The 57,479-nt window shown below is 62.7% G+C and carries 53 protein-coding genes (2 of these 53 only partly in view); 36 read left to right on the top strand and 17 right to left on the bottom strand.

Annotated elements, in window-relative coordinates; genetic code table 11:
• The 3 genes in view from L1K66_RS05700 to L1K66_RS05690 are tightly spaced (at most 34 nt apart) and all read left to right on the top strand, a layout consistent with a single transcriptional unit that may run on beyond the window.
• On the top strand, positions 1-186 hold the end of the coding sequence (locus tag L1K66_RS05700) for an ATP-grasp domain-containing protein (protein WP_252260002.1). It extends 981 nt beyond the left edge of the window; only the last 186 of its 1,167 coding nucleotides appear in the window; its start codon lies beyond the left edge, outside the window; its stop codon occupies positions 184-186.
• Entirely contained in the window at positions 183-1,196 is a 1,014-nt protein-coding gene (locus tag L1K66_RS05695; RefSeq protein ID WP_252260001.1) for an aromatic ring-hydroxylating oxygenase subunit alpha, read from the top strand. The genes L1K66_RS05700 and L1K66_RS05695 overlap by 4 nt, the downstream gene beginning before the upstream one ends.
• A gap of 34 nt (positions 1,197-1,230) precedes the next feature.
• The gene (locus L1K66_RS05690; protein ID WP_252260000.1) at positions 1,231-1,983 is read left to right on the top strand and encodes a hypothetical protein; all 753 of its coding nucleotides are present in this window, start codon (positions 1,231-1,233) and stop codon (positions 1,981-1,983) included.
• Here the strand turns inward: L1K66_RS05690 and L1K66_RS05685 are convergent.
• Complete coding sequence (locus L1K66_RS05685) at positions 1,961-2,638, bottom strand: Fe2+-dependent dioxygenase (RefSeq protein WP_252259999.1); 678 nt, start codon at positions 2,636-2,638, stop codon at positions 1,961-1,963. The genes L1K66_RS05690 and L1K66_RS05685 overlap by 23 nt on opposite strands.
• 82 nt (positions 2,639-2,720) lie before the next feature.
• On the opposite strand from L1K66_RS05685, the gene L1K66_RS05680 reads away from it, so the two are divergent.
• Positions 2,721-3,566, top strand: a complete 846-nt coding sequence (locus tag L1K66_RS05680) for a hypothetical protein (protein ID WP_252259998.1) — start codon at positions 2,721-2,723, stop codon at positions 3,564-3,566.
• Between the two features lie 25 nt (positions 3,567-3,591).
• Here the strand turns inward: L1K66_RS05680 and L1K66_RS05675 are convergent, their stop codons facing one another.
• Positions 3,592-4,251, bottom strand: coding sequence for a TetR/AcrR family transcriptional regulator (locus L1K66_RS05675; protein ID WP_252259997.1), 660 nt, complete (start codon positions 4,249-4,251; stop codon positions 3,592-3,594).
• Between the two features lie 125 nt (positions 4,252-4,376).
• Here L1K66_RS05675 and L1K66_RS05670 point away from each other — a divergent pair, with 125 nt between their 5' ends.
• The 4 genes from L1K66_RS05670 (at position 4,377) to L1K66_RS05655 (ending at position 10,010) form a co-directional block, all read left to right on the top strand.
• On the top strand, positions 4,377-6,722 hold the full coding sequence (locus L1K66_RS05670) for a TonB-dependent receptor (RefSeq protein ID WP_407931988.1): 2,346 nt from the start codon (positions 4,377-4,379) through the stop codon (positions 6,720-6,722).
• Between the two features lie 138 nt (positions 6,723-6,860).
• Positions 6,861-8,141 (top strand): serine--tRNA ligase, encoded by a 1,281-nt coding sequence (serS, locus tag L1K66_RS05665; RefSeq protein ID WP_252259995.1) that lies wholly within the window; start codon positions 6,861-6,863, stop codon positions 8,139-8,141.
• Positions 8,141-8,905 carry a 5'/3'-nucleotidase SurE gene (gene surE / locus L1K66_RS05660; protein ID WP_252259994.1) on the top strand — a complete coding sequence of 255 codons (765 nt, stop codon included), beginning with the start codon at positions 8,141-8,143 and terminating at the stop codon, positions 8,903-8,905. Before serS ends, surE begins: the two co-directional genes overlap by 1 nt.
• A 13-nt stretch (positions 8,906-8,918) precedes the next feature.
• The gene (locus L1K66_RS05655) at positions 8,919-10,010 is read left to right on the top strand and encodes a potassium channel family protein (RefSeq protein ID WP_252259993.1); all 1,092 of its coding nucleotides are present in this window, start codon (positions 8,919-8,921) and stop codon (positions 10,008-10,010) included.
• Here L1K66_RS05655 and L1K66_RS05650 read toward each other — a convergent pair.
• Positions 10,007-10,405 (bottom strand): DUF1761 domain-containing protein, encoded by a 399-nt coding sequence (locus tag L1K66_RS05650; RefSeq protein WP_252259992.1) that lies wholly within the window; start codon positions 10,403-10,405, stop codon positions 10,007-10,009. The genes L1K66_RS05655 and L1K66_RS05650 overlap by 4 nt on opposite strands.
• Before the next feature lie 104 nt (positions 10,406-10,509).
• Between L1K66_RS05650 and rimO the strand changes: the two genes are divergently transcribed.
• The 7 genes from rimO (at position 10,510) to L1K66_RS05615 (ending at position 21,205) form a co-directional block, all read left to right on the top strand.
• A complete protein-coding gene (gene rimO, locus L1K66_RS05645; RefSeq protein ID WP_252259991.1) occupies positions 10,510-11,898 on the top strand; it encodes a 30S ribosomal protein S12 methylthiotransferase RimO in 1,389 nt (462 codons plus the stop codon).
• A 351-nt stretch (positions 11,899-12,249) separates the two neighbouring features.
• Positions 12,250-13,059 carry a transglutaminase-like domain-containing protein gene (locus tag L1K66_RS05640; protein ID WP_252259990.1) on the top strand — a complete coding sequence of 270 codons (810 nt, stop codon included), beginning with the start codon at positions 12,250-12,252 and terminating at the stop codon, positions 13,057-13,059.
• An 86-nt stretch (positions 13,060-13,145) separates the two neighbouring features.
• Positions 13,146-14,603: a glucose-6-phosphate dehydrogenase gene (gene zwf, locus L1K66_RS05635; RefSeq protein WP_252260443.1), complete on the top strand. Its 1,458-nt coding sequence runs from the start codon at positions 13,146-13,148 to the stop codon at positions 14,601-14,603.
• On the top strand, positions 14,596-16,401 hold the full coding sequence (gene edd, locus L1K66_RS05630; protein WP_252259989.1) for a phosphogluconate dehydratase: 1,806 nt from the start codon (positions 14,596-14,598) through the stop codon (positions 16,399-16,401). The genes zwf and edd overlap by 8 nt, the downstream gene beginning before the upstream one ends.
• A 4-nt stretch (positions 16,402-16,405) precedes the next feature.
• Entirely contained in the window at positions 16,406-17,398 is a 993-nt protein-coding gene (locus tag L1K66_RS05625; protein WP_252259988.1) for a glucokinase, read from the top strand.
• The gene (locus L1K66_RS05620; RefSeq protein WP_252259987.1) at positions 17,398-20,184 is read left to right on the top strand and encodes a phosphoenolpyruvate carboxylase; all 2,787 of its coding nucleotides are present in this window, start codon (positions 17,398-17,400) and stop codon (positions 20,182-20,184) included. Before L1K66_RS05625 ends, L1K66_RS05620 begins: the two co-directional genes overlap by 1 nt.
• 136 nt (positions 20,185-20,320) lie before the next feature.
• The gene (locus L1K66_RS05615; RefSeq protein WP_252259986.1) at positions 20,321-21,205 is read left to right on the top strand and encodes a L,D-transpeptidase family protein; all 885 of its coding nucleotides are present in this window, start codon (positions 20,321-20,323) and stop codon (positions 21,203-21,205) included.
• 18 nt (positions 21,206-21,223) lie between these two features.
• On the opposite strand, the gene tilS is transcribed toward L1K66_RS05615, so the two are convergent.
• From tilS to L1K66_RS05590, 5 genes are all read right to left on the bottom strand, one after another.
• Positions 21,224-22,180, bottom strand: a complete 957-nt coding sequence (gene tilS / locus L1K66_RS05610) for a tRNA lysidine(34) synthetase TilS (RefSeq protein WP_252259985.1) — start codon at positions 22,178-22,180, stop codon at positions 21,224-21,226.
• A gap of 111 nt (positions 22,181-22,291) precedes the next feature.
• Complete coding sequence (locus tag L1K66_RS05605) at positions 22,292-23,269, bottom strand: tetratricopeptide repeat protein (protein WP_407931978.1); 978 nt, start codon at positions 23,267-23,269, stop codon at positions 22,292-22,294.
• A 168-nt stretch (positions 23,270-23,437) separates the two neighbouring features.
• Positions 23,438-24,292 (bottom strand): helix-turn-helix domain-containing protein, encoded by an 855-nt coding sequence (locus L1K66_RS05600; protein ID WP_252259982.1) that lies wholly within the window; start codon positions 24,290-24,292, stop codon positions 23,438-23,440.
• Positions 24,293-24,441: 149 nt separating this feature from the next.
• On the bottom strand, positions 24,442-26,724 hold the full coding sequence (ptsP, locus tag L1K66_RS05595) for a phosphoenolpyruvate--protein phosphotransferase (RefSeq protein ID WP_252260441.1): 2,283 nt from the start codon (positions 26,722-26,724) through the stop codon (positions 24,442-24,444).
• Positions 26,725-26,809: 85 nt separating this feature from the next.
• Positions 26,810-26,989 (bottom strand): DUF465 domain-containing protein, encoded by a 180-nt coding sequence (locus tag L1K66_RS05590; RefSeq protein ID WP_034952025.1) that lies wholly within the window; start codon positions 26,987-26,989, stop codon positions 26,810-26,812.
• A 290-nt stretch (positions 26,990-27,279) separates the two neighbouring features.
• On the opposite strand from L1K66_RS05590, the gene L1K66_RS05585 reads away from it, so the two are divergent.
• Positions 27,280-27,477, top strand: coding sequence for a YdcH family protein (locus L1K66_RS05585; RefSeq protein WP_034952023.1), 198 nt, complete (start codon positions 27,280-27,282; stop codon positions 27,475-27,477).
• A gap of 272 nt (positions 27,478-27,749) precedes the next feature.
• On the top strand, positions 27,750-28,211 hold the full coding sequence (locus L1K66_RS05580) for a DUF1465 family protein (RefSeq protein WP_252259981.1): 462 nt from the start codon (positions 27,750-27,752) through the stop codon (positions 28,209-28,211).
• Here L1K66_RS05580 and glpK read toward each other — a convergent pair.
• Positions 28,208-29,677 carry a glycerol kinase GlpK gene (glpK, locus tag L1K66_RS05575; RefSeq protein ID WP_252259980.1) on the bottom strand — a complete coding sequence of 490 codons (1,470 nt, stop codon included), beginning with the start codon at positions 29,675-29,677 and terminating at the stop codon, positions 28,208-28,210. The two genes, L1K66_RS05580 and glpK, sit on opposite strands and share 4 nt — an antisense overlap.
• A 57-nt stretch (positions 29,678-29,734) precedes the next feature.
• Here glpK and L1K66_RS05570 point away from each other — a divergent pair, with 57 nt between their 5' ends.
• Complete coding sequence (locus L1K66_RS05570; protein WP_252259979.1) at positions 29,735-30,613, top strand: MBL fold metallo-hydrolase; 879 nt, start codon at positions 29,735-29,737, stop codon at positions 30,611-30,613.
• Positions 30,614-30,673: 60 nt separating this feature from the next.
• Positions 30,674-31,456, top strand: a complete 783-nt coding sequence (locus tag L1K66_RS05565; protein WP_252259978.1) for a hypothetical protein — start codon at positions 30,674-30,676, stop codon at positions 31,454-31,456.
• A gap of 28 nt (positions 31,457-31,484) precedes the next feature.
• On the opposite strand, the gene L1K66_RS05560 is transcribed toward L1K66_RS05565, so the two are convergent.
• Positions 31,485-33,092 (bottom strand): class I adenylate-forming enzyme family protein, encoded by a 1,608-nt coding sequence (locus L1K66_RS05560; protein WP_252259977.1) that lies wholly within the window; start codon positions 33,090-33,092, stop codon positions 31,485-31,487.
• Positions 33,093-33,196: 104 nt separating this feature from the next.
• Here L1K66_RS05560 and nadA point away from each other — a divergent pair, with 104 nt between their 5' ends.
• Together nadA and L1K66_RS05550 are read left to right on the top strand one after the other, a co-directional pair.
• A complete protein-coding gene (gene nadA, locus L1K66_RS05555) occupies positions 33,197-34,198 on the top strand; it encodes a quinolinate synthase NadA (RefSeq protein WP_252259976.1) in 1,002 nt (333 codons plus the stop codon).
• Entirely contained in the window at positions 34,198-34,461 is a 264-nt protein-coding gene (locus L1K66_RS05550) for a hypothetical protein (RefSeq protein WP_252259975.1), read from the top strand. Before nadA ends, L1K66_RS05550 begins: the two co-directional genes overlap by 1 nt.
• Here L1K66_RS05550 and L1K66_RS05545 read toward each other — a convergent pair.
• Positions 34,458-35,381: a DMT family transporter gene (locus L1K66_RS05545; protein WP_252259974.1), complete on the bottom strand. Its 924-nt coding sequence runs from the start codon at positions 35,379-35,381 to the stop codon at positions 34,458-34,460. The two genes, L1K66_RS05550 and L1K66_RS05545, sit on opposite strands and share 4 nt — an antisense overlap.
• Positions 35,382-35,449: 68 nt before the next feature.
• Here L1K66_RS05545 and L1K66_RS05540 point away from each other — a divergent pair, with 68 nt between their 5' ends.
• Complete coding sequence (locus L1K66_RS05540; protein WP_252259973.1) at positions 35,450-36,562, top strand: alkene reductase; 1,113 nt, start codon at positions 35,450-35,452, stop codon at positions 36,560-36,562.
• A 5-nt stretch (positions 36,563-36,567) separates the two neighbouring features.
• Here the strand turns inward: L1K66_RS05540 and L1K66_RS05535 are convergent, their stop codons facing one another.
• Together L1K66_RS05535 and lipB are read right to left on the bottom strand one after the other, a co-directional pair.
• Positions 36,568-36,894 (bottom strand): hypothetical protein, encoded by a 327-nt coding sequence (locus L1K66_RS05535; protein WP_252259972.1) that lies wholly within the window; start codon positions 36,892-36,894, stop codon positions 36,568-36,570.
• Entirely contained in the window at positions 36,891-37,583 is a 693-nt protein-coding gene (gene lipB, locus L1K66_RS05530; protein WP_252259971.1) for a lipoyl(octanoyl) transferase LipB, read from the bottom strand. Before lipB ends, L1K66_RS05535 begins: the two co-directional genes overlap by 4 nt.
• 111 nt (positions 37,584-37,694) lie before the next feature.
• On the opposite strand from lipB, the gene L1K66_RS05525 reads away from it, so the two are divergent.
• Positions 37,695-38,534 (top strand): hypothetical protein, encoded by an 840-nt coding sequence (locus L1K66_RS05525; RefSeq protein WP_252259970.1) that lies wholly within the window; start codon positions 37,695-37,697, stop codon positions 38,532-38,534.
• Between the two features lie 60 nt (positions 38,535-38,594).
• Positions 38,595-39,941, top strand: coding sequence for an MFS transporter (locus L1K66_RS05520; RefSeq protein ID WP_252259969.1), 1,347 nt, complete (start codon positions 38,595-38,597; stop codon positions 39,939-39,941).
• A gap of 5 nt (positions 39,942-39,946) precedes the next feature.
• Here the strand turns inward: L1K66_RS05520 and L1K66_RS05515 are convergent, their stop codons facing one another.
• Positions 39,947-40,291 (bottom strand): arsenate reductase family protein, encoded by a 345-nt coding sequence (locus tag L1K66_RS05515; protein ID WP_034951999.1) that lies wholly within the window; start codon positions 40,289-40,291, stop codon positions 39,947-39,949.
• 173 nt (positions 40,292-40,464) lie between these two features.
• On the opposite strand from L1K66_RS05515, the gene L1K66_RS05510 reads away from it, so the two are divergent.
• Positions 40,465-42,645 carry a TonB-dependent receptor gene (locus L1K66_RS05510; protein WP_252259968.1) on the top strand — a complete coding sequence of 727 codons (2,181 nt, stop codon included), beginning with the start codon at positions 40,465-40,467 and terminating at the stop codon, positions 42,643-42,645.
• Positions 42,646-42,651: 6 nt separating this feature from the next.
• Here the strand turns inward: L1K66_RS05510 and L1K66_RS05505 are convergent, their stop codons facing one another.
• Complete coding sequence (locus L1K66_RS05505; RefSeq protein ID WP_252259967.1) at positions 42,652-43,212, bottom strand: (2Fe-2S)-binding protein; 561 nt, start codon at positions 43,210-43,212, stop codon at positions 42,652-42,654.
• 30 nt (positions 43,213-43,242) lie between these two features.
• The gene (locus tag L1K66_RS05500) at positions 43,243-44,019 is read right to left on the bottom strand and encodes a class II aldolase/adducin family protein (protein ID WP_034951994.1); all 777 of its coding nucleotides are present in this window, start codon (positions 44,017-44,019) and stop codon (positions 43,243-43,245) included.
• 115 nt (positions 44,020-44,134) lie between these two features.
• Here L1K66_RS05500 and L1K66_RS05495 point away from each other — a divergent pair, with 115 nt between their 5' ends.
• The 11 genes from L1K66_RS05495 (at position 44,135) to L1K66_RS05445 (ending at position 56,985) form a co-directional block, all read left to right on the top strand.
• Positions 44,135-45,505: an MATE family efflux transporter gene (locus L1K66_RS05495; RefSeq protein ID WP_252259966.1), complete on the top strand. Its 1,371-nt coding sequence runs from the start codon at positions 44,135-44,137 to the stop codon at positions 45,503-45,505.
• Positions 45,506-45,574: 69 nt separating this feature from the next.
• On the top strand, positions 45,575-47,974 hold the full coding sequence (locus tag L1K66_RS05490; RefSeq protein ID WP_252259965.1) for a chemotaxis protein CheA: 2,400 nt from the start codon (positions 45,575-45,577) through the stop codon (positions 47,972-47,974).
• A complete protein-coding gene (locus tag L1K66_RS05485; protein WP_252259964.1) occupies positions 47,974-48,414 on the top strand; it encodes a chemotaxis protein CheW in 441 nt (146 codons plus the stop codon). The genes L1K66_RS05490 and L1K66_RS05485 overlap by 1 nt, the downstream gene beginning before the upstream one ends.
• A 100-nt stretch (positions 48,415-48,514) precedes the next feature.
• Positions 48,515-48,880, top strand: a complete 366-nt coding sequence (locus L1K66_RS05480) for a response regulator (RefSeq protein ID WP_252259963.1) — start codon at positions 48,515-48,517, stop codon at positions 48,878-48,880.
• The gene (gene cheB, locus L1K66_RS05475; protein ID WP_252259962.1) at positions 48,877-50,043 is read left to right on the top strand and encodes a chemotaxis-specific protein-glutamate methyltransferase CheB; all 1,167 of its coding nucleotides are present in this window, start codon (positions 48,877-48,879) and stop codon (positions 50,041-50,043) included. The genes L1K66_RS05480 and cheB overlap by 4 nt, the downstream gene beginning before the upstream one ends.
• Positions 50,044-50,051: 8 nt before the next feature.
• Positions 50,052-50,915 carry a CheR family methyltransferase gene (locus tag L1K66_RS05470; protein WP_034953093.1) on the top strand — a complete coding sequence of 288 codons (864 nt, stop codon included), beginning with the start codon at positions 50,052-50,054 and terminating at the stop codon, positions 50,913-50,915.
• A gap of 143 nt (positions 50,916-51,058) precedes the next feature.
• Positions 51,059-52,564 (top strand): putative bifunctional diguanylate cyclase/phosphodiesterase, encoded by a 1,506-nt coding sequence (locus L1K66_RS05465; protein ID WP_252259961.1) that lies wholly within the window; start codon positions 51,059-51,061, stop codon positions 52,562-52,564.
• Positions 52,561-54,015 carry a methyl-accepting chemotaxis protein gene (locus L1K66_RS05460; RefSeq protein WP_252259960.1) on the top strand — a complete coding sequence of 485 codons (1,455 nt, stop codon included), beginning with the start codon at positions 52,561-52,563 and terminating at the stop codon, positions 54,013-54,015. The genes L1K66_RS05465 and L1K66_RS05460 overlap by 4 nt, the downstream gene beginning before the upstream one ends.
• Before the next feature lie 134 nt (positions 54,016-54,149).
• On the top strand, positions 54,150-55,448 hold the full coding sequence (locus L1K66_RS05455; RefSeq protein WP_252259959.1) for an FAD-binding protein: 1,299 nt from the start codon (positions 54,150-54,152) through the stop codon (positions 55,446-55,448).
• A gap of 46 nt (positions 55,449-55,494) precedes the next feature.
• A protein-coding gene (locus tag L1K66_RS05450; RefSeq protein WP_252258086.1) for an IS3 family transposase occupies positions 55,495-56,645 on the top strand; the annotation gives its coding sequence in 2 pieces (ribosomal slippage) (positions 55,495-55,747 and positions 55,747-56,645; 1,152 coding nt in all).
• A gap of 46 nt (positions 56,646-56,691) precedes the next feature.
• Entirely contained in the window at positions 56,692-56,985 is a 294-nt protein-coding gene (locus L1K66_RS05445; protein WP_252259958.1) for a hypothetical protein, read from the top strand.
• Here the strand turns inward: L1K66_RS05445 and L1K66_RS05440 are convergent.
• Positions 56,982-57,479: the 3' portion of an HD domain-containing protein gene (locus tag L1K66_RS05440; RefSeq protein WP_252259957.1), read on the bottom strand. The gene runs 90 nt beyond the window's last position; 498 of the gene's 588 nt are visible here — the last part of the coding sequence; its start codon lies beyond the right edge, outside the window; the stop codon is at positions 56,982-56,984. The two genes, L1K66_RS05445 and L1K66_RS05440, sit on opposite strands and share 4 nt — an antisense overlap.

Raw genomic sequence — 57,479 nt, 5'->3', positions numbered from 1 at the left:
AGCGCATGGCGCGCCTGTCTGGCGAACGGGAACGATGCGATTTCGCGACCCGGGGACCGCATGCCTTTCCTTGGAGCCATGGTCGATTCGGCGAAATTCTCCCTGTCCGGATTGAAAAAGGGAATCAGCACCACCGCCGCGACCACCCATGATATCGAATGGAACGGCGAGGAGTTTGACCAATGAGCTTTCCCAAGGCCGTTGCCGAAGCCTGGCACATGGTTGCCCTGTCGCGCGAAGTGAAGCGCAATCAGGTGCGCAAGGTCACATTTTGCAACACGCCAATCGCGCTGTTTCGCAGCGAAAGGGGGCTGGGCGCCCTGATCGATCGCTGTCCCCATCGCAATTACCCGCTCTCAGACGGGCGGGTTCACGACGGAGGGCTGGAATGCCCTTACCATGGCTGGCGGTTCAATCCTGACGGTGCGTGCGCAGCGGTACCGGGCTGCATGGCCGAGACATCGCAAGACCAGCGCCTGCGCGCCGACGCCTTGCGCCTGTGGGAAGGCCACGGCGCGATCTTTGTCACCCTGTCGGAAGATGCCTCGATCACGCCTGAATTGCCGCCGGACTTCGGCAACCCCGAACTCGATCATTTCTGGTGGCAGCAGGGCACTTGGCGCGGGCGTGCGTTTGACGCGATCGAGAACGTGATGGACCCGTTCCACACCAATCATCTGCACCATGGCTTTATCCGCAGACGCGACAGACGGCTGCCCGTGAACCTGATCGTCAACAGCCATGGCGACGGGATCGACATGGTGATTGAACAGACCCAGCCGGACCTTGGCATCATGTCCCGCTTTCTTGAACGGGATCGCGAACACAGTGTCTCGCGGTATTATCCTCCCGCAACGGTGCAGGCCCGGTGGGAAGGGGAAACTCGTTTGACGCTGTGCGTCACCGCCATCTTCACCCCGGCGACCGACGACAGCTTCACCCCTTTTGCGCGGTTCTCCACGCCGAAAGGTTTGGCACCTGCATGGCTGAAGCAGGCCGCGATCCGCCTGTTCCTCGCTCCAGTCGTCGCTCAGGATCGGCGCGCGCTCGAACGTCAGCACGAGGTGATGACCCATTTCGGCCATCCGCAGTTCAGCTCGGGCCCCGGCGACTTGCTCGGCAACCGGCTCTACCGGCTATGGCAGGGAGAACGGATCGAACCCGGCAGCGATGCGACGGTCGAAGCGATGTTGTGATCCACCTACCTAACATTGCAGAGCGTCACATTTGTTGTACACTCCGTTTGCGATGCACCTGTTCGAATTCCTTGTCGTCCTCCACGTGATTGCCGGCACCACCGGCATCATCGCGTTCTGGGGGCCGATCGTGACCCGAAAGGGCGCAAGGAACCATCGCAACTGGGGCAAGGTGTGCTGCTATGGTTTCATGGGGGCAGGCGGATTGGCCGTGGTGATGGGCCTGCTGTCGCTGTTCGGTCCCGAAGAACGCATCCCGTCATTCACGGATCGCGAATTGTTCGCCGGATTGTTCGGGTGGATGATGATCTACCTGGGCCTGCTTACCATCGGCTTTGCCGATTACGGGCTCAGCGTTGTCAAACATGCGCGCCATCGCGAGGCGCTGCGCCGTCCGCGATACCAACTGGTGATGGCCGCAGTCGTGATCTCGGCGCTTTACTGCGGCTATTATGGCTATGGTGTCGGCAATGCGCTGATGATCGCAGTCGCCGTTTTAGGCGTGGTCGCGATGGCGATACAGGAGCTGTTCGTCTGGCGTACCAGAGCGCCTTCGACGAAAGCTTATGTCGGCGAACATTTCAGGGCGCTGATCGGCATGGGTATATCGGCCTACACCGCGTTCATGTCAGTCGGGCTGATCCGGCTTGTGCCCGAACACGTTTTCAACCCGCTGATCTGGGCCGGGCCAAGCGTTGTCGGCGTGGGGCTGATCATCTGGTTCACCCTTCAGGCCAAACAGACGGGTAATCGGAAATCCCCGCCTAGGGCTGCCCCCACATCCTGATCAGGTTCGACACGGTCTTGTCGACTGTCAGCAGTTCGGGCGAACCGTCCGGCAGCTTCTGACGCAGATTGGCGCGAAGGTTCTCCAGATCAAACAGCATTTCGCGCTGGGCGGGATCGCGGATCATGCTTTCGATCCAGCCGACGCACACGATCCGCGCGCCGCTCGTCACCGGGCGGACTTCATGGATGCTGGTGGAAGGATAGAGGATCAGTTCGCCCGCCCTGCCCTTGATCGACTGGGTAAGGCCCGCTGCATGGATCACCAGTTCGCCGCCCTCGTATTCTGCCGGATCACTCAGAAACAGGGTGAAGGAAATATCGCTGCGGATTCGGGCATTGGCCGCGCCCATCATCGCATTGTCGACATGCGCGCCATAGTGGCCGCCGTCGGCAGTGCGGCTGATCATGGGGGCGCTGATCCGCCGGGGTCGCGCAGCCGCCTTGACCACCACGTTTTCGGAGATCAGCGGAGTAAGCTGATCCCGCAGCTGCTTACCCGCACCTTCATGCGTGATCGCCTGCTCGTTCTGCTTGACCTTGCGCGCTACGGCCCCCGCCGTCTCGCGCCCGTCGCGCCACGACAGGCCACCGATCGCCTGCTTGATCTGGGCCAGAACATTCTGGTCGGAGATGGCTGTAACGCTGATGATCATGGCTGCTTCTTGATAATGAATTGCAAAAACGGCAGGCGCGACTAAGGCTGCGTCCTGCAGACTATATCCCGAAGGAGTCGAAATGAAAGTCGAGCTGAAAACATGGGCCGCACTGGGCCTTGCAACCGCGCTGGCCGGAGCAGGCTTGGCGGGGTGCTCGGGTGAAGCCGGAGAGGGTGGCGAAGGTGGTGAAGCGGCGCAAACCGACACCGCCGGTGAGGCCGGAGAGGGAGAAGGCGGCGAAGCGGGCGAAGGCGGCGAAGGCGGCGAAGGCGGCGAAGGCGGGATCGCCACGGGCGAAGCCAGCACCGATCCGGTCGTCTACGGCTCCGCACTCGCCGTTGCGGAAGCGCATGTGATTGCCGCTCGCGACGCTTACGCCGTTGGCAAGACGGCAGCCGCAGCAGAGATGTTCGCGCATCCTGTTTCCGAAGTGCTGCTGGACATGGACCCGGTGTTTGCCGAACTGGGTGTGGCCGATTTCAAGCCGCTGTTCAGCGAAGCCTCGCAGGCCGCGCTAGCAGGGGCGAGCAAGGCTGAAGTCAACGCCAAATACGACGCCATCATCGCCGCCCTGCGCGCAGCGGCGCAAAAGGCTCCGGACAATGGCGCAAGCGAGAGCAAGGTCGCCGGCGGGATCATCGCCGACCAGATCGAACGTGCGGTGGCAATGTATGCCCGCGCTTCGGAAGGAGATGCCTACGAGCCCTATCTGGACGGCTACGGCTATTTCAAGACCGCTCAGACCCTGTTCAACGCCTCTTCGGCCACGATCAACAGTGACAACAAGGCGCTGCATGATCGCATCGCCAAGGCGCTCGATCTGCTGGCGACGGCCTATCCCGGCGCGGATCGCCCGGCGAAGCTTGATGTTGCCCAAGGTGCGCTTTCCGGCGCCTCCTCTGGCGTCATGCTCGCCGCCAGCTAAATCTGCGAAGAAGGGTCGCCGTGCCTCAGCGCGCGGCGATCCCTTCGGCCAGCAGGCGGTTTACGCCGCGCGCAACCTCTTGCGGGCTCGGCGCGTCGACGCCGTCGTTCCAGACGACATAGCGCAGGCCGACGAAGACGTTCATGCCCATCATAGCCCACGCCTCCAACTCGCCCAAGTCATCCCGGAACGCGCCCTTCTGAGTACCTGCCTTGAGACGACTTCCGATGCGTGCGGCAATCGTTTCGTAATGGCTGCGATAGCTGGCGGGATCGACGAATTCGGCCTCGTCGATGATGCGATAGATTTCCTTGTGGTCACGGGCAAAGCGAAGAAATGCGGCCAAAGCCGCTTCTTCGATCTCGAGCGCGCTCATATCCTCTGACAGCGCCGAGCGCGCGCTGCTCATCACATTGTTGCTCATGTCCTGAACCAAGGCCCGGAACAGCGCATCCTTGCTGTCGAAATAGGTGTAGAACGTACCCAGCGCGACGCCCGCCCGGCGGGTGATGGAACTTACAGAGGCTTCGTGAAAGCCCTTTTCCCCAAATTCGATTGCAGAGGCGTCCAGCAACTTGCGCAAGGTGCGCCGACCGCGTTCGGTTCGCGGGGCCTTGTCCTCGCCCGTGGGCGATGCCGGTTTTTGGCCATCGACCTTTGTCTCGGTGCCTTTGGGCAAGTCCATCCTCTATCCCCTCAACTGCACGCCTAGGCAAAATGAAGGCAGCGCACAAGACGGAACTTGAAAGTTGGTTCAACTTTCAATATTGAGCATCCCCAGATTGGGTTTGGGAGAGACAAGCGATGAATATGAATGCGATTTGCGGACGTGCGCTGCTGCTTTCGGGTTGTGCCGCCATTGCGACCTTCGCCGCGCCGGCTGCTGCACAGGACACCTCGGTTGCGGACGGGACCGGGGCGGAGGAAACACAGGGCAACGGCATCATCGTCACCGCCCGCCGCCGCGAAGAACGGCTTCAGGACGTGCCGATTTCAGTCACCGCTCTCACTGGCGAAGCGCTGGAGCAACAGGGCATCCTCGAACTGACGCAGGTCGCCCAGCAAGTCCCCAACATCACGCTAGAGGTTAGCCGCGGCACCAACACCACGCTCACTGCTTTCATCCGCGGTGTCGGCCAGCAGGATCCGGTCGCCGGGTTCGAAGCAGGGGTTGGCCTCTATATCGACGACGTCTACCTGAACCGCCCGCAGGCCGCCGTGCTCGATGTGTATGATGTCGAGCGGATCGAAGTGCTGCGCGGGCCGCAGGGCACCCTGTATGGCCGCAACACCATCGGCGGCGCGATCAAGTATGTGACAGCCCCCTTGCCCGACGAAACTAGTGTTTCAGTGCGCGGGACCTACGGCAATTACGATCAGGCCGATCTGGTCATCACCGCTTCCACCCCGATCAGCGACAGCCTGAAGATCGGCGCCAGCGGCGCGCGGCTTTCGCGCGGCGGCTTTGGTGACAACCTGACGCTGGGCACGGAAAACTACAACAAGGACGTTTGGGCCGCGCGCGGCACGATCGAATTCGACAACGGCCCGCTGTTCGTCCGCCTGTCTGGCGATTACATCAAGGACAACAGCGAAGCCCGTCAGGGCCATCGCCTGATCCCCGGCCTTCTGACCGGCGCACCCGTGCTCGACAATGTGTTCGACACCCGCGCCGGCCTCAACATCGTCGATCAGGAAGTCGAGGCCTATGGCGGCGCACTGAACATCGCGCTGGAGTTGTCCGACACGATCACCATCAAGTCGATCACCGGCTATCGCGAAGACAAATCGACCACGCCAATCGACTTTGACAGCCTGCCCGCAGGCGACCTCGACGTGCCTGCGATTTACGAGAACGACCAGTTCAGCCAGGAATTGCAGCTTCTCTACGAAGGCGACCGCCTGTCGGGCGTACTCGGCTTCTACTACCTTGATGCCAACGCGTTTACCGCTTTCGACGTGCTGCTTGCCAACACTGGCGCGCTGATCGGCCTGCCGGGCCTCAACGCCCAGACGCTGGGCGATGTCGGCACCGAAACCTACAGCTTCTTCGGCGACTTCACCTATGAACTGACCGACACGATCAGCGTTTCGCTTGGCGGGCGCTACACCAATGACAAGCGCACCAGCCGCGTTCTGCGCACCACCTTCATCGGCGGATTCTCGGACCTGTTCATTCCGAACAGCCCGGCCATTCCGATTGCTGTAACCAGCGATTTCCTCGGCAGCGAGACGTTCAAGGATTTCAACCCGCGCGCCTCGATCAGCTGGCAGCCCAATCGCAATCACAACATCTATTTCACCTATTCGCAGGGCTTCAAGGGCGGCGGCTTCGACCCGCGCGGCCAGACCTCCGCGGCACCCGATCTGGATGGCGATGGCGACCGGGATTTCGACGATCAGTTCGAATTCCTTCGTTTCGCACCTGAAACGGTCGACAGTTTCGAACTGGGGTGGAAGGCATCGCTGCTCGACAACCGGTTGAACGTCTCGGTCGCGGCTTTCCTTGGCCAGTATGACAACGTCCAGATTCCGGGTTCGGTCGGGGTCGACACCAATGGTGACGGTGTCAACGACAGCTTCATCGGCATCACCTCGAACGCGGCAAGCGCGGACGTCAACGGCTTCGAATTCGAAGGCAACGCGCTGGTGGGTGAAGATTTCGCCGGCGAAGGCAGCCGTTTCAGCGTCAACTGGTCGCTGGGTTATCTCGACGCCGGTTTTGACACCTTCATCGATGCGTTCGGCAATGATGTGGCGGATCAGCGGGTGTTCCAGAACACCCCGGACATCACCGCGCACATGGGCTTCAACCTCGGCATTCCGGCAGGATCGGGCATGGTCGACTTCATCGGCCTTGCCAGCCTGCGTTCGGATGCGAGCCAGTTCGAAGTGCCCAACCCCTTCCTCGATCAGGACGGATTTGTGCTGGTTGATGCAAGCCTGATCTACACCGACGACGAAGGCCGCTTCTCCATCGGCGCGCATGTGAAGAACCTGTTCGACAAGGAGTACATTGTCGCAGGCTACAACTTCGTCGCGGGCACCGGTACGCCGGGTTCGCCCTTCATCTCGACGCTGGGCCGCGAAGGCACGCTCACTGGCTTCTACGGCGATCCGCGGCGCGTGTTCGTTACGGCTGAAGTCAACTTCTGATCCCCGCCCAATCGGGCTCTCCAAAAGGCGGCGGACTGGCAGTTGGCTGGTTCGCCGCCTTCCCTTTTTCAGGCCCTTTTCCAAGGCCGGCGCATCACCCCTTTCAATCGTCATATGTTCAAGGCATAGGCTGCGGCCATGCATGATATCCGCTTGATCCGGGACAATCCCGAAGGGTTTGACAAGGCACTGGCGCGGCGTGGAGCCGATCCGGTCGCAAAGGCCATCCTCGCGCTGGACGAAGAACGCCGCGCGCTCACCACGCAACTGCAAGAGGCACAAAGCCGCCGCAACGAAGCCTCCAAGGCGATCGGTGCGGCCATGGGCAAAGGCGACAAGGAAACCGCCGAAGCGTTGAAGGCAGAGGTGGCTGAGCTCAAGCAATCGATGCCCGAACTCGAAGAACGCGAAAAAGCGGTTGGCGCGGAATTGCAGAACGCGCTCGCGCTGATTCCGAACATCCCCGCCGATGACGTTCCCGATGGCGAGGACGAGGAAGGCAATGTCGAGGTGTCGAGCTGGGGCGAAAAACCCGCGTTCGACTTCCAGCCGAAAGAACACGCCGACATCGCCCCCGCGCTCGGCATGGATTTCGAAACGGGCGCGCTGCTTTCGGGTGCACGCTTCACCTTCCTGCGTGGAGACATGGCAAGGCTCCACCGCGCGCTCGGCCAGTTCATGCTCGACCACCAGACGCGCGAAAACGGCTACACCGAATGCGCACCGCCCGTGCTGGTCAAGGACGAGGCGATGTACGGCACGGACAAGCTGCCCAAGTTTGCCGAGGACAGCTTCCGCACCACCGATGATCGTTGGCTGATCCCGACTTCCGAAGTGTCGCTGACCGCAAGTGTCATGGGCCAGATCGTCGATGATGCAGCGCTGCCGATGCGGCTGACCGCGCTCACCCAATGCTTCCGCTCCGAAGCGGGCGCAGCGGGGCGCGATACGCGCGGCTTCATCCGCCAGCACCAGTTCGAAAAGTGCGAGCTGGTCAGCATCACCCGCCCGGAGGAGAGCGAAGCGGAGCATCAGCGCATGCTCAAAGCAGCTCAGGGCATTCTCAAAGCCCTTCAGCTCCCCTATCGCACGATGCTGCTTTGCACCGGTGACATGGGTTTTGGTGCGCGCAAGACCTACGATCTTGAGGTGTGGCTACCGGGGCAAGGCGCCTATCGCGAGATCAGTTCTTGCTCCAACACCGGCGATTTCCAGGCGCGGCGGATGAATGCGCGTTACCGGCCCGAGGGGGAAAAAGGCACGCGCTTTGTCCATACGCTCAACGGATCGGGCCTTGCCGTGGGTCGCACGCTGGTGGCGGTGATAGAGAACTATCAACAGGCCGACGGCAGCGTTCTGGTGCCCGAGGCGCTCGCGCCGTACATGGGCGGAGTGACCCGTCTGGAGCCGACAAACTGATGCGCATCCTCATCACCAATGACGATGGCTATCATGCACCCGGCCTCACCGTGCTTGAAGAGATCGCAGCCCAGCTTTCGGACGACATATGGGTTTGCGCTCCTTCGGAGGAACAATCGGGCGCAGGCCATTCGCTGACGCTCAACCGTCCGGTGCGCCTCCAGAAGTTTGCCGATCGCCGTTTTGCCGTTACCGGAACGCCCACCGACAGCGTGATGATGGGCCTGCGCGAAGTGCTGGACAGTCCGCCTGACCTGATCCTTTCCGGCGTCAATCGCGGGGCAAATCTGGGCGACGACATCACCTATTCCGGCACCGTTTCCGCCGCTATCGAAGGCGCGCTGGCTGGGGTCCGCTCGATCGCGCTCAGCCAGGTCTACAATGGCGACACCCGCGGCACCGACACCGAATTCGACGCGGCGCGGGAATGGGGGTCGAAGGTGATCCGTCCGCTGCTCGACGCGCCTTTTTCCGAACGCACGCTCATCAACATCAACTTCCCGCCGCGTGCCGCCGCCGATGTGAAGGGCATTCGCGTGGTGCGTCAGGGCTTCCACGATTACTCGCGCGGCTCCATCGTCGAAGGCAAGGACCCGCGCGGCCAACGCTATTTCTGGTTCGGCCTGCACGCGATCGAGCACACCCTTGATCACGGCACCGATCTGGAGGCGATCGACGACGGATATGTCGCCATCACCCCGCTGCAACTTGACCTGACCCACTATTCGAGCATCGATACCATCGCGAGCCGGTTCGAAAGCTGACGGCGGGGCAAGGATGGTGCAGCACGAAACCCACAAATCCTTCACCCGTCAACGCGGGAAACAACCTGCGAAGAAAGGCTTCCAGCCGCTGCGCAGGGCAGTGAAGGTACCGGTTTGGGCCGATCTGGGAATAAGGCTTGGTGCGGCATTGCTCCTGATCCTGCTCGTGGTGTTGATCCACTGGATCGACCGGGACGGGCTTGTCGACAATCATGACGGCCATGTCAGCTTCCTCGACGTGGTCTATTTCACCATGATCTCGATCACGACGACCGGCTTTGGCGATATCGCTCCGGTCACCGATCGCGCACGACTGGTTGAAGCGCTCATCGTGACGCCTGTCAGGTTTGCGGTGCTCTTCATCTTCGTGGGCACCGCCTATAATTTCATCATCAAACGCAGCTGGGAGAAGTGGCGCATGGCCCGTATCCAGGAAAAGCTTTCCGACCATGTCGTCGTCCTCGGCTATGGCGTATCGGGCTCGCAAAGCGTCGAAGAACTGATCGAACGCGGCACCAATGCCGACAAGATCGTGGTCGTCGACCCGAGCGAAGAGCGCCTCAACGAAGCCGAAAAGCTGGGCGTCAACGTGATGGTTGCCGACGCGACCCGCGACGAGACGCTGAAGGCGGTGCGGATCCAGGAGGCCAAGAACGTCCTCGTGTCCGCCGGGCGCGACGACACCTCGATCCTCATCGTCCTGACCGTGCGCCATCTCGCGCCCAAGGTTCCGATCAGCGTCGTGGTCCGCGCCGACGACAACGAGCTGCTGGCGCGGCAGGCCGGGGCGACCAATGTGATCAACCCGGTGCGCTTTACCGGGCTGTTGCTGGCGGGCAGCGCCAACGGACCGCATATCGCCGACTACCTTGCCGACCTCGCCTCCGTTTCAGGCCGCGTCCAACTGGTCGAACGCGTGGTGACAGAGGCCGAGTGCGGCTGCTCCATCACCGAGCTGTCCAGCGGCGGCCGGGGCCTTCGCATCTACCGCAACGGCCGCGCCATCGGCTTCTGGGAGGAGGAGTGCGAGCAACTCCAACCCGGCGACATCATCGTCGAAATCGTGCCGTCAGAAAACGGCCACACCAACGGCGATGGGGATTAGAGGAACAGCAGGAACACCCCTCCCATCGCGGCCATGCCCAGCACGAAATGGCCGACGTCGATGGCGAACAGCAGCCCGCTCTTGCGCTGGTAGAGATAGTTGATCCCGATCGCCGGGGCCATGATCCCGAGCGCAAAGCCGACCGACATCATCATCACCACATGCGGCGCCGCGCCGGTGCGGGCGATCAGGTGCCACAGCACCATCGCGATCAGCATTTCGAACAGGAACGTCAGGCCGAATATCAGCGCCATGTTCCCGCTCTGCACGTCTTCGTCGGACAGGCCCGCCGCGCGTTGCCACGCCTTGCCGAACAGCACCCCGTACCAGATCGCGCCGACCACGAAGAACGCGGCGGTCCCGGCCAGCACCGGCCACAATGCAAAGTCGTTCATAATCCCTCTCCCTCAACTGCGCATCGGTTTACGCCTGTTCGCGTGCGCAGGAAAGCGTCTCGCTCTGGCGCGCCCGGACAAACGGCTGTAAGGGCGCTGCCATCATGAACACCCCCTCCACACCTCCCACTCGCCTCGCCGATCAGAAGCGCATCGGCATGGTCAGCCTCGGCTGCCCCAAGGCGCTGGTCGATTCCGAGCGTATTCTTACCCGCTTGCGCGCCGACGGCTATGCCATGTCCCCCGACTATGCCGGGGCCGACGTGGTGCTCGTCAACACTTGCGGCTTCCTCGATTCCGCCAAGGAGGAGAGCCTTGCCGCCATCGGTGAAGCCATCGCCGAAAACGGCCGCGTCATAGTCACCGGTTGCATGGGCGAGGAAGCCGACGCGATCCGCGCCGCGCACCCAAGCGTGCTGGCCGTCACCGGCGCGCACCAATACGAAGACGTGGTCGCCGCGGTGCATGAGCATGCTCCCCCGTCGCAAGGGCCGTTCGTCGACCTGATCCCACAGCCTGACATCAAGCTCACCCCGCGCCATTACAGCTATCTCAAGATCTCCGAAGGCTGCAATCACTCCTGCGCCTTCTGCATCATCCCGCAGTTGCGCGGCAAGCTGGCCAGCCGCCGGATCGACGCGGTGCTGCGCGAAGCGGAGAAGCTGGTCGCCGCCGGCACCAAAGAGCTGCTCGTCATCAGCCAGGACACCTCCGCTTACGGCGTCGACATCCGGCATGACGAGCGCGATTGGAAGGGCAACCCTGTCCGCGCGCACATGACTGATCTCGCCCGCGAACTGGGCCAGCTTCGCACCCCTGAAGGCACGCCGCCGTGGGTGCGGCTGCACTATGTCTACCCCTATCCGCACGTCGACAAGGTCATCCCGTTGATGGCCGAGGGGCTGCTGACCCCTTACCTCGACATCCCGTTCCAGCACGCCAGCCCCAATGTCCTGCGGCTGATGCGGCGTCCCGCGAACGAGGCAAAGGTGCTCGAACGGCTCAAGAGCTGGCGTTCGATCTGCCCCGACATCGCCGTGCGCTCCAGCTTCGTGGTCGGCTTCCCCGGAGAGACGGAGGACGACTTCGCCTATCTGCTCGACTGGCTGGAGGAAGCCCAGCTTGACCGTGTGGGCGCATTCCGGTTCGAACCGGTCGAAGGCGCCGCCGCCAACGACCTGCCCGATCCCGTGCCCGAAGCGGTCAAGGAAGAGCGTTACGCCCGGCTGATGGAAGTGACCGAGCGGATCAGCGCGGCCAAGCTTGCCGCCAAGGTCGGACGCACGCTGCCCGTGATCATCGACGAAGTCGGCGAGCCGGACGAGGACGGCGACATCGGCGCCACCGGCCGCAGCCAGGCCGACGCGCCCGAGATCGACGGCGCGGTGTACCTGCGCAATGTCCCCGCAACGCTGAGCGCGGGCGACATCGTCAATGTCCGGATCGAGGATGCCGACGCGCATGACCTGTTCGGAGTGATCCAGCGGGCCTGATTCCTTTCGCCTGATTCCCAACAGGGTGGAACAGGTGGAACACGGTCCAGGAGAAAAAACCTCCGTTCTGTCACCATTGCGGCCCGAAGTGTCACCCAGATGGCGCAAAGTGTCACCCAAGCCGCAAGAAGCGTCACTTTTGGGCGCGCAAAGTGTCACTTTCCGCACGGCCAGGTGTAACCCTTTTCGGGCGAAAACAGGGCCTTCGGCAGAGGGGATCGGGCACGGCACCATGCCCGCAAATTACCAGTCGCGCAGGCAGTAGGAAAATCGCCTCTTAGCGCGAGGATATGAGCAAGCAGGGTGAATTGCTGTAACCCAACAGCCGCTGGGCTGTTATAGCGCGCGGCCATGACAGTCCTCGTATCCTCGCGTTTCTCCTTTTCGCTGGCGCATCCCGCGTCGGTGCTGTTGCAGTTCGAGGCGGCGGATATGCCGGGGCAGGAAGTGGTCGATGCTGCGACCCATATCAGCCCGGCGGCGCATCTTTCGCGGGTTTCGGCGCAGGACGATATCGGCACCCGCATCTGGCTGCATGCCGAAGGCCGGGTGGAGGTGGAGTATCAGGCCCGCGTCGCCTCGCAGCGGAAGCTGGCCGATCTGGCAACGCTCGACGCGGTGCCGCCGCATCGTCTGCCCGGACCGGTGGTCAAATTCCTGTTCGATTCGCGTTACTGCCATTCGAGCCAGTTCGTCGAATTCAGCGACGCGACATTCGGCAGCCTGCGCGGCGGTGCGCGGGTGGCGGCAATCCGGGACTGGATCCACGGCAATATCCGCTACGCCCCCGGCTCCAGCACCGTCGCCACCACCGCGACCGATACTTTCCACGCGCATGAGGGCATCTGCCGCGATTTCGCGCATCTCTTCGTCACGCTGGCGCGGGCGGCGGCCATTCCTGCGCGCTATGTCGCATGCTATGCTCCCGGAGTGACGCCGCAGGATTTTCATGCGGTGGCGGCGGTGTATCTCGCCAATCCCGAAGGCACGGACGGGGCCGAGGCAGGATCCTGGCATCTGGTCGATGCGACCGGCATGGCCGATCTCGCCCATGCCGCGATCATCGGGGTAGGGCGCGATGCCGCCGACGTCAGCTTCATCACCAGCTTCGCCCCGATGCAATTTGAAGCGAGCAGGGTCGAAGTAACGCTTGAAGCCTGATTGCGGGATCGGCATTTAGAGACAGGATCGTATTGAAGTGCGGCCATGTTAACGTTAACAATTGCGCGCTTCCAGAGGGGATAATGATGAGTGATTTCGCTGCAGATCGTCTGCTGCTGTTTGGTGCGACCGGAGATCTTTCCCGGCGCAAGCTCCTGCCCAGCCTGTGCGCGCTCGAAGCCGACGGGCTCCTGCCCGAAAATCTCGCCATCATCGGCACCGCCCGCAGCGAGATAAACGACGCGGAATTCCGCAACATGGCGCGCGAGGCGCTGGAAGAATTCCTGCCGGCCGACAGGCGTGGCAGCATGGCGACCTTCCTCAATCGCCTGTCCTACCAGCAGCTCGACGCCTCGACCATCGAAGGCTTTGACGCGCTGGCGCAGAAGGTGGCCGATGCCGGGCGCAGTGGCGAGGAAGGCGGGCTGGCGATCTTCCTGTCGACCGCGCCGAGCCTGTTCGGCCCCACCATCGCGGGGCTGCAACACGCCGGGCTGACGGGAGACCGGGTGCGGATGTGCCTTGAAAAGCCGCTCGGCACCGATCTGGCGACCTCCGCCGAAATCAACGACGCGGTGGCGGCGGCCTTCCCTGAAGAACGGATTTTCCGGATCGACCATTATCTGGGCAAGGAAACGGTGCAGAACCTGCTCGCGCTGCGCTTTGCCAACATACTGTTCGAACCGATCTGGAATTCGAACGTGATCGAGCATGTGCAGATCACCGTCGCCGAAACCGTCGGGCTGGAAGGGCGAGTGGCCTTTTATGACGATGCCGGCGCGCTGCGCGACATGGTGCAGAACCACATGCTGCAATTGCTCGCGCTGGTCGCGATGGAGCCACCGACCAGCTTCGACGCGACGGCGGTGCGCGATGAAAAGGTCAAGGTGCTGCGTGCGCTGCGCCCGGCCAAGGCGGCGGAAACCGTCACCGGACAATACCGGGCTGGCGCGGTCGAAGGGAAGGCCGTCCCCGGCTATGACGAGGAACTGGGCAAGCCGTCCGACACCGAAACCTTCACCGCGATCAAGGCACATGTCGACAACTGGCGCTGGAAGGGCGTGCCGTTCTACCTGCGCACCGGCAAACGCCTGCCCAAGCGCGTGACCGAAATCCTCGTCCAGTTCCGCTGTGTGCCGCACTCGATCTTCGAAGGGACAGGCGCGGGCCTGCGCCCGAACAAGCTGTTGATCGGTATCCAGCCGGAAGAGGACATCACCCTGTCGCTCATGGCCAAGGTGCCGGGACTGGATCAGGACGGCGTGCGGCTGCGCGAGGTTCCGCTCAAGATTTCCATGCCCGATGCCTTCGCCGAACGGCAGCGCAGGATCGCCTATGAACGGCTGCTGCTCGATCTGATCAAGGGCGATCAGACGCTGTTCGTGCGCCGCGACGAAGTGGAGGCGCAGTGGCAATGGATCGACGCGATCCGCGCCGAATGGGAGGCGAACGGCGTCACGCCCAAGACTTACACCTCCGGCACATGGGGCCCGAGCGCGGCGATCGCACTGACCGAACGCGACGGAGTAACGTGGCATGAGTAACCTTCACGATACCCTTCACAAGGTGACGCAGCGGGTGATCGAAAACTCGCGCGCCAGCCGCAGCGCCTATCTCGAACTGATGAAGCGCGAAGGCGACCGGCGGCCTGAACGCGATCAGGTTTCCTGCTCCGTCCTCGCGCACGCCTTTGCCGGGGCGCTGGAAGATCAGGATGCGATGAAGCAAGGGCGCGGCCCGAACATCGGCATCGTCACCGCCTATAACGACATGCTTTCCGCGCATCAGCCCTATGGCCGGTACCCCGATCGCATGAAGATCTACGCCCGCGAAGTCGGCGCCACCGCGCAGGTCGCAGGCGGAACCCCGGCGATGTGCGACGGGGTGACTCAGGGCGAAGACGGGATGGAGCTGTCGCTCTTCAGCCGCGACAACATCGCCATGGCAACCGCCGTCGCGCTGTCGCATCAGATGTATGACGGGATCGCGTGTCTGGGCATTTGCGACAAGATCGTCCCCGGCCTCGTCATCGGCGCGCTGCGGTTCGGCCACCTTCCCGCGATCTTCGTGCCCTCAGGCCCGATGCCGAGCGGGATTTCGAACAAGCAAAAGCAGGAGACCCGCCAGAAATACGCCGCCGGCGAAGTGGGCCGCGATGCGCTGCTGGAAAGCGAGCTGGCATCGTACCACTCGCCGGGCACCTGCACTTTCTACGGCACCGCCAATTCCAACCAGATGATGATGGAAATGATGGGCCTGCACGTGCCGGGCGCGGCGTTCGTCCAGCCGGGCACCAAGCTGCGGCAGGCACTGGACCGAGCGGCGGTGCACCGTATCGCGCAGCTTTCGGGCACGACCACGCGGACGATGGCGCAGGTGATCGACGAAAAGGCGATCATAAACGCGGTGATCGGTCTGCTCGCCACCGGCGGATCGACCAATCACGCGATCCACATTCCGGCCATGGCGCGCGCGGCGGGCGTGCGAATCGACTGGTCGGACATGGCCGAATTGTCGAGCGTCGTTCCGCTGCTGGCGCGGGTGTATCCCAATGGTTCGGGCGATGTGAACCAGTTCCACCATGCAGGCGGCATGGGCTATGTCATCGGCGAACTGCTCGACGCGGGCCTTGCCCATGGCGACATCCTGACGGTGTGGGACGAAGGGTTTGACGCCTATCGCGGCGAACCCGTGTGGCAGGACGAGGCGCTGGCATGGACCCGCGTCGAGGAAAGCCGCGACGACACCATGCTTCGCCCCGTATCCGACCCGTTTCTGGGCGATGGCGGGATGCGGCTGCTCACCGGCAATCTGGGCCGTGCCTGCTTCAAATCTTCCGCCGTCGCAAAGGAACGCTGGACGATCGAGGCACCGGCCCGCGTGTTCGAGGATCAGGCCGATGTCAGCGCCGCTTTCAAGGCGGGCGAGCTCGACAAGGACGTGGTTGTGGTCGTGCGGTTCCAAGGGCCACGCGCCAACGGCATGCCCGAACTGCATTCGCTCACCCCGCCGCTCGCCGTGTTGCAGGACAAGGGGTATCGCGTCGCGCTTGTCACCGATGGCCGCATGTCGGGCGCCAGCGGCAAGGTGCCCGCCGCGATCCATATCACACCCGAAGCCAAGGGTGGCGGCCCGCTCGCATATCTGCGCGATGGCGACATGGTGAAAGTCTGCGCCGAAACCGGCGAGCTTTCGACCACCGCCGATCTGGCCAGCCGCGAACCCGCGCCCGATCCGCAGCTCCAATGGGGCGTCGGGCGCGAGCTTTACCGCATGATGCAGGATCAGGCCGACGGCGCCGAGCAAGGCGCATCGGCAATGCTTGCGGCTGCGGGGCTGTAACGGGATGGGGGCAACGCACGAAATCGTCACGGTTGATGTCGGTGGCACCCACGCCCGCTTTGCGATCGCCACCATCAGCGCCGAAGGCTTGATCGAACTGAGCGAGCCGACCACGCTCCACACCGAAACCCACGCCAGTTTCCAGACCGCGTGGGAGGATTACCGCGAACGCATGGGCGGCACCCTGCCCGATGATGTGGCAATGGCCGTCGCCGGACAGATCAAGCCTGACATCATCCGCTTCACCAACAATCCCTGGATCATCCGCCCGCCGCTGATCCGGGAAAAGCTGGGCTGTTCGCGGCACCTGATCGTCAATGATTTCGAAGCGGTGGCTCATGCCGCCGCGCGCGCTCCTGCGGACGAATTCCTGCATCTGACCGGGCCTGAAACCGATCTGCCCGCCAACGGCACGATCAGCGTGCTTGGCCCCGGCACCGGGCTGGGTGTGGCGCATTTCTGGCGCGACGGAACTGGCAATTACCGGGTGCAGGCGACTGAAGGCGGGCATGGCGATTTCGCCCCGCTCGACGCCATCGAGGATGCGATCCTCGCCCGCCTGCGCAAGCGCCACAATCGCGTTTCGACTGAACGGGTTGTGTCCGGCCCGGCAATTGTCGACATTTACGAAGCGCTCGCCGCGCTCGAAAACCGCGCTGTCGTAGAGCTTGACGATGTCGCGATCTGGACCGCCGGTGTCAGCGGCGAAAACAGCCTTGCCGCTGCTGCGGTTGACCGGTTCTGCCTCTCGCTGGGCGCGGTGGCGGGCGATATCGCGCTGGTTCAGGGCGCCAGCGGCGTCGTGATCGCGGGCGGGCTGGGATACCGCATCCGTGAAACGCTGCTGGCATCTGGCTTTGCCGAGAGGTTCCGCGCCAAGGGGCGCTTTGCCGGCCTGATGGCGAGTCTCCCGGTCAAGCTCATCACCCATCCGCAACCCGGCCTGCTCGGCGCAGCCGCGGCCTTTGCGCAAACCCATTTCGACAGGCCCGCCTAATGACGCTCTTGCTCAACACCGTATCCGATCTGGGCGAACGCTTGCAGGAACTTCACGCCCGCACCCGCGAAACGCCGCTGTTCAATCCGGTGTTCCAGCTGGGGCTGGATGTGTCGCGCGCGCTCGAAGGCGGAGTGATGGACCTCGACGCGGTGGAACGGCTGGTGGAGGAACTGGAGTGTTCGAGCCTGAAAGCTCGCGCCCGGCGGCTTGAAAGGCTGGTCGGTCCGGTTGCGCCCGCCGCCAATCGCGCCGCCTTGCAGGAACGGCTGGGCAAGGATGATTTCGAGGCGTTCTGGGCCGAATGGGAAACCCCGCGCCTGCACGCCGTTTTCACCGCGCACCCGACTTTCCTGCTGACCCCGGCTCAAACCGACGCCGTGGCCGCTGCCGCCAGTTCGGGCAGCGAGATCGGGCGCGAAGTGTGCGCTTCGGGGGAACAGCGCCCGTCTGTCACGCTAGATTACGAACACGCTCAGGCGATGCAGGCGATTGCCCATGCGCAGGACGCGCGGCGCGATATCGTGCGCGAGGCAATGCTGCACGCCGCCGGATGCTGGCCCGATCAGTGGAAGGGCTTGCGCCCGTTGCCGTTCCGCTTCGCCACATGGGTCGGCTACGACATGGACGGGCGCACCGACATCAAATGGTACACCTCGATCCGCTTTCGCCTCGCGGAAAAGGCTGATCGCCTGGCGCGCTATGCCGATGAACTGGCGGCGATTGATCCTGCGCACGGATTGATCGGGACGCTCAATGCGGCCTGCGAACACGCGGCCCGCAGCGCGGCGGACTTTGGCGGCGACCTGACTTCGCCCAAGGCCCTGTCGGAAGCCGCAAACCGCCTGACCGCCGACGATCCGGCCAAGCTCACTTCGCTGGCGGCGATCATCGCGCAGCTTGAGGGCGAGGCGCAAGCGGCAGAAGACACGGGCAAGGCGGCGTCGCTGCTGACGCTGGCGGCAGCGATGCGCGCCGACGGCCTTGGCATGGCGCATGTGCATTTCCGCGTGAACGCCAAGCAGTTGCACAATGCAATCCGCACGCATCTGCACGAGAACCCCGAACTTGATCTTGCCAGCAAGGGCGCGATGGCGACGCTGCGCAAGATGCTGAAGGAAGTGAGCCCCAGGCGCACCAATTTCGCCAGCCTCGCCATCGAAAGCTCCACCGCGACCCGGCAATTCCTCGCGATGGCTCAGATCCTTGGCCATATCGATGCGGATACGCCGATAAGGATGCTGATCGCGGAATGCGAACAGCCCTCCACCATCCTTTCCGCGCTCTATTTCGCGCGTTTGTTCGGGATCGAGGACAAGGTTGATGTCTCGCCGCTGTTCGAAACCGAAAGCGCGCTGGAACATGGCGGACGTTTCCTGGAAGCGCTGTGTGCGGAAGCCCAATATCGCGATTACGCCCGGCTGCGCGGGCGGGTGTGCATCCAGACGGGCTTTTCCGATGCGGGGCGCTTTGTCGGGCAGATCCCCGCCAGCCTCGCGATAGAGCGGCTGCAAGGTCGGCTGGCACAGGCGATGGAGCGGCACGGGCTGACCGATGTTGCCGCGCTGATTTTCAACACCCATGGCGAAAGCATGGGCCGCGGCGCGCATCCTTCGGGCTTTGCCGATCGCCTCGCATGGCCGATGAGCGCCTGGGCGCGGAGCCGCTTTGCCCGCGTCGGGGTCGCGCTTGAACCCGAGGTCAGCTTTCAGGGAGGCGACGGATATCTTGCCTTTGCCAATCCCGATCTTGCTCGCGCCACCTTGACCCGGATCATCACCGACAGCCCGGAAAGCAGCCCCGAAAACGACGATCCGTTCTACACACGAACTGACATCAGCCTTGATTTCTACCGCGCCATCCGCGCGCATCAGCGCCGGCACCTGCGCAGCGCGACTTACAGCCGGGCGGTCACCGCCTTTGGCCTCGGCCTGCTCAATTCGACCGGCAGCCGCGTGTCGCGCCGCCAGTCGGACCTGTCTGCCGACCGCGACATGAACCTGCGCCAGATTCGCGCGATCCCGCACAATGCGATCCTGCAACAACTGGGCTATCCGGTGAACGTCATCTCCGGCATCGGCAGCGCGGCGGATGGCAATTACGAAGAAGTCGCCGCCCTGCTGGCCGAAAGCGAGCGCGGGCAGCAATTGCTGCGGCTCGCGCGGGCATCCAATGCACTTGCCAGCATCAAGACGGTTGCCGCGCATGGCGAGCTGTTCAATTCGGCATACTGGGCCAGCCGCCCCTATCGCGGGACGGAGCCGCACCTGTCGGCGGCCTGCGAGGTTCTGGCCGAATATCTGACCAAGGACGATCGTACCGGCGTTTACCGCCGCCTTGCCTCGCGTCTCAGGGTCGATGCGTTGAAGCTCCACCGGCTGCTCGATCATTTCCCGCCCGAAGAGCAATCACTGGCGCTGCAGGATACCCGCCGGATGATCGGCGCGGCGCAGGCATTGCGGCTCGCGCTGATGCAGCACATGTTCCTGAAGGCGGTGTCCGTCCCGGTGTTCAGCCGCGCCAACGACATCAGCCGCGAAGACGTGCTGGAAATGGTGTTTTCGCTGCGGGTGGATGATGCACTCGCGCAGTTGCGCCGGGCCTTTCCCACCCATTTCCCTTCGCCCAGCGACTTCGCAATGGACGCGCCCGCCGATTATCCCGATGGCTCGATCGAGGGGTACGTGCAGATCGCCCGCGACTACATCAACCCGATCGAGCGTGCCTACGCGCTGATGCTGCGGCTGTCGGTTGCCATCGCCAACCAGTTCGGCGCGCATGGGTGATGCGTCGGGCGGGCAAGCCCCCGCGTTAACTTTTGGCCCCCTGCACCGTCCCTAGGAGGGACGCGCACCCCATAGTCACTGGCGGTTAAGCCGGAGAATCGGCATATTGCTTTCAATGACAAAGGGGATTTCGGATATGCTCTTCAGCAATGCGCGCAAAGCTGCTGCCATCGGCCTTGCCATGATCGCCGGCGGTGCGACACTGGCTGTCGGGCAGACCACGCCTGAAGATGCCGCCAACGCCGCAGCACAGGTCGCCGCCGAAGCCGAGAACGAAATCCGCGCCATCGATCCGACCACCGGCGGGGAATCGCTGGTTTACGACCCCAGCCTGCCGCAACCTTACGCCATCGCAATCGATGAAGTCGTGCTGATCCCTCCGCCTACGGTTGGCGAAGTCAACATGCCGAGCCTGCCGCAGGCCGCCAGCGTCAATCCTGCCGCAATCGCAGAGGCTCCCGCCCGCGGGCCGGCCGCACGCATGATTTCGCGCCCGCAGGTGCAGTCGCTTCCGGCCCCTGCCGTTGCGCCGACCCGTACGGCTATTTCCGACGATCCCTTCGTGATCAAGAGCATCCTGCCGATCGAAGGCACCATCCGTTACGGCGAATGGTTCTGGGACGAATCCCGCGCACCCGCCAATGGCAAGCTTGTCATTACCGTCGATCTCGACGCGCGCGTGATCAGCGTCTTCCGCGACGGGCATGAAATCGGCACTGCGGTGGCTCTGCTGGGCACGCAGGATCACCCGACCCCGCTCGGCACTTTCCCGATCCTGACCAAGGAAAAGGACAATGTTTCCGAGAAGTACAACAACGCACCCATGCCTTGGACGCTGCGCCTGACGTGGGACGGCATCGCGATCCACGGTTCGCCTGTCGCCAATGGCTATGCCTCGCACGGATGCATCGGCGTGCCTGATCCCTTCGCCGAAAAGCTGTTCGAAATCGCGCGTCGCGGTGATCGCGTCGTGATCACCCGTAGCAAGATGGTGGGTGTGGGCGACAAGATCCTGTCCTGACGCGCGGCGTCACCCGGCCTAGTTGGTCTTGCGCGGGGGTTCGGTCCTAAAGCGCCAGACCCGCATCGCCACACCGATCTTCTCGACCTTTTCTACGCCGGCAGTGGCGAGCACTCCGCCCAGTGAGGCATTTTCGCCCCGCCACAACCGGTCAGCCGCCCGCCCGGCCTCGCTGCGGCTGACCTGACCGCCCAAGGCGGCAACGATGCGGCAGACCGTTTCCACCTGGATCGCACGCGGCACATTGGCGTAATAGCGATAGGTCGGAACGGGCGCCTCTTCCTCCAGCGCGACCATCTCCTCCCAGTCGAGCTGGGCATACCATTCGAGCGCGCGCAAGGCCTCGGCCAGATGTCCCGCACTGGCTGCAAGAGCCAGCGGATCAAGCCAGTCATGCGCGGCCAGATGCTCGCGCACCCGCACCCGATCGAACGCCGGGTTTTCGTTGGAAGGGTCAAGCGCGGGGGTAATGCCGCAGTCAGCAACAATCGCGCTGAGTTCGGATTTGCGGAAACCCAGCAAGGGCCGGACCAGCGGGGTTTCGCTGCCCGGTAACGCCGCTGCCGCCCGCACTCCGGCCAATCCGGCCAGCCCGCTGCCCCGCGCCAACCGCATCAGCAAAGTCTCCGCCTGATCATCGGCGTGATGGGCCGTGGCAACCGCCCCCAGCCCCTCCGCTTCGGCCCATTGAACCAGCGCCGCATATCGGGCTTCACGCGCACGGGCCTGCAGATTGCCCGGCCCCAGCGACACCCTTATCGAGGTGAAGGGGACGGCGAGTTCGCGGCAAACCCGCTCCACCAGAGCGACTTCCTCTGCGGCTTCGGCCCTTAGGCCGTGATCGATGCTGGCAACAGCGATGCTTCCCGGAAACGCCGCTGCACCGAGCAGCAAAAGGGCAAGGCTGTCCGGCCCGCCGGACACGGCCAGACCCAAGGGGCCTTCGCGTTCGTCTTCCGGCCACAGCGTATCCACCGCGCCGGAAAACCGCGCAATCAGATCGGGATCGATCCGTTCTAGGGTGATCGGCGTATCAATCGGCGCCCCCTTTCCAGCTCAAATCGCCCAGCTCAAATCACACCGTGCCTACTGGCAGGTCACCTTGGCGAGGTTGCTGGCATACTGATCGGCCAGTCTGCCCGATGCAATCGCCGGATAGGTATCCCCAAATTCGGCCAAAGCGATACAGGCGCGGCGCGTATCTTCCATCGCGATCATCGCTTCGGCGAGGAACAGCAGGCTGTCCGGCGCGCGCGCGGCGGTGCGATCAGCCTGATAATTGCGCAGGAACCAGCGCGCGGCCTCTTCGGGCATGCCATCGTCAAGGAAGGCGCGACCCAGCAGGTTGCGCCCGAAGGTCAGCCGGGAATGATTGGGGTACTGTTCGACAAACGCGGCAAGCTGCTGGCGCGCTTCGGGATAAAAGCCCGCGTTCCACAGGCGGAAGCCATAGGAATATTCGTCATCGCCGGGGTCTTCCGTTTGCGGCTTGGCAATCGCCTGCACGGCGGCCACGCGTTCGGCGCTTGGCCCGGTTGCCGCAGGAGCCGTCTGCTGCGCCGCAGCGGTTGCAGGGGTACGGCTTGTGACAGCAGCAGGGCCCATGTCGGTCGTGCTCGGTACTTCTTCCTCAACCACCGCAGGCGTGGCGGCGGCGGCAGTCTCGAGCGCTACGACACGCGCTTCGAGTCCGGCCATGGCGTTGCTGGCTTCTTCGCTGCGAGCGGTGAGCCGCTGCAGCTGCAATTCAAGCGCGTCGAGCCGGGCAAGAATATCCGTCACCGCCGTGGTGGAAGGTGCGGTTGATACGGTCGGCCCGGTGGCAGTGCCGTCAGCGGTAATCTGCGGTTCGAAAAAGCGTCCGTCCCCGCCCGGGAACACGGCACGCTGGAGCGCGCGGATTTCGGCCTCGGCCTTGCGCAGGCGCGCTTCGGCATTGTCTTGCGCGGCGGCTGGCATGGGCGTGGTTGCCACAACTGCCGCGGCGACCAACGCGCCCAGCACCGGGACCGAACGCCCGATGATTGCAAAGGGCTGATTCTTGAAGGGTTTGGCAGGGTTCATGACTGGACTGGCTCCCTCTCTTCTACTTGCGTCCTGATCCGTGACCGATCATCGGACGACACGCCTGAACGTGAGCAGAATCTCTGGCGAAGGCCGACTGACAAGTCGACCCCGCAGAGCTACTAAACCGGGGAATGTGCAGCAAAAATCCGCTGCAAGCCGGATCAGTCAGTTCGCGCTGGCGCGATTGGCACTGTCATCGGTGCGCGCCAGAAGGGCCGCTGCGGATACGGGGGCGTCGGCCACCGGCACCATGTCTTCGGAGATCGGGGGCACGCTTTTCCCGCCAATCGTGATGGTCAGCAGGTTGGGCCGCCCGGTGTTGAGGCGCGGATCCTGAGCGTCGGCGGGCACGGAATAGGTATCGCCTTCCTGCATCACGCCTTCGAACAGGCGTTCCCCGCCCTCTTCATAGAAGCGGACCCACGCACCTTCGCCCGTTGCCGTGAAGACGACTTCGCCTCCGGTGGGCGCAGCGCTGGCGGCAGTTGCCGGATCGCCTGTTGCGCCGGCCTGTGCAGGCACCTGTTCGGGTGCCGGACTATCCTCGGCTTCGGCGATCAGCGGAGCCGGGCCCGTCCCGGCGGCAAAATAGGTGTTGTAGAAGAAGAACAGACCGACAGCGAAGATGATCGCCGCAATCGCGCCGAACCAGGCTAGCCCGGCTGACGGCAACTTGGCCGGATCACCCGGCTCCATTCCGCCTGCTAATGCCGACGCCCGCGAATGGCCGTCGGCCAGTTCCTCGCGCACGGCCTCGGCCACTTCGGCAGGGTCCATCCCGACTGCGCGGGCATAGGTCTTGGCAAAGCCGATCGCATAGGTGCGCGATGGCAGAGCATCGAATTTCCCGGCCTCGATCGATTCGAGATGGCGCTGGGGAATGCGCGTTTCCGCAGCGATATGCGCCACGTCCAGACGCTTTGCCTCGCGCGCATTGCGGAGCCTGTCGCCAATGCTGGCGGTATCCGATTCCATCAGATCGGTCGGCTCTTCGCCGGTGCTGTCCTGTTCGCTGTCCATGACCCTGTCCACGTTAACGTGGTTTTTTGTATCTATAGTGAATTGCCATGAAGCTTGCCGACTTACCTGCTGTCAAGGATTAGCTCCAAAATCGACGGATTCGATAGGCGGATTGCCTTTTGACAAGGGTGACCGGTTGCTTGCGGCGCTCAATCGACTTCGATTTCGCGCTCCGCTGCCCAATCGGTCAACGCCTGACGCAGGTCGATTCCCGGCTCGGCCAGCCAGCTGTTCATCGCCGCAGTCAATTCAGCCAGGTCGACCTTGCGCACCAGCTCCTTGATCGGGCCGACCGCCGCCGGAGTGATCGAAAGTCGCCGGAAACCGATGCCGAGCAGCGCCAGCGCCTCCAGCCTGCGCCCGCCCATTTCGCCGCATACGCCCAGATCGACATTGGTGCCGACGGTGCTTTGCGACACCCGGCGCAGGAACCGCATGATCGACACGCTGAGCCAGTCATAACGTTCGGCAAGCGCGGGATTGCCGCGATCGGCGGCGAACAGGAACTGTGTCAGATCATTGGTGCCGACCGACAGGAAACTGAGCTTGGGCAGCAAAAGGTCGAGCACTTCTGCAAGCGCCGGAACTTCGAGCATCGCGCCGAAATGAATCGCCTCGGGCACGCGCTTCTTCTTGGCGCGCAGGAATGCCAGCTGGTCGTCGAAAACCGCCTTGGCCATGTCGAATTCCCACGGCTCGGACACCATCGGGAACATCACGTAAAGTGAACGGCCCGCCGCCGCTTCGAGCAATGCGCGCGCCTGCGCCTTCATCAATCCCTTGCGGGTCAGCGCCAGTCGCAGCGCACGCCAGCCCATCGCCGGATTCTCGTCATTCTCGGCAATGCGCGAGGCCAGATAGGGCACCGACTTGTCGCCGCCGATGTCCACCGTGCGGAAGATCACCGGCTTGTCTCCTGCCGCATCCAGCACGTCGCGATAGAGTTTCAGCTGGCGTTCGCGCTGCGGCAGAGTGGCGGAAACGAGGAACTGGAATTCGGTGCGGAACAGGCCCACCCCGTCCGCGCCCGTCATCGCCAGCGAGGCCATGTCATCGCGCAGCCCCGCATTCATCATTACCTGAATCCGCGTGCCGCAGCGGGTGAAGGGCTCGACATCGCGCAGGCTGGCATAGGCCGCCTGCTTTTCCTTGGTCTTGGCGAAACGCTGGGCAAAGGCATCGGCGACTTGCGGAGACGGGCGCACGGTCGCGTTTGCGGCGGTCGCATCCAGCAGGATTTCATCGCCATCGCGCACGATCCCGCGCAATCCGCCTTTGCCGTGATTGGCGCGGCCCAGAACGGGAATGCCCATCGCGCGGGCCACGATCACGACGTGCGCGGTTAGCGATCCTTCCTCAAGGATCACGCCTTTGAGCCGACGGCGATCATATTCGAGCAGTTCCGCCGGGCCGAGGTTCTTGGCGATCAGGATCGTGTCCTTGCGCAAACCCTGCTGCGCGGCGGTGCCAAGCTGGCCCGAAACGATGCGCAACAGCCGGTTCGCGAGATCTTCCAGATCGTGCATCCGGTCTGCCAGCAACGGATCGTCGATCTCGCGCATCCGCATCCGTGTGTGTTGCTGCACACGTTCGATTGCGGCTTCGGCGGTAAGTCCGCTGTCGATCGCTTCATTGATGCGCCGCGACCAGCCTTCGTCATAGGCGAACATCTTGTAGGTCTCGAGAACCTCTTCGTGTTCGCCGCCAATGCCGAATTCGGCCTGGTTGGACAGCCCGTCGATCTGCTCGCGCATCTTGTCAAAGGCGAGATACACGCGCTGGCGTTCGGCCTCGACATCCTCGGCCATGACTTGCGTGATCTGGACGCGCGGCTGGTGATAGGCGGCGACTCCGGCGGCCAGCCCCTTCACCAGCGAAAGACCCGTGACGGTCTGCGGCCCCTGCTGCGCGGCAGTCAGGCCAAGCGCCTCCTCCTCGTCCACCAGATCGGCATTTGTGATCAGTTCCGAAAGCACCATCGCAGTGGTCTGCAGGGCTTCGATCTCGACCTCTTCATAGCGGCGCGGCTCGACATGCTGCACGCACAGCACGCCAACCGCACGCTCGCGGTAGACGATCGGGACCCCGGCGAAGGAGTGGAATTTTTCCTCCCCCGTTTCCGGACGGTAGCTGAAATCGGGATGCGCCTTGGCCTCGGCGAGGTTGAGCGTCTCGATATTGTCGGCGATCGTCCCGGTCAGCCCTTCACCGATGGCCATGCGGGTCACGTGCACCGCGCTCTTGTTCAGGCCGCGGGTGGCGAACAGTTCGAGCATTCCGTCGCGCAGAAGGTAGATCGAGCACACCTCGCTCGACAGGCTTTCACCTATGATTTCGACCACCGAATCCAGCTTGCCCTGCGCGTGCAGGCGCGAAGCCATGACTTCGTGCAGGCTGGTGAGAATTTGACGGGCGGAAGCGGCGGCGCTCATGATCGCCATGGACGTAAACTCTCAGGCGCGCAAAAGCAAAGCCGCTTGCAACACGGTTCGTCGCAGAAAGGGGAAACGGACGCCGCTAACAGCGCGCGATCTCTTCCTTGAGCTTCAGTTTCTGCTTCTTGAGTTGCTGGATCATGGCCGCATCGGGCACGGGCCGAGCCATTTCGTCGCGCAGACGGGCTTCGAGGCCGGCGTGCTTGGATTGGAGAGCATTCAGGTGAGACGAAGCTGCGCCAGATGCGGGTGACGATGCCATATGCATTCTCCTTTTCATCAGCGGGGGGCTGCCCCCGGGGAGCGACTCGGCATCAGCGGCCGAGCCGCAGATCACAATCTGATCACAAACGAGAGTGCTTGCAAACCCCTTCGGAAAAGTGAATCGGTGCGCCTGCGCAAATCCGCGACGAAGCGTGAGCGAAACTGCGGGTGACTGCGTAACAATGGCGCATCATATCATGCGCACAAATGGCAAAGCGGCATGGCGGCCCCGCGGTTTTTGCCGCATGGTGACGCCGAATTAAACGGTGTGAGGCAGGTTTCGACGGAATGGATGAAAAGGAACTCCAGAAGCGTCTCGAACTGCTGCGCACCGAACACCGTGATCTGGACGCGGCAATCACCGCGCTTACCGAAGCGGGATCGACTGACCAGTTGCAGATTGCCCGCCTGAAAAAGCGCAAATTGCGATTGAAGGATCAGATCGCGATCATCGAAGACACGCTGCTGCCCGATATCATCGCGTAGTTTTTCCGCACGCCATCCGGCGTGCGATGTCCTCGCGACTGGTGACGCTGCGGGCGGGCAGTCGCCCTTGCGGCCCGCCAAGGCAGGCCGGGAGTTTTTGAGCACGCCATCCGGCGCGCGATATCCTCGCGTCTGGCGACGCTTCGGGGACGTAGCTAACGTGTAAGTCGCGGACGGTTAATGTGCCGGGACGGGACGGGGCCAAATCCTGCCGGGATAGTAACCATAGGCTGCTGGTATTGGGACGACATCGCGCATAGTTCCGATCCGGCATGACCCGAACGACAAATCTTTCCCGCCCGATTATCGCGGCGCTCTACACCGAAGCACTGGTGCTTGCCGATGACGTGCGCGCCGTTTTCGCGCTCGGTACTCGGGAGCCCGAGGCGGGGGAAGAATCGCAAGTGCGCATCGCGCTTTCGACCGAAGGGCTGAAAACCACCACGCGGATGATGCACATCCTTGCATGGCTGCTCAACCAGCGCGCCTTTTTCTCCGGTGAATTGAGCGAGCGTCAGGTGCGCCAGCACGGCACCCTGCCCCCAGATCGCAAGGCGGATCCGGCTGCACTCGCGCTGCTCGAGCCGGAGACACGCGAATTGATCGATGAGACCGAAAAGCTGCACCAGCGCATCGCCCGGCTGGACGAAGCGTGGCGCAGCGGTTTCGAAATGGCATCGCCTGCACGCGCGATTCACAGCCGTCTGGAACGGCGTCTGAAAGACTTGGGCTAGGCCGCAGCCAGAGCGGCACGCCAGCGCGTCAGCCTTTCCTGCCTCACATCGTCATCCATTGCGGGACTGAAGGCGGTCAAATCCCCGCGCATCGCCTGCGCAGCGGTGTCGAGATCAGTGTAAAGCCCCGCACCCGCAGCCGCCAGCATCGCCGCACCCAGCGCGGTGGTTTCGACAAAGCCGGGCCGTTCGACGGTGAGTCCCAGCATGTCGGCCAAATCCTGCGCCATCCAGTCGTTGGCTGCCATGCCCCCATCGATCCTTAGAGTGCCCCAGGGAGCGCCATCGGCGGCAAACGCCTGTGCGAGGTCATAGGTCTGATGCGCCATCGCCTCCAGCGCGGCGCGCGCCAGTTCGGCCTTGCCGCTGGAAAAGCTCAAACCCGTGATCACGCCGCGCGCATCGGCATTCCAGTGCGGCGCGCCAAGGCCAGACAGCGCGGGGACGATGGTGACCCCGCCGCTCGACGGGATCGAGCGCGCCAGCTCTTCGGTCTGACTGGCGACATCGACAATGCCGAGCGAATCGCGCAGCCATTGCACAAGGCTGCCCGCGACAAACACAGACCCTTCGATCGCGTAGCTGCGCTGCCCAGCGATCTGGCACAGCACGGTGCCCAGCATCCGGTTTTGCGATTGCGGTATTGTCGACCCCTGATTGGTCAGCACGAACGCCCCGGTACCAAAGGTCGCCTTTGTCTCTCCCGGAGCAAGGCAGGCCTGGCCGATGGTTGCCGCCTGCTGATCGCCCGCCAGACCCGTGATCGGAATCCGGCGTCCGAACAGCCCTTCGGCCGTCAGCCCCAGTTCCCCCGACATGTCGACCACGCCGGGCAAGGCGGAATGCGGCACACCGAACAGATCGCACAGCCCGTGATCGAAACCGGCCCCCGCCAGCTCCATCAACAGCGTACGGCTGGCGTTGCTGGCATCGGTGACATGATCGCCGCCGGTCAGCTTGAACATCAGCCAGCTTTCGACCGTGCCAAAGGCGAGCGTTCCCTTGTCGGCAGCGGCCCTGACCTCGGGCACATTATCGAGCATCCAGCGCATCTTGGTGCCCGAGAAATAGGGATCGAGCAGCAGGCCGGTGCGGCGCTGCACTTCGGCCTCGTGCCCGGCGGCGCGCAACTCCGCGCAGAACGGCTCAGTCCGGCGATCCTGCCAGACGATTGCGCGGGTCAGCGGCTCTCCGCTGTACTTGTCCCATGCGACAACGGTTTCGCGCTGGTTGGTGATGCCGATTGCCGCCACGCAAGCCGCCCCGCCCGCCTTGGGGATCACCTCCATCGCGCATTCCAGCGTCTTGGCCCAGATCTCGGTAGCATCATGTTCGACCCAGCCGGAGCGCGGGTAATGCTGCGTGAGTTCTTCCTGTGCGCTGGCGACAAGCACCCCGTCGCTGGCGAACAGCATGGCGCGGGTGGACGTGGTCCCTTCATCAAGGACGAGAATATAGTCGCTCATCACACTCCTCTTTTCTGAGGCGTGACATGTGCCATCCTCTCCACCATATGCAAGGGCATGGCCCAAATCCCTCCCAAACCATGGCCCACCGGGCTTGCCGAGCAGCTGGAACCGCTGGTGCGCCGTGTGCTCGCGCCCAATCCTTCGCCCTATACCTTCACCGGCACGCAGACCTATGTGATCGGGCAAAGCGACGGGCCGGATTGCGCGGTGATCGATCCGGGTCCCAGCGACGCGGCGCATATCGACGCAATCATGGCAGCGATTGGCGGGCGCAAGCTCACCGCGATCATGTGCACCCACACGCACCGCGATCACTCCCCGGCCGCCATCCCGCTTGCCGAATTGACGGGCGCGCCTGTGGTCGGCTGCGCGCCGCTTTCGCTCAGCACCGATTTGCCGCGCTCGGATGAAGCCTTCGACACCACTTACGCGCCTGACCGGGTGCTGGAGGATGGCGAGGCCATGCGCGGGACCGGGTGGACGCTAACAGCGGTGGCGACACCGGGCCACACCTCCAATCACCTGTGTTTCGCGCTTGAAGAAAGCGGCGCGCTGTTCACCGGCGATCACGTGATGGGCTGGTCCACCAGCGTCGTGGTTCCGCCCGATGGCGACATGGGCGATTATCTGGCCAGCCTCGAAAAGCTGTTGGCGCGTGAAGACCGCGTGTACCATTCGGCCCACGGCGCCGCGATCGAGAAACCGCGCCAACTGGTGCGCGGCATGATCGGCCATCGCCGCCAGCGCGAAAACCAGATCCTGCGGCTGATGCGCGAGCGAGCGCGGCCCGTCTCCGAGTTCATCCCCGACATGTACAAGGGACTTGACGAGCGCCTGATCCCGGCAGCCGAAATGAGCGTCAGCGCGCATCTGATCGACCTGCAAAAGCGCGGGCTCGCGGTGCAACTGGACGGGGTCTGGCGCTCGGATTGACCCGTGCGCCGGATTGCGCCTAGTCTGACGACGGGTGCAGAAAATCGGGGGTTCGGTTCAGTGGCAACATCGGCCAATTCGGGCGCGCATGCGCAAACCGGGATTTCAGACACGCGATTTTTCACGGTGATGGCGATCGTGATGTCGCTGGTGATCGTCGCGGGCTTTTCGGTTCAGCTGGGATTTGGGCGGTCCAGTTTTGCAGTGCCATGGCCGTTTCACCTGCACGGCATCATCTTTTTTGCATGGGTCGCGCTTTACCTTGCGCAGCATATTCTGATCGGGTCCGGCAATTCCGCGTTACACGCCCGGCTGGGTAAAACGGCCTATCTGCTGATCCCGGCCATGCTGGTGGCAGGCACGTTGATCATGGTCGTCGTCCTCCAGCGTAACGGCGGACCTTTCTTCTTTCACAAGAGCGAATTTTTCTGGAGCAACACCGCTGTGCTGTGGTGCTTTGGCGGGCTCGCGTTCTGGTCACTGAAACAGCGCCGCCATACGGGATGGCATCGAAGGCTGATGCTGTGCGCGATGGCGATCCTGACCGGCCCCGGCCTTGGTCGATTGCTGCCCCTGCCGTTGATGATCCCGAATTCATGGCTCATCACCACGCTCGTCACCTTCATTTGGCCGGTGATCGGAATAATCGCCGACAAGCGCAGCCGGGGCGAAGTGCATCCCGCCTATTGGTGGGGCCTGGGCGCCTATGTCGCGACCTTCGCGGTATCGATGGTGGTCGGATACAGCCAATTCGGGATCGGCGTGACAGAGTGGATCGTCGATGGCACTCCGGGTGCCGAACGCCCGATGGAGCCCTTCCTGCCCGACGGTTTCACAATGTGACCCCGGGCGCGAGGGGCGGAGCCATTCGCTATTCGATCCGCCCCTTTGCAAAGTCCTCCGCCAGCTGGAATTTTTGAATCTTTCCAGAACCCGTCAGCGGGAATTGCTGCATCCACACCCAATGCGCCGGGGTCTTTTGCGGGGACAATCGGGCGCGCACATGCGCTTTCAATTCGTCATCCGTGGGCCGTGCAGCCCCTTCCGCCAACCGCATGAAGCAGGCGACGATTTCGCCCCATTTGTCGTCCGGCACCCCTGCACACGCGACCTCGGCGACGGCGGGATGTTCGAGCATCGCGGCTTCGATTTCGGCAGGGAACAGGTTTTCCCCGCCACGGATGATCATCTCCTTCACCCGGCCCGTGATCTTCACATAGCCGCGCGCGCTCATGCTGCCGAGATCGCCCGTGTGCAGCCACCCGTCGGCATCAATCGTTTCGGCGGTCGCTTTCGGATTGTCGTTATAGCCCACCATCATGTTGTAACCGCGCATGCAGATTTCGCCTTCCTCGTCCACGGCGCACACCGAATTGTCCTTGGGAGAGCGGATTGACACTTCCATATGGCTGCACGGCTGACCGATCGTTTCGACCAGTTCCGCGCCGGTGTCGCCCGGCCATGCGGCGGTGATCGCGGGCGAGGTTTCGGTCTGGCCATAGACGATCAGGATCGGCACGCCGAAGGTGTCCTGCGCCGCCTTGTTCAGCGCAGGCTGGACCATCGCACCCCCGCTGATCACGGTTTCGATACTCGACACGTCAGTGCCGGTTGATCGCGCGGCTTCGATGATGGCGAAGATCATCGTGGCGACCCCGCCCAGCACTTCGGGTTGTTCCCGTTCGATCGCCTTTGCCACCGCAACCGGATCGAACACCGATACCAGAAGCAAGGTGGCGCCGTGCGCGATCGTGCCGAGCACACACACCGCGCTGCCGGCGGTATGAAAAAGCGGGAAAGGACACATCACCGTCTTGCCGGGGGCAAGGTTCCACCGGGTGAACACGTCGAAATTGCTTTGAACCAGGCCGTGCTGGTGCAGCAAAACGCCTTTGGGAAAGCCCGTGGTTCCCGAAGTGTACTGGATCATCACGATGTCGTGCGGCTTGGTAGGGCGCAGCGCCCCGTCGCCTTCGCCCGCAAACAGCTCGGCGTGATCGGTGATGTCGATGACGTGATCATGCGCCGGCAGGCCCGCCGCCGCTTCATCGACAATCGGACGCAGCGCGCTGCCCCGGACATTGGGCTGGTAATAGACCGCGCCCGACCCGGATTGTTCGAGCACGTACCGCACTTCGCGGGCAAGGAACGAGGGGTTGACCGTCACCAGCGTCAACCCCGCCATCGCCGCGCCCAGCTGGACCAGCACCCATTCCGGGCAATTGCCGCCCATGATCGCGATCCGCGTCCCCGCCGGGTGCCGCGCGGCCAGCGCCCGCCCGCATCGTTCGGCATCGCCAAGCAGCTGCGAATAGCTCCATTCGCGTCCGATGGTTCCGTCGGCAAGCAGTTCGCGCAGGGCCTTCTCAGCCGGACGCAGCGCCGCCTGTTCACGCAGGACCTCTTCGATGGTCCGTTCGCTATAGGGTGTATCGGCCTGCGCCGGACAATAGGCGCGCGTCAGGTTCAGTTGGTACATCTCGTTCTCCCCCCAAGCACGTTACCACAGGAAGCATGAAAATTGCTCGAATTCTGGCGCATCAATCCCTATGTCGGGCGCAAGATGATTATCGGGGATCACGCATGAGCATTGAAACCAAAGTTCCCACCGGCGACGATTTGCTGGCCGAGATCAACCGGCTGCGCAAGGAACGCAACGCCGTGATCCTCGCGCATTATTACCAGACCCCGGATATTCAGGACATTGCCGATTTCGTCGGCGACAGTCTGGAGCTGTCGCGCAAGGCGGCGGAAACCGATGCCGACGTGATCCTGTTCTGCGGCGTGAAATTCATGGCTGACACGGCGAAGATCCTTTCGCCCGACAAGATCGTGGTGCTGCCCGACATGGACGCCGGGTGCAGCCTCGAAGACAGCTGCCCGCCCGAAAAGTTCAAGGCTTTCCGCGAAGCGCACCCCGATCACATCGCGCTGACCTACATCAATTGTTCGACCGAGGTGAAGGCACTGTCCGACGTGATCGTCACCAGCTCCAGCGCGGAAACGATCCTTTCGCAGATCCCGCCTGAGCAGAAGATCATCTTCGGCCCCGATCGCCACCTTGGCGGCTGGCTGTCGCGCAAGTTCAACCGGGAAATGCTGCTGTGGCCGGGGGTGTGCATCGTCCACGAAGCCTTTAGCGAAACCGAGCTCTTGAAACTGAAAGAGCAGCACCCGGGCGCACCCGTGGCCGCGCACCCGGAATGCCCGCCCGCGATCATCGATCATGCCGATTATGTCGGCTCGACCAGCGGCATATTGAAATTCGCCAAGGAGTTTCCGGGCGACACGCTGATCGTCGCGACAGAGCCGCACATCATGCACCAGATGGAAAAGGCGCTGCCTGAAAAAACCTTCATCGGCGCGCCCGGCGGGGACGGCAACTGCAACTGCAACATCTGCCCCTACATGGCATTGAACACCATGGAGAAGATGTACACCGCGCTGCGCGATCTGGAACCGCGCATCGAGATCGAGGAAGACATCCGCCTGAAAGCGAAAAAGAGCCTCGACCGGATGCTGGAAATGGCCAGCGGCACAGTGGGCATGGGCGATCTGGGCAAGGTGCCGTTCAAGGGGGATTGATGTCGGCAAAGGCGGCAGTCCTCAACCGCCTGAAAGGCTGGCGCTTTTCCGGTACGCCTGCGCAAGGCGAGTGTCTTGACCGGTGGCCTTGCGACTATTGGAATGTCTGCCGGGAACGGATCGGCACGGTTCGTCTGCACGATCCGCTATTCGGAACGCGCCGCGACTTCGAGATGTTTGCCGGTGAAGCCGGCGGCGTTTCTTACACCTTTGCCTTTGCGGAAGTGTCCAACGGTGTTTTTGCGGTGTTCGAGCGCGCCTAATCGCTCTTCTGCACCATCCCCGGCCCCGCCTTCCTCGTCGTCGCCCGCGCCACGACCAGTGCGCTGCCCAGCAGCACCATTCCGGCGATGTCGAGGCCGCTCAACACTTCGCCAAACACGCTCCATCCGATCACTGCCGCAATCGCGGGCTGGGTCAGCAGCGCAAGCCCGATGATCAGCGGCGGGAAGTGGCCGAGCGAATAGACCAGCAGCCCCTGACCGATCAGCTGGCTGGTGATGAACAGCACCACCACCGGGGTCCAGTCGGTCGGCCACACCGGCTCGCCCAGCGCGAGCGCCAGCATCAGCAGCGCGGGTGCGGCAAAGATGCTGACCCACACCAGCAGGCTCCACGATCCGAAGCGTGCTCTTTCACCCTGAAGCGTCAGCAGATAGACTGCGTAAAGCAATCCGGCGGTGATGCAGAACAGGTCCCCGGCGAAAGTCTCGGCCGAAATTTCGAGGCTGCGGCCCAGCAATATTCCTGCCCCGGCCAGCGCGCATACGATCGCCAGCCATTCCAGCCCGCGCGGCAGCATGCGCGCGATGATGAAGCCCCAGAACAAAAGGATGATCGACCCGGCATTGCCGAACAGCGTCGCATTGCCCAGCCGCGTCATCCCGATCCCGATGTGCCAGCTGGCCAGATCCCCGGCAAAGGCCAGCGCCCCCACCGCCACCAGCGCATAGGTGCGGCGCGGCATCCCCGTCAGCCTTTGCCCCGCAAACCGCGCAAACAGCACAAGGAACGGCAGCGCCAGAAACAGCCGCCAGAAAGCCGCGCTAACAGGCCCCGTATCGGTCAGCCGGACCAGCCACGGCCCCAGCGCCAGCGCGAAATTGCCGCCAAGCAGCGCCGCCAGCAAAAGCGCCGCCTTTACGTTGAACAGCTTTTCTTGGGTGCCCCCCTCATTTTCCATCCTTGCGCCTTAGGGCCATCGCCGCCAAGTGAATAGCCAATTGAAACCCAACCGGAGGAATTCCTCACATGCATGACGCTCTGTTCCAGCCGCTCAAGATGGGCGCGCTCGAAGCGAAGAACCGCATTTTCATGGCTCCGCTTACTCGCGGGCGCGCGGCCGATCCGATGTTCGTGCCCAATGATCTGATGGCGACCTATTACCGACAGCGCGCAGGCGCGGGCATGATCCTGACCGAAGCGACCGGGATCAGCGTCGAAGGTCTGGGCTGGCCCTCGGCTCCCGGCATCTGGAGCGACGAACAGACCGAAGCGTGGAAGGCGACGACCAAGGCAGTGCACGAGGAAGGCGGCCTGATCGTCATGCAGCTGTGGCACATGGGGCGCATCGTCCACCCCTATTTCCTCGGCGGCGAACCGCCGTTTTCCGCCAGCGCGACCAAGGCTCCCGGCGAAGCGCATACGCCGCAGGGCAAGAGCGAATACGCGACCGCGCGCGCAATGACTCATGAGGATATCCAGCGCACCATTGGCGATTATCGCCGCGCCGCCGAGAACGCGAAAAAGGCCGGTTTTGACGGTGTGCAGTTGCACGGCGCGAACGGCTACCTTGTGGACCAGTTCCTGCGCGACAAGACCAATCTGCGCACCGACGAATATGGCGGCAGCCCGGAAAACCGCACCCGCTTCATGCGCGAAGTCCTGGAAGCGATCATTGATGTCTGGGGCGCGGACCGGGTCGGCATTCGCCTTTCACCCAATGGCGATTCGCAAGGGACCGACGATAGCAACCCGCCCGCGACATTCGGCGCGGCGGCCAAGGTGTGCGAGGAACTGGGCCTTGCCTTTGTCGAACTGCGCGAACCGGGGCCGGAGGGTACTTTCGGCCAGACCGATGTGCCCAAGCAGAGCCCGCTGATCCGCTCGATCTATTCCGGCCCGCTGATCCTCAATTCGGATTATACCGCTGAGGAAGCCGACGCCGATGTGTCGAGCGGAAAGTGCGATGCCGTGAGCTTTGGCCGACCCTATATCTCGAACCCCGATCTCGAAAAGCGGATCGCGGCCGGGGCGCACTGGAACCCGAACAAGGATGTGCCCAAGAGCTGGTACTTCCCGATTCCGGAAGGCTACGTTGACTATCCGACGCTCGAACAGGAACAGTCCGAAGCGGCGGAATAATCCCCTTATCCCTCGGGCGTCGCCGGTGGTGCCGGCGGCGTCGGAGCAGGCGCGGCTGGGTCGTTGGTGGTGGTGATGGTGGTTTCCACCGAAGTCTCTCCACCATCAGTGCTGGTCGTTACAGTGGTGGTGGTGGATTGACGCGCCGCCGGAGGCGATGTCGAAGTCAGTTCCTCCAGCGGGAGCATGTCGTCGCTGATCGTCCCGCCCAGCACTTCGCCAGCGGCCTCTCCCCCAGTCGCCACAGCTTCGCCATCGCCGGCGGCTTCATCCCCGCACCCGGCGAGCGCCAGCGTGGCCAAGAGCGAAATCGGAATCAGTTTGCGGATCATTTGCTACATGCCTTTTGCCGGGCGGTTTCCAGCGCACCGAGGAAACGTCCAGCCTGCCCGATCAGCGCCTCGTCCCATTGCTCGCTGGTGATCGATTTGCCAAGCCGCGCCATGCTGGTGACGCCGAATTCGTCGATCCCGCAGGGCACGATCCCGCCGAAATGCGACAGGTCGGGATCGAGATTGACCGAAAAACCATGCAGCGTGACCCAGCGCCGGACCCGGACGCCGATTGCGCCGATCTTCGCCTCGCGCCCGTCGATATCCTGCGTCCAGATGCCCACGCGCCCTTCGCAGCGCCATGCCTCGATATCGAAGGTGGCCAGAGTGTCGATCACCCAGCCTTCGATGGCATGGACGAAACAGCGCACGTCCTTGCCGCGCTTGCCAAGGTCCAGCATCAGATATCCGACCCGCTGGCCCGGCCCGTGATAGGTGTAGCGCCCGCCCCTGCCTGCCTCGACCACTTCGAAACGCGGATCGACCAGTTCAGCCGGATCCGCGCTGGTGCCGGCGGTGTAAACGGGCGGATGTTCGAGCAGCCAGATCAACTCGTCTGCCTCACCCGCAGAGATCGCCCGCGCGCGTTCCTCCATAGCTTCCAGCGCCGCAGTGTATCCGACCGGCGCGCTTTCGCGCTGCCATTCGACGCTGTGCGGATCAGTCAAATCGAGTGCAATGCTTGCCATTGACCCTGCGTGGGGGCATTGAACGCGCTAATCAAGGGGTCAATCGCCGATCCATGCATATCCGGCCGCGTCAGGCGGCATTGGTTTCGGCGACAGCAGAAGGGATCTGACGTGAAACTCGACATGGGCAAGGCATGGTCGGATGCGACCGGACTGATCGGTTCGAACTTCGGGCTTCTCACCACAATCGTCGGGCTTTTCTATTTCCTGCCAAGTTTCGCGATCACCCTGCTTGTCCCCGAAGTCGCCAATCCGGCACCCCCGCCCGCCCCCGGAGGCAGCGATCCCGAAGCCGCCTTCAAGGCGATGATGGAAACCCTGCAGGAGCAATACGCGACCGGGTGGCCTTATTTCCTGGCGACGACCCTTGCCGCCTATGTCGGGTCGGTTGCGGTGCTGGCGCTGTTTGCGGAACGCGGTAATCCGACTGTGGGCGACGCGCTGAAAGCGGGCTTTCGGGGAGCGCCGATCTACTTGGCCACGCAGTTGATCTTCGGCCTCGCGATCGTTCTGGTCGGCGGTCTGCTCGTTACCGGCGCGGTGCTTATTACCCCCGCCTTGGGGATATTGGTCGGGATCATCGTGGTCATCGCGGCCATCTATGCCTCGATCAAGCTCATCCTGATCCCTGCGATCATCGGGATCGAGGGTGATCTCAATCCGATTTCGGTGATGAAGCGTTCGTGGGCTTTGACCAAAGGCAATTCGCTGCTGATCTTCGTCTTCCTTTTCGTGCTGCTGATTGTGGTCGGGCTGGTTTCGCTGGTCGTCACTCTGGTGCTCACAACCATCCTGGCCGCGTTCGGCGATCCTGTTGCCAGCATAGGCGCAGGCTTCGTTTCCAGCCTCAGCAGCGCCATTGTCGGCGGCCTGTTCCTTTGCGTGGTGGCCGCAATCCACCGCCAGCTTGCTCCGGGAGCATCGAGGGCGGATCTCGAAACCTTCGATTGAAGGGGGACACGTCAATTCGCTGATTGAAAGCACGGACACTCTGGCCTAGCGCCATTGTTGATGGCCGAAGCCGACGCCCCGCCTGATCAGAAAAGCATCGCCGCCAATCCGATTTCCGGCGGGCGCATGGCGTTGCTGTTCACGGTCATGCTGGTGACAGCGGCAGGCAACACCGCGATGCAATCGGTGATGCCGTCAATCGGCACCGCGCTGCAGGTAGACGACGTCTGGATCAGCCTTGCCTACAGCTGGTCTGCGTTGTTGTGGGTGGTGTGCGCCCCGATCTGGGCGCGGCGTTCGGACAAGCGCGGACGCAAGGCGATGATGGCGGTGGGTCTGACCGGCTTTATCGTGTCGATGCTGCTTTGCGGACTTGCGCTCTATGCGGGACTTTCGGGCTGGCTTTCCGCGCTGTGGGCGTTGATCGCATTTGCCGCGGCGCGCAGCCTTTATGGCGGTTTCGGAAGCGCAGCGCCCCCGGCGGTGCAGGCCTATGTCGCGTCGCGCACGCCGCGCAGCCAGCGCACGCAGGCGCTGTCGTTGATCGCTTCCAGCTTCGGGCTCGGCACGGTTATCGGTCCGGCACTGGCGCCTTTGATGGTGCTGCCCTTCCTCGGGCTGGGGCTGACGGGGCCGTTTATCTGCTTTGCCGCGATCGGGCTTGCTGCAGTGCTGCTGTTGCGCTGGCGCCTGCCCAATGACGAACCGCAATTTGCGGCACGCGGGCTGGCCGCACCCTATTCGAGCGGTTCGGGTGCGCCGAGCGATCCGGAGGCTTCGCTCGAACTGGAAGAAGGCGAGGAGCCACCCCGTCTTGGCTGGCGTGATATGCGCCTGCGCCCCTGGATCATCGCCGGGTTCTTCGGCGGCCATGCGCAAGCGATGGTATTGGGAATTTCGGGCTTTCTGGTGCTCGACCGGCTGGGCCTGAGGGCGACACCAGAACTTGGTGCGGGGCCGGTCGGGCTCGTATTGATGGCCGGTGCGCTTGCCACGCTGGTTGCGCAATGGGGCCTGATCCCGCGCTTCGACCTCGGGCCGCGCGCCGCGACGCTATGGGGCATAACAACGGCGGCTGTCGGGACGATATTGCTTGGGGTGGCGGGCGACCTGCACATGATCGCGCTGGGATACGCCATCGCATCGCTCGGCTTCGGCCTGTTCCGGCCCGGTACCACGGCGGGCACGTCGCTCGCGGTTACCCGCGCGGAGCAGGGTCAGGCATCGGGCATCGTCGCGTCGCTAGCAGGGGCGAGCTACATCTACGCCCCCGCTCTTGGCGTATGGCTGTATGGCCATTCCGACTGGCTCGGTTTCGGCCTGATCGTCGCTCTATGCCTGATCGTTCTCGGCCACGGCTGGTTCGCCTTGCAGGCCGACCGCGATCTGACCCGCGACCGGAACTGACGCGGCTACAGAAGTTTCAACACTTCATCCTGCGGGCGGCACAGCGCCACACCCTTTTCCGTTTCCACAAGCGGGCGGTTGATCAGGATCGGATCGGCGACCATCGCATCAAGGATGGTGTCTGCATCGGCTTGCGGCAGGCCACGCTCCTCCGCGTCGGTGCCGCGGAGACGCAACCCTTCGGCCGGCGTCATTCCGGCGTCGGCGAACAGTTGCGCGAGCTTTTCGCGCGAAGGCGGGTCCTTGAGGTATTCCACCACCGTCAGATCGACCTTCGAAAGGTTTTCAAGGATCGCCAGCGTCTTTCGCGAAGTACCGCATTTGGGATTGTGCCAGATGGTTGCCTTCATCTCGGGTGTCTCCGTTTCGATTTGCGTGCGCCCTGCCGCAAGCCGCACCGTCGATCAAGCAGGAGCAGCCTGCGCAGGGTAAGGCTCGGCAGAATTGCCACACAAGCTTGAAATGCGAATTATTCTCAAAAACATCCTTGCACTTGCGAATAGGTTGCAATAGCACCCCCTCCATGATTGCAAAACAACCGATGACCTATCGACTCGCCCGCACCGCTCTCTTGCTCGGCTGCGCAGCAATGGCGTTCCCCGCGCTCGCGGAAACCACCGAAGCAGGTAGCGGCGTCGCTGCGGAAAGTTCCGCCGAGGATTCAGCCGATCGCGGACCGAATATCGTCGTCACCGGCGATGTCCTCTATTCCAACGAAATGAATGCGCTGAAGACGCCGACCCCGATCATCGACGTCCCGCAATCGCTCAGCATCACCACCGCCGATCAGATCATCCAGCAGGGCTTCGATTCAATCGGGGACATCGTGCTTTACACCCCCGGTGTCACCAGTTCGCAGGGCGAAGGACACCGCGATGCCGTGGTGTTCCGGGGCGTCCGGTCCACCGCCGACTTCTTCGTCGACGGGGTACGGGATGACGTCGAATATTATCGCGGTCTCTACAATCTTGAGCAGGTGGAAATCCTGCGGGGCCCCAACGCCCTGCTGTTCGGACGCGGCGGAACCGGCGGCATCCTCAATCGCGTGACCAAGAAGGGTGTCATCGGCGAGAATTTCACCGGCTTCCGCACCTCGGTTGACACTTTCGGCGCCTTCGACATCTGGGCGGACGTCAACCTCGCCACGGGTGAGAACTCGGCGCTGCGGATCAACGCAGCCTATGAGAATCTCAACAATCACCGCGATTTCTTCGACGGTGATCAATTCGCCATCAACCCCACCTTCCGCGCACAATTGGGTGATCGCACCACCATCGATCTCGCCTATGAATATATCGATCACGAACGCTTCATCGATCGCGGCATCCCCACCGATGACAACGGCGATCCGGTTCGTGGCCTAAAGGACATTACCTTCGGCGACCCGGAAGAAAACTACACCACCTTCCAGGCCCATGTCCTGCGCGGCACGCTGCAACATGTGTTCTCGGACAATCTGAAGGGCAATCTCACCGCTTCGTGGGGTGACTACGACAAGGTTTACTCCAACTATTTCCCAGTCGGCTACAACCCCGCCACCAATGTTGTGGCGATGGATGGCTATATCGACACGACGCAGCGCCAGAATCTCGTGCTTTCAGGAAATCTGATCGGTGAATTCGCGACTGGCGGGATCGAGCATACGCTGATCGTGGGTGGCGAGTTCATCGACACAAGCAACAACAATGATCGCTTCAACCCGGTGTTCGACACGGCAGTGCTCGATGGCCGCCGCACCGATGTCGAATTCTTCCCGGCAGTTCGCCCGCTGCCCCTGCGCGGAGGCGTCGGCACGACGGCAGACGGACGCACAACCCGCGGCCCGTTCACCGCGCTCAATGACGACACCGAAGCCGATCTGGCGGTAGTTTCGGCTTACATCCAGGACGAGATCAAGCTGGCGGAATGGATCCGGGTGGTGCTGGGCGCGCGGTTCGACAGTTTCGAAATCACCGTGCTCGACAATCGCACTGGAGCGGTTCGCACCCGAAAGGACGAGGAGATCACCCCTCGGCTCGGCCTGATCCTGAAGCCGCAGCAGAACCTTTCGATTTACACCAGCTATTCGGAAACCTTCCTGCCGCGTTCGGGCGATCAGTTTGCCGATATCAACCCACCGGCTGACGCACTGGAGCCGGATACCTTCTCCAACCTCGAAGCCGGGGTGAAGTGGGACATCCGCCCGGGCCTCGCGCTGACGGGTGCGGTATTCCAGATCGAGCAATCATCACCGCAAGTTGCGGACAACAATCCGGGCACGCTTGATGTCATCGATTCGAAGATCCGCGGCTTCGAAGCCCAGTTGCAGGGGCAGGTCACCGATTGGTGGTTCCTTTCGGCCGGCTATTCCTATCTCGACGGCGAACAGCAAAGCCGTACCGGCCCGACCGGCCGGCGCCTGCGCGAACTGCCTGAGAACATGTTCTCGATCTGGAACAACTTCCAGGCGACCGATCAACTTGGTTTCGGGCTTGGCCTTACGGCGCAGGACGAAAGCTTTGCCGACAACGGCAATACGGCGACGCTGCCGTCCTATGCGCGGGTCGATATGGCGGTGTTCTACGACGTGAACGAGAACCTGCGTTTGCAGGTCAATGTCGAAAACCTGTTTGACGAACTGTATTTCCCCAACGCCCACTCTGCCAATGAGTTGACAGTGGCGCCGCCGCTCAACGCGCGGTTCACGATTACGGGACGTTTCTGAGGAACGTCAGTCCCCGGAGTCGGAAGGCTCAGGGACAGCCCTCAGCGCGGGAACGCGCTGGGCCGCGTCTGCCGCCTCGATACCAGGAGCGGGCGCGGCGCTGATGCTTTCGCGCCGCTGGATTACCCGGCCGGCCCGCTGCACCGCCCGTACCAAGCGCGGATAGACGCCGCAGCGACAAAGGTTTTGCAGCGCGTCCTCGATCTCCGCGCGGGTCGGAGCGGAATTGCGATCCAGCAAGGCGGCACCGGCGATCACGATGCCGGGAGTGCAATAGCCGCACTGGATCGCTTGTTCGGCCACCATCGCCTGCTGCATCGGGTGCGAGCGATCGCGCGAAAGCCCTTCGATCGTGGTGATCAGGCGCCCTTCCGCCTCGGCCAGAGTGATGCGGCAGGATCGCAAGGCCGTGCCATCGACGATCACCATGCACGCGCCGACGCAATCGCCGCCGCCGCAGCTCTTTGTCCCGGTAAGGTTCGCCGCCTCACGCAGCGCGTAGAGCAGCGGCATCTGGGGGTCGAGATCGAACTCGACCGGCCGATCGTTGATCGTCATGCGCGGCATTGCGCTATCCTAGCTGTCTGGCGAGCCGGCTCAGTTGCGCCAGCTGCTGTCGATCCGGTCAATCCGGCGCTTCCACGCCTCGAAATCGAACAGGCCGGAACCGCCCTGCCCGGACATCACCGAAAGATCGCGCTGGTGCACATCGACGACTTCCTGCGGGACGATGTTGGCCGCACCCTGCGACAGGGTCGCGACCTGGATTTCGCAAGCGCGTTGCAGCGCCCACATCTTGACGAACATGCCCGGAATCGTGCGGTCCATCACCACCGGGCCGTGGTTGCGCAGCATGAGGATCGAATGGTTGCCGAGATTGCGCACCAGCCGCTCACCCTCTTCGGGACGCACGGTCACGCCTTCGAAATCGTGGTAGCCGATCTGGTTTTGGAAATTGCAGGCATAGAAATTGGTCGGCAGCAGGCCGTCCTTGTGGCTGGCAACGGCCATCGTCGCCGTGGTGTGGACGTGGCAGATCGCATTCGCGCGGTCGCCCAGATGCTTGTGGAAATAGGCGTGCTGGGTGAAGCCGGCCTTGTTCACCATATAGGGCGAACCGCCGACATTGTTGCCTTCGACGTCGATCTTGACGAGGTTCGAAGCGGTCACTTCATCATAGAGCAGGCCAAACGGGTTGATCAGGAAAGTATCCTTCTCACCCGGAACCGCGACGGAAATGTGGTTGTAGATCGATTCCGACCAGCCGAGGTGGTCAAAGATGCGATAGCACGCGGCGAGATCGAGCCGGGCCTGCCATTCTTCCTTGCTGACCTTACCTTCGAGGCTGCTGTCGGGCTTAAGCTGGGTTGCCATGAGGAATCCCTCTCCTTCCTGAATTTCTTTCCGATGCCTATCGCATGGCTCGCGGGGGCTGCACAAGCATTTCGCTTTGCCTTGCCGCCGGGCTGCGGCTACCCGCGCAGTCTCGATGAACCAGCAATCTTCCTCACCTGTCAAATCAGCAAGCGCCAAGCTGACGCGGGGCAGCATCACCGGGCATCTGATCGGGCAGACCCTGCCCGCGATCATCGGGGTCGCCGCGATCATGTCGATCGGATTGGTGGATGCCTATTTCATCGGCCAGTTGGGCAGCGATGCGCTGGCGGCGATCTCCTTCATCTTTCCGATCTCCGTGGCGCTGACTTCGCTCGGCGTGGGGGTGATGGTGGGCATCAATTCCGTTGTCGCCCGCGCGCTGGGTGAGGAAGACCCCGAACGCGCCGCCCGCCGGGCGAATTTCGGCATCGTTTTCGCAGTGCTGGTTGGCGCGATCATGGCGCTGGCATTGTTCACGCTGCACGATCCGTTGTTCCGGCTGATGAACGCCCCCGATCACCTGCTGCCGTTGATCCGCACCTATATGCAGCCTTTCGCTCTCGGCTTTCCGTTGATTCTGGCGATCATGGGCTTCAACGGGGTGCTGCGCGGACAGGGAGAAGCGCGCAAAACCAGCCTTGTCAGCATAACCTATGCAACAGCCAACTGGGTGCTCGATCCGCTGCTGATTACGGGCGCTTTCGGATTCGAAGGATTGGGCATCGTCGGCGCAGCTTATGCGACCGTCATCGGCTGGGCTTTCGGTGCGATCATGGCGATGGCGTTGATGCGCCGGGCGGAGATCCCGCTCGATTTTGGTCTGCTGCGCGATTGCAGCCTGATCGATCCCGCCGTTTCAATCCTACGGGTGGCCGGCCCTGCCGCCTGTTCGAATGCGATCAATCCAGTCGGCCTGTCGATCCTGACCGCGCTTGTGGCGCTCGAAGGCGAGGCCGCCGTTGCAGGGTTCGGTGCGGCGGGAAGATTGCAGAGTTTCGCGACAGTGCCGCTTCTGGCGCTGTCCGGCTCGATCGGCGCGATCGTCGGACAGAATTGGGGCGCGCGCGAATTCGACCGGGCGCGCGAAGCGGCGCTTTGGGCTTTCGGCTTCTGCATCGTCTGGGGCCTCTGCATTGCACTGGCGATGGTATCTGGCGGCGAATTCCTGGCCTTCCTGTTTACTGAGGATGCCGACGTCGCGAGCGAATTCGCGCTGTATCTGAGCATCGCGGCGTGGGGCTATGCAGGCTTCGGAATCCTGATCGTCGCCAACGGGATATTGAACGCGGTCGACAAGGCTTCGTTCGCGCTGACCCAATCCGCCCTGCGGGTGTTTCTGGTGATGCTGCCCTTTGCCTGGCTGCTGGTCGGCAGCTGGGGCAGCGCCGCGATCTATTCGGCGGAACTCGCCGCCAATCTGTTCGGAGCCGTCACCGGCATTCTGCTGGTCAGCTACGCCATCAAACTGCGCGGTGCGAGATAGGGCGCGCTAGGCCTTCGTTAACCATCTGTCGCCATAGGTGAACCTCACGCAAAAAGGGGCACAGGCGTCATGGATGACCTGCTGGCGGATTTCGTCGCAGAGACACGCGAAATGCTGGAAGCAAGCACGGGCGAAATCGTCGCCTGGGAAGCTGATCCGGCGGATCGCGCGCGGCTCGACACCATTTTCCGCTTTGTCCACACGGTTAAGGGCAATTGCGGCTTCTTCGATTTCCCGCGTCTGGCCGCTCTCAGCCATGCTGCCGAAGACGCGCTTGCCGATTGCCGGGCAGAACGACGCGAACCGGACAGCGCCCTCGTCAGCGTGGTTCTCGCCATCATCGACCGGATTGTCGCCATGGTGGATGCGATCGAGGCAGGCGAGGAATTTCCCGAGGGTGGCGATGATGAACTGATCGCCGCCTTGCAGCCGGGCGCCGGAGCGGCCGCCTTGCCGCATGCCCCAGCCAGCGCGCTGCTGGATGACTTCACCCCCGAAACCGGCGAAACGACGCACACAAAACGCGCCGAACCTGTTGCCGCCCAGCGATCGATCCGGCTCCCTGTCGACTTGCTCGACCGGGTGATGAGCGGGGTTTCCGACATGGTTCTGGCGCGCAACGACCTGGCTCACCGCCTGCGTCAGGCCGGGACCCAGCCGACAATCGACGGCCCGTTCGAACGGCTCACGACAATCCTTGCCGATGTTCGCGACGCGATCACGCGGATGCGGATGCAGCGCATCGAAACGCTGTTCAGCGCCGTACCCCGCCTGGTTCGCGATCTGTCGAGCGAGCTTGGCAAGCAGGTGATGGTCGATCTCGAAGGCGGCGATGTCGAACTCGATCGCGAAATGATCGAAACGATCCGCGACCCGATCACCCACATCATTCGCAATGCGATCGATCACGGGATCGAAAAGCCCGGCGAAAGGCTCGCCAATGGCAAGCGCGAGATCGGCATGCTGTCGATTGCCGCGCGGCAATCGGGCAATACGATTTCCATCGTCATCAGTGATGACGGGCGCGGGCTGGACGAGGAAAGAATTGCCGCAAAGGCGATCTCGACAGGCCTGATCACGGCTGATCAACGAGCACAAATGAGCCGCGAGGCGATCTTGCAGCTGATTTTCCAACCCGGATTTTCGACTGCCGAAACCGTCAGCAACGTCTCGGGCCGCGGCGTCGGTCTGGATGTGGTGCGCGAAAATCTGGAGCGGGTTGGCGGCAGCATCAAGGTTTCCAGCAGCAATCACGTGGGCACGCTGTTCACGCTGCAAATCCCGCTTACGCTCAGCATCATTGCCGGTCTGACGGTGGAGGTTTCCGATCAACGCTTTGCCATTCCGCAAAGCTATGTCGAAGAAATCATCCACGCATCGGCCAAGGCTCTGGACTTCACCCGCGTGGGCGAAACCGCGCTTGTCACTTTCCGCGGTGTGCGCGTGCCGTGCCTGATGCTGACTGACGTGCTGGGCCTGTCCACGGGTGACCTCGCCGACGGGCAGCACATCATGGTGATGCTGCGTCTCGCCAGCGGTGATCTGTTCGCGCTGGCGGTTGATCGCATCCATTCGCATGGTGACATCGTGGTCAAACCGCTCGCCCCGGCCGTGATGCGGACCGGGCTCTACGCCGGTTCGACCCTGCTCGATGACGGCCGACCGGTGCTCTTGCTCGATGTGACCAATATCGCAGCCACCCACGATCTTGTTTCCGATGCCAAGAGCCGCGTGCTGCGCGCCTTTGAAGAAGATGACGAGAGCGCAGCCGCTGAAGTGCAGCGCGCCATGCTCTTCACCCATTTCGACAGTCGCCGCTGCGCGATCCGGCTTGAACTTGTGCAGCGGATTGAGACTGCACCTGCCAGCGCCCTCGACCTGTCCGGTTCCGCCCCGCGCGCTGTGATCGAAGGCGAAATCCTGCCGGTGGTCGGATTGCCCGATGGCCCCGTTCCGGCGGAGAAAATCCGGCTCCTGCGCCTTACCGATGGCGCGTGCGAGCTCCTTCATGCGGTGCGCGAAGTGGATGACGCGGCCCTGCTCGAAGGTGCGCTGGAACCCGAACCGAACGATCCACTGGTCGAAGCCGTAACGCTGGTGGACGGGCAGACTGTCGCCCTGCTGGACGGCCATGAACTCTTCGCACGGCACGGCAAGCCAGCCGAAGCGGCAGCCAAGCCGGTGTGCCGTTTGCCCGACAGCGATTGGGCCAGAAGCATACTCGCTCCGCTGGTTGCCTCCGCGGGTTACAAGGTCGCCTCAGATGCCGACCACCACGAGGATGTGGCAATCTGGTTCGACGATGAATACGAAGCCGCAGCCGCGCTTGATGTCGAGTTCCGATCACCCGTGATCCGGCTGCGCGATGCTCCGGAAGCCCCCGATGCCGCTGAAACCATCTATCGTTATGATCGCGATGGACTGATCCGGGCGCTCAGGCAGGCGCGCAAGACGATGGGAGCGCGATAATGGACGATCTGCTTGTCATGGCCCAGATTGCCGGACGCCGGTGCGCCTTGCATGCGCATGATGTGCAATCGGTGATCGAGATCGCCGCAGTTACTCCGATCCCGCGGGCACCGGATTTCATCGCCGGGATCACGGCCATGCGAAGCCAGGCGCTGACCGTCATAGACTGCCGCCGTGCGCTCGGTTTCGACCCGGATCACTGGGCGACCGACAACCGTGCGATTGTCGTCAGCATCTCGGGATACTCCTATGCATTGCTGATCGATGCGATCGAGGACATCACATCGGGCATGGGCCAGCCGGAGGAAATTCCGGGCGGCTTTGGCCCGGAATGGTCGCGCGTGGCGACAGGGCTGATCGAAACGCGCGTGGGTCCGGCGCTGCTGATCGACGTCGCGGCCTTGATCGCAGGACCAGATCCAATCGGAGCTGCGGCTTAATCCAAAACTTACCTTCTGCGGGTAACGCTGCCGATTGTACCGTTGAAGAGACCGACCTGTCCGACGCCATTTCGCTTCGGGCAAGATCGAAGGGTGGCCAATGAAAACGTGTCTGATCGTCGATGATTCCCGAGTGATCCGAAAGGTTTCGCGACACATTCTCGAAACGCTCGGCTTTGCCGTGAGCGAAGCCGAAAACGGTAAGGAAGGGCTGGATGCCTGCATGGCGTCGATGCCCGACGTCGTGCTGCTCGACTGGAACATGCCGGTCATGACAGGCATCGAATTCATCACCCAGCTGCGTCAGCGCCCCGGCGGTGACAAGCCCAAGGTTGTGTTCTGCACCACCGAAAATGACGTTGCGCATATCCGCGAAGCGATCAGCGCGGGCGCGGACGAATATGTGATGAAGCCGTTCGATCACGAAACGCTCCAGATCAAACTGCAACTGGTCGGCTTCGCGTGAACCCACCGGGCGATCATCACTCCCGGCTGCTGAGAAAACCGTCGCCGGTTTCGGACGGCGCAAACGCGGCGCCCTCCACCGATCCGATCCGGGTGATGTTGATCGACGACTCGCTTACTGTTCGCACCGTCCTCAAACGGATGGTCGAAAGCGATCCGGGAATGGTGGTGGCCGACACCGCTTCCAGCGCAGAGCGCGGGATCGCACAGCTGAAAAACACCGCCGTCGATGTGATCCTGCTCGATCTGGAAATGCCGGGCATGGGTGGCCTGATCGCTTTGCCGGACATTCTTGCCGCGGCACCTGATGCGCAAGTGATGGTGGTGTCCTCGCTCACCGAAGACGGCGCACAAGCCACGGTGGAGGCGCTTTCACAGGGCGCCGCTGACACCATGCTGAAGCCCCGGCCAGGCGGCTTCAACGAGGATTACCGCAGCCAGCTGCTCGGCAAGATCCGCGCTCTCGGGACCTCGATCCCCGATACCGCCAGCGATCAGACTAATGCCGCGAACACGCGTGAGCCGGTCGGGATTCGCTCCAGCCAGCGACGCGCGAAGCGGCCTGAAATTCTCGCCATAGGGGCGTCGACCGGCGGCATTCACGCTCTGAACGTGATGCTTCGGGCGCTGACGCCGGCTTTCGACCTGCCGATCCTGATCACCCAGCACCTTCCCGCCTCCTTCATTCCTGTTTTCGCTCGCCAGATTGAAGTCGCGAGCGGCAGGCCAACCCGCATCGCCGAGGAAGGCACCGAGATCCGCCAAGGGGAAATCGTGATTGCCAGCGGCGAAGGACACATGACGGTACGGCGCGTGGGCGACAGGGTGGCCACACGGGTTGTCAACGAAAGGGCGGCCAGCGGATGCCTGCCTTCGGTCGATCCCATGCTTGCCAGCCTAGCGACCACATATGAAGGCCGTGCGCTTGCCGTGATCCTTTCGGGCATGGGACGGGACGGCTTGCAAGGGGCACAGCTTCTGGTTGAAGCCGGAGGCGCAATTTGGGCACAAGACGCCGATACCAGCGCCGTCTGGGGAATGCCCGGTGCCGTCGCCAAGGCAGGGCTGACGAGCATGATCGCTGCGCCGCAAACGCTCGGTGAGGCGATCATGGCCGAATTTTCGTCCGCGCATTGCGCAGGCGCCGCGGCTGTCCGGGCGTAGGCGCGTCGATGGAAGTGAGCCAGGCCTCCTACCAGATCATCGCCGATCTGCTGGCCGCGCGGACCGGTCAGCACCTGACCGAAAGCCGCCGCTGGCGCGTGCCGACTGCTCTTGCCGGCATCTTTCGCGAACACGGGATCAGCAATGTCGATCAGCTCGTCTGCCTGCTGGACGAACCGCGCCGCCGCGCGAGCGATCACGATCTAGCGACCGAAGTTGTCGAGGCGCTGCTCAACAACGAAACCTACTTCTTTCGCGACAAACCTGCCTTCGACCAGATCCCGGAAGACATCCTCCCCGAACTGGCGCGTCGCCGCGAGCATACAAAGCGCATTTCGATCTGGTGCGCGGGATGCTCCACAGGTCAGGAAGTGCACAGCCTCGCCATGCTGTTCGAAGACCAGAAGGATCGCTGGGCTGGCTGGACAATCGACATCCTCGGCACTGATGTCTCGCACCGGGCGATCCGCGCGGCACGCACCGGACTTTACAGCCAGTTCGAGGTCCAGCGCGGGCTGGGAGTTGCGCAAATGCTGCGGCATTTCGACGAGACGCCCGACGGCTGGCAAATCCGCGATCATGTGCGCGGAATCACCCGCTTCCAGCAGCACAATATCCTCACAGAACCGCCCGGTCGGCAGCGTTTCGACCTTGTTCTGTGCCGTAACGTACTGCTCTATTTCGAAAGGGAAAATCGCGAGACCGCGTTCCGGCGGCTGTCCGCCGCGCTCGCGCGGGACGGCTTCCTGATGCTTGGCGCCGGAGAGACCGTTATCGGCCAGACCCGTGATTTTACGCCCTCGCCAAAACGCATGAGCATTTATGAACTGCGCGAGGCAACCGAGCCTGTGAACGCAATTACGGCGCGGTAGGCTTAACAAATACCGCCCCGTTTCCTGCTTTAGGACTAGCGGATTTTACCCTTCATTAGCCGTTGCCGTTTAGGAATTGCTCCTTCGCAGACCTCCTCAATTGCGCAACCGAAGGAACCATGGTGCCCGAACCGAGAAAACCCATGCGCCTGACACCGATCGGGCTGGTGCTGGTTCCTCTCGCCACCGTTTCACTGGTGTTCGCGCTCATCACACTCGTGGTGTTGGCGAGCGACATTCTGGAATTTGCCGCCCCGGAAGGACTGCTGATCGCCGGAGCATTGATTTATGCGGCGACGATATTCCTGTTGAGCCGCAGCGGCTTTGCCAATGTCCGCGAGTTGGAAACGCTCGGCGTGATGGATCCGCTCAGCCAGCTTCCCAATCGCCGCGCCCTGCACGCCGACATCGATCGTCATTCTCAAAGCGCCGAAGAGGTCGCCATTGCGCTGATCGACCTCGACAGTTTCAAGCAGATCAACGATCACTATGGCCATGCCGTTGGCGATCAGTTGATCCGGCAATGCGCGCAGGAAATGCGCGAAGTTTTTGGCGATGAAGCGCAGTGTTATCGTCTGGGCGGGGATGAGTTCTGCGCTGTCACTCACGGAAAGGTTGCGGGCACCATCCTCGAAGGCATGTGCCGCACCCTGCTCGAAAAATTGCAGGCTCCGGTCCCGCTCGGCCATCGGCAGATCGCGGTGGGCGCCAGCATCGGCCTTGCCCGCAGCACACTTGAAGATCGCCTGCCATCCTCGGAGCTGCTGCGCCGTTCGGATGTAGCGATGGAAATGTCCAAGCGCGGCGGGAAAATGCGCTGCACCTGGTTCAACCAGACATTCGACCAGCGCCGCGAAGCCGTGCGCGAGCTTGAAGACGAACTGCGTGCCGGGCTTGCCAACGGGGAGTTCTCGCTCGCCTACCAGCCGCTCGTCGATGCAGCCAAGGGCGGGATTGTCGCGGTCGAGGCGCTGCTGCGTTGGGAACGCCGGGATGGCAAGAAGATCGGGCCGAACATTTTCATTCCTGTTGCCGAACAGTCTGGCATCATCAATCCGATCGGCTTGTGGGTGCTGCGCGAGGCGGTGACCAATGCCCTGCGCTGGGATGGCATCACGCTTTCCGTGAACATTTCCGCCGCCCAGCTGCGCAACCCGGAATTCCCCATCAAGCTGGGCGAGATACTCGAAGAAACCGGCTTCCCTCCTCATCTGCTCGAACTGGAAGTGACCGAAACCTGTCTGGTGCTGGACCCGGTGGTGGCTGAGCGGGCTTTGGATGTGATCCGCAAATTCGGCGTGCGCATTTCGCTCGATGATTTCGGTACCGGCTACGCCTCGATCGGCTTCCTGCGCCAGTTCCGCTTCGAAAAGCTGAAACTCGATCGCAGTCTTGTGGTGCAGGCAGGCGAGGACGACGGCAGCCGCGCCATGATGCTTTCAAGCATCGCCGTTGCCCGCGCGCTCAAGATGGGCGTGACGGCAGAAGGTGTGGAAACCATTGAGCAAGCCGACATGGTTCGGCTCGCCGGATGTGACCAGATTCAGGGCTGGCTTTATTACAAGGCCATGCCCGCACAGCAGATCGACACGCTGATCGCACAGCAATGTGCCGAGCGGTGTGAACAGTCAGGTGGACAGGCAGCATGAGCAAGCATGACAAGCTGGAACCCGGTTTCGAGTTTGAGAGCGAGCCGGAATACCGCGAAGTGGCCGAAGACGCATTCGTATATGAGGACAAGCCGGATGCGGTGACCAACTGGTTTCGGCAACGCAGCACCAATCAGAAAGTGCTGCTGACGGTTGGCGCGCCCTTTGCCATCGTGGGGATCACGGTCGCGACGACTTTCATCAGTCTTGGCATCATCAGTGCCTCTGTCGACACCGGCAGCAAGGAAAGCCTTTCCAGCGCTGCGGCATCGATCGATACCTTGCGCTACATTCTGGTCGGCTTGGTAGTCGCCAGCATGGTTTTGACAGGATTCCTGTTCAGGGCGATCCGCAAAGATGTGATCGGCACTTCGCAACAACTCATTGATTGCCTTGGCCGCATTTGTGCCGGTCAACACAATATCGTCGTTCCGCACCGGGATCGCAGCGACGAATACGGCCAATTGGCAGACGTGACCGAACGCATGCGCCGCGCCGGGGTGCAATTTGAGAAACTCTACAAGGAAAGAGCACGCCGGGCAGAGAGCGAGCTTGAGGAAAAGACGCGCCTGCGCCTTGTCGAAGAGGAATCGCGGCTGGAACGCGAGCGCGCCCTTCGCAACATCGCCGATCAATTCGAACGGACCGTGGGCGATGTCGTGAGCGGCGTGGCGAGCGCGTCGAGCCAGCTTCAGGCAACTGCCACGATGATGGCAGCTACCGCCGAACAATCGAGCAATCGGACCTCGGAAGTCGCAGTCTCGATGGAGGAAGCGAATTCCGGAGCGACAGCAGCAGCCGCCGCCTCGGACGAATTCGCGATGTCGATCGGAGAGATCAGCAGGCAGGCGGCTTCATCGGCCGAGCTGGCACGCAAGGCGACCCTTTCCGCCAATGAAGCCGACGCGACCATCACCGCCCTCGCCGATTCTGCACAGCAGGTCGGCCAGATCGTCGAGCTGATCCAGACGATCGCACAGCGCACCAACCTTTTGGCGCTCAACGCCTCGATCGAGGCAGCACGCGGCGGGGAAGCCGGGCGCGGCTTCGCTGTCGTAGCAAGCGAGGTCAAGGAACTCGCCATGCAGACGAGCCGGGCGACCGAGCAAGTTGCCGAACAGATCCGCACCATGCAGGATACAACCGGGGCAAGCGTGAGCGCATTGCGCTCGATCGCAGCCGAAGTGCAGCAGCTCGAAAGCACTGCGGTATCCATTGCCAGTGCGGTGGATCAACAGTCGGTTGCCGGGCAAGACCTCGCCCGGAGCATCGACCTTGCGGCACGCGGGACCGAGCAGGTGGCAAGCACGATCAAGGAAGTGCGCGAATTGTCGATCTCGACAGGAACCGCCGCGAGCCAGGTGCTCGACAGTTCCACTGCGCTCGAACAGCAGGCCAGCACGCTGAGAACACAGGTGGATCGCTTCCTCGCGAAAGTCCGGGAAAGCTGAGGCGCCTCGCCGCTGAGGTGCCGCTGTCAAAGCCATCGGCAAGGCCAATTGTGCATTTCGGCTTTGCAAAATATCGAAAAATCAACAATCTGGCGCTTGCAGGCAGGTAGCTGCCGCTGCGAGGGAGGGGCGCGATGATCGATATTGAATGGGAACACGGCAAACGCTGGCAGGATGAACACCGCACGCGCTGGCGCGATGCGAGGGAAATCTGCAACATCAAGGCGCGCATTCCCACTGATCCGCTAACCGACATTCGCAACAGGAATGCCGCACTCGGCCAATTGTTCGACGGTCTGGGAAGGCGTTCCCGGCGCGTCGCAATTCTCGGCTCCACCTGGTCGCAAGCCGATCTGTTTCCCAATCGCGCGATCGTGATCGACACGGACAAGGACGGCGCCGTCTGGTTCCTGAAGCCGGAAATGCTCCGGCCGGAGCACGCGAACAATGCTTCGCGCTTTGTGCTGGCGGCGGGCGGGACGAAGCTTTCGGCCCTGATGGACGCGCTGGATGCGAAAGGCCTGTCGCTGATGACTGCCGGGTCACACAAGGGCCAATCGCTTGCAGGCGCAATCGCGACCGGGACCCATGGTTCGTTCTTCAACGAAGCAGGGCTGGAAACCCATGTCCGGGGCATGCTTTTCGTTGCCGGGACGGATCATACGCACTGGATTGAGGATCCGGCCAATCCGGTGCTCTCACCTAGCTTTGCAGTGCAATTGGGCGGGCGCGGGCATGATCATCGGTTCAAGGATATCATCGTCCATCTCGGGGGGCTCGGATACCTCAACGTGGTCCCGCTTGAGGTCGTCCCCCGTTTCACTCTTGCCTGGGCCAAGGCCTGTGTGCCGCTTGCACCCAGCTGGTGGGATCATGTCGCCGCTGGAAATTTCGCCGCCGCGACTGGATCGATCGGAAACGGCTCGCCGGTCTTCTACGAACTTACGTTTGATCCGAATGCGGGACCGGATGCAGATGTCATGCAATCGGTTTACTGGCGTGACGGGTCGGAACCGGCGCCCGCGCACAAGGCGGCATCGCCGGGCAATGCCCAGCACTATCTGACCCAGGCGCTCGATGATGATGTTGATGCGGCGCACCGCCCGGTTCTTACAGGCGAAAGTGTTGATGATGCGGCCGAGGCGGCTGGGGTCGGGGGCCTCATCAATGTACCCAAACTTGTATTCGCGGCGTTCCGCAAATCGTTGGCGAATGGCGGCGGAGCTTCAAGTGCGCCAGTTTCGCTGCGCCAGATCACCGAGGAGTGGAAGCCACGCAAGATCGGGCCGCTCAGGATCGAAACCTTCAACGCCGCGATCTGTGTCGACAGGGCGCGCCTGCGTGAAGCCATGGAAGCAGGCTTTGAGATCGCGCGGGAGTACGATCCGCACTTTGTCTACACGATCCGCTTTGCCAATGACGTGCTCCCCTGAAATGTGACCGCTTTTTGGTAGAGTCTGACGCAAGGAGTCGGACGATATGAAGCGAAGCAGGTTCAACGAAGAGCAGATCATTGCGATCTTGAAGGAGCAGGAAGCGGGCATGGCGACGACTGAGGTCTGCCGCCGCCACGGGATCAGCTCGGCGACGTTCTACAAGTGGAAGTCTAAGTTCGGCGGGCTCGAGGTGTCCGAGGCCCGGCGGCTGCGATCGCTCGAGGAGGAGAACTCGCGGCTGAAGAAGCTGCTGGCCGAGGCGATGTTGGACAACGCGGTGCTGAAGGATCTGGCATCAAAAAAATGGTAACGCCCGGCGCCAAGCGGGAAGCCGTCGCCTATGCCCGGGAGCATCACGGGGTGAGCGAGCGTCGGGCGTGTGCACTGGTTGGTGTGAGCCGCAGGGTAATCCGTTACGAGCCTACAAGGCCAGATGACGGGGCGCTGCGGCAACGGCTGCGCGAGCTGGCGGCGGAACGCCGCCGGTTCGGCTATCGCCGCCTGGGCTACCTTCTGGCGCGGGAAGGCATCAGGCCCAACCACAAGAAGCTGCTGCGCATCTACCGGGAGGAGGGGCTGCGCGTGCGTCGCCGTGGCGGCCGGAAAAGGGCCTTGGGCACGCGCAGGCCGATGGTGCTGCCGGACGGCCCGAACCAGCGTTGGTCGCTCGACTTCGTCTCCGACAGCCTGATCTGCGGTCGGCGCTTCCGTATCCTGTGCGTGGTCGATGACTACACGCGCGAGTGCCTGGCGCTGGTGGCCGATACGTCGCTGTCGGGTGCTCGGGTAGCGCGGGAACTGACCAGCCTTATCGGCATCCGGGGAAAGCCGCATACGGTGGTCAGCGACAATGGCACCGAACTGACCTCGTCGGCCATCCTGCGCTGGTCGCAGGAGCGCAGGGTCGAGTGGCACTACATCGCACCGGGAAAGCCAATGCAGAACGGCTTCGTGGAGAGCTTCAATGGCCGCCTGCGCGACGAATGCCTCAACGAGACGCTGTTCACCTCGCTGGCCCATGCCCGGTTCGTGCTGGCCGCCTGGCGACACGATTACAACACGGTCAGGCCACACTCGAAACTGGGCGGGAAGACCCCCGCCGAGATCGCCGGCCAACGTGTCTGGGGGCATGCCCCCAGACACGTTGCCATCCCATCAAACAACCATCATGAAGGAGCCAGACTCTACCTCTGACTGGTAACAATCAGGGGAGCACGTCACCAAAAGGAGCCCGGCGGGGATGGGTTTCCTGCGCTTCGACAACAATTCCGTGATCAATGTCGACGGGTTGATGAAGAAATTTCCATTCTCCGACAGCGACGATGCGGCACGCGGGTTTTGCGAAGCTTTGCGCGACAGGGGCATTCCCTATTCGATGCATTGGGGCAAGGACATCCCGAGCAATGCGGCAAAGATCGCGACCGATTTCGGGTCGGCGGCGCAGCGTTGGAAGGATGCCCGTGTGGCGCTGGTGCCCAAACGGCTGAGGCGCAACATGGAATCTCCGAACCTTGTGCATTGGGGACTGGATTAGGGGGCTGCAGCCAAGTCTTCCATTTCGCTCACCTCGCGCTCGAACCGGTCACTTGCCGGACCGGGAAGCAAGAGGGCGAATGTGTCTGCAAGCGCGCGATAGTACCAGAGACTGCCTTCTTTTCCTCCGGTAAACCGTTCCCATACCGTTTCGCCAACGGCGCGAATATCGGTGTTGATCGCACTCGCGTTTTGCGTTTTGTCGGCAATGCTAACCGCCAGTGAATCCGCTGGCTTTGCTTCCAGAGAGGCGATGTAAGCTTCCTTTCGTGCACGCCACGCCGGTTTGGGTTCGATGTGGCTGTCAGTGCAATGTTCGACAATCCGTGCGACACGGTCACCGAAGCGGTGCCGAATATCCTCGAGCCTTTTCAATCCCCCCTGATCCTCCACGGCGTCATGGAGCAATGCGGCGATAGCCTGATCCTCATCACAGCCATTCTCGATCGCGATTGCAGCGACCCCAAGCAGGTGGGAAACATAGGGAATTTCGCT

It is taken from the genome of Erythrobacter aurantius (assembly GCF_023823125.1).
Taxonomy (GTDB): Bacteria; Pseudomonadota; Alphaproteobacteria; order Sphingomonadales; family Sphingomonadaceae; genus Erythrobacter; species Erythrobacter aurantius.
This window is presented reverse-complemented; position numbering and strand designations above follow the sequence as displayed.

Coding starts and splice junctions, on each gene's coding strand:
- L1K66_RS05695 (WP_252260001.1), top strand. CDS start 183: ATGAGCTTTCCCAAGGCCGTTGCCGAAGCCTGGCACATGGTTGCCCTG.
- L1K66_RS05685 (WP_252259999.1), bottom strand. CDS start 2,638: ATGATCATCAGCGTTACAGCCATCTCCGACCAGAATGTTCTGGCCCAG.
- L1K66_RS05680 (WP_252259998.1), top strand. CDS start 2,721: ATGAAAGTCGAGCTGAAAACATGGGCCGCACTGGGCCTTGCAACCGCG.
- L1K66_RS05675 (WP_252259997.1), bottom strand. CDS start 4,251: ATGGACTTGCCCAAAGGCACCGAGACAAAGGTCGATGGCCAAAAACCG.
- L1K66_RS05670 (WP_407931988.1), top strand. CDS start 4,377: ATGAATGCGATTTGCGGACGTGCGCTGCTGCTTTCGGGTTGTGCCGCC.
- serS (WP_252259995.1), top strand. CDS start 6,861: ATGCATGATATCCGCTTGATCCGGGACAATCCCGAAGGGTTTGACAAG.
- surE (WP_252259994.1), top strand. CDS start 8,141: ATGCGCATCCTCATCACCAATGACGATGGCTATCATGCACCCGGCCTC.
- L1K66_RS05655 (WP_252259993.1), top strand. CDS start 8,919: ATGGTGCAGCACGAAACCCACAAATCCTTCACCCGTCAACGCGGGAAA.
- L1K66_RS05650 (WP_252259992.1), bottom strand. CDS start 10,405: ATGAACGACTTTGCATTGTGGCCGGTGCTGGCCGGGACCGCCGCGTTC.
- rimO (WP_252259991.1), top strand. CDS start 10,510: ATGAACACCCCCTCCACACCTCCCACTCGCCTCGCCGATCAGAAGCGC.
- L1K66_RS05640 (WP_252259990.1), top strand. CDS start 12,250: ATGACAGTCCTCGTATCCTCGCGTTTCTCCTTTTCGCTGGCGCATCCC.
- zwf (WP_252260443.1), top strand. CDS start 13,146: ATGAGTGATTTCGCTGCAGATCGTCTGCTGCTGTTTGGTGCGACCGGA.
- edd (WP_252259989.1), top strand. CDS start 14,596: ATGAGTAACCTTCACGATACCCTTCACAAGGTGACGCAGCGGGTGATC.
- L1K66_RS05625 (WP_252259988.1), top strand. CDS start 16,406: ATGGGGGCAACGCACGAAATCGTCACGGTTGATGTCGGTGGCACCCAC.
- L1K66_RS05620 (WP_252259987.1), top strand. CDS start 17,398: ATGACGCTCTTGCTCAACACCGTATCCGATCTGGGCGAACGCTTGCAG.
- L1K66_RS05615 (WP_252259986.1), top strand. CDS start 20,321: ATGCTCTTCAGCAATGCGCGCAAAGCTGCTGCCATCGGCCTTGCCATG.
- L1K66_RS05605 (WP_407931978.1), bottom strand. CDS start 23,269: ATGAACCCTGCCAAACCCTTCAAGAATCAGCCCTTTGCAATCATCGGG.
- L1K66_RS05600 (WP_252259982.1), bottom strand. CDS start 24,292: ATGGACAGCGAACAGGACAGCACCGGCGAAGAGCCGACCGATCTGATG.
- ptsP (WP_252260441.1), bottom strand. CDS start 26,724: ATGAGCGCCGCCGCTTCCGCCCGTCAAATTCTCACCAGCCTGCACGAA.
- L1K66_RS05590 (WP_034952025.1), bottom strand. CDS start 26,989: ATGGCATCGTCACCCGCATCTGGCGCAGCTTCGTCTCACCTGAATGCT.
- L1K66_RS05585 (WP_034952023.1), top strand. CDS start 27,280: ATGGATGAAAAGGAACTCCAGAAGCGTCTCGAACTGCTGCGCACCGAA.
- L1K66_RS05580 (WP_252259981.1), top strand. CDS start 27,750: ATGACCCGAACGACAAATCTTTCCCGCCCGATTATCGCGGCGCTCTAC.
- glpK (WP_252259980.1), bottom strand. CDS start 29,677: ATGAGCGACTATATTCTCGTCCTTGATGAAGGGACCACGTCCACCCGC.
- L1K66_RS05570 (WP_252259979.1), top strand. CDS start 29,735: ATGGCCCAAATCCCTCCCAAACCATGGCCCACCGGGCTTGCCGAGCAG.
- L1K66_RS05560 (WP_252259977.1), bottom strand. CDS start 33,092: ATGTACCAACTGAACCTGACGCGCGCCTATTGTCCGGCGCAGGCCGAT.
- nadA (WP_252259976.1), top strand. CDS start 33,197: ATGAGCATTGAAACCAAAGTTCCCACCGGCGACGATTTGCTGGCCGAG.
- L1K66_RS05550 (WP_252259975.1), top strand. CDS start 34,198: ATGTCGGCAAAGGCGGCAGTCCTCAACCGCCTGAAAGGCTGGCGCTTT.
- L1K66_RS05545 (WP_252259974.1), bottom strand. CDS start 35,381: ATGGAAAATGAGGGGGGCACCCAAGAAAAGCTGTTCAACGTAAAGGCG.
- L1K66_RS05540 (WP_252259973.1), top strand. CDS start 35,450: ATGCATGACGCTCTGTTCCAGCCGCTCAAGATGGGCGCGCTCGAAGCG.
- L1K66_RS05535 (WP_252259972.1), bottom strand. CDS start 36,894: ATGATCCGCAAACTGATTCCGATTTCGCTCTTGGCCACGCTGGCGCTC.
- lipB (WP_252259971.1), bottom strand. CDS start 37,583: ATGGCAAGCATTGCACTCGATTTGACTGATCCGCACAGCGTCGAATGG.
- L1K66_RS05520 (WP_252259969.1), top strand. CDS start 38,595: ATGGCCGAAGCCGACGCCCCGCCTGATCAGAAAAGCATCGCCGCCAAT.
- L1K66_RS05515 (WP_034951999.1), bottom strand. CDS start 40,291: ATGAAGGCAACCATCTGGCACAATCCCAAATGCGGTACTTCGCGAAAG.
- L1K66_RS05510 (WP_252259968.1), top strand. CDS start 40,465: ATGATTGCAAAACAACCGATGACCTATCGACTCGCCCGCACCGCTCTC.
- L1K66_RS05505 (WP_252259967.1), bottom strand. CDS start 43,212: ATGCCGCGCATGACGATCAACGATCGGCCGGTCGAGTTCGATCTCGAC.
- L1K66_RS05500 (WP_034951994.1), bottom strand. CDS start 44,019: ATGGCAACCCAGCTTAAGCCCGACAGCAGCCTCGAAGGTAAGGTCAGC.
- L1K66_RS05495 (WP_252259966.1), top strand. CDS start 44,135: ATGAACCAGCAATCTTCCTCACCTGTCAAATCAGCAAGCGCCAAGCTG.
- L1K66_RS05490 (WP_252259965.1), top strand. CDS start 45,575: ATGGATGACCTGCTGGCGGATTTCGTCGCAGAGACACGCGAAATGCTG.
- L1K66_RS05485 (WP_252259964.1), top strand. CDS start 47,974: ATGGACGATCTGCTTGTCATGGCCCAGATTGCCGGACGCCGGTGCGCC.
- L1K66_RS05480 (WP_252259963.1), top strand. CDS start 48,515: ATGAAAACGTGTCTGATCGTCGATGATTCCCGAGTGATCCGAAAGGTT.
- L1K66_RS05470 (WP_034953093.1), top strand. CDS start 50,052: ATGGAAGTGAGCCAGGCCTCCTACCAGATCATCGCCGATCTGCTGGCC.
- L1K66_RS05465 (WP_252259961.1), top strand. CDS start 51,059: ATGCGCCTGACACCGATCGGGCTGGTGCTGGTTCCTCTCGCCACCGTT.
- L1K66_RS05460 (WP_252259960.1), top strand. CDS start 52,561: ATGAGCAAGCATGACAAGCTGGAACCCGGTTTCGAGTTTGAGAGCGAG.
- L1K66_RS05455 (WP_252259959.1), top strand. CDS start 54,150: ATGATCGATATTGAATGGGAACACGGCAAACGCTGGCAGGATGAACAC.
- L1K66_RS05445 (WP_252259958.1), top strand. CDS start 56,692: ATGGGTTTCCTGCGCTTCGACAACAATTCCGTGATCAATGTCGACGGG.